This window comes from Mesorhizobium sp. M0571 (assembly GCF_040320985.1).
Classification (GTDB): Bacteria; Pseudomonadota; Alphaproteobacteria; order Rhizobiales; family Rhizobiaceae; genus Mesorhizobium.
The window spans coordinates 1-52,180 of sequence record NZ_JAMYQT010000036.1 but is presented as its reverse complement, the minus strand read 5'-3'; the positions used below and the strand labels follow the sequence as shown (position 1 = coordinate 52,180).

At 58.3% G+C, this 52,180-nt stretch carries 51 protein-coding genes and 1 tRNA gene; 12 read left to right on the top strand and 40 right to left on the bottom strand.

What is annotated here, in order from left to right; all coding sequences use genetic code 11:
• Window positions 1-298: 298 nt before the first annotated feature.
• Genes tnpA through tnpC form a run of 3 tightly spaced genes read left to right on the top strand, consistent with a single transcriptional unit; the run spans window position 299 to window position 2,733 of the window.
• Window positions 299-691: an IS66-like element accessory protein TnpA gene (gene tnpA / locus NKI85_RS28635; protein ID WP_352779473.1), complete on the top strand. Its 393-nt coding sequence runs from the start codon at window positions 299-301 to the stop codon at window positions 689-691.
• Window positions 688-1,035, top strand: a complete 348-nt coding sequence (gene tnpB, locus NKI85_RS28630; RefSeq protein WP_352779471.1) for an IS66 family insertion sequence element accessory protein TnpB — start codon at window positions 688-690, stop codon at window positions 1,033-1,035. Before tnpA ends, tnpB begins: the two co-directional genes overlap by 4 nt.
• Window positions 1,036-1,080: 45 nt before the next feature.
• Entirely contained in the window at window positions 1,081-2,733 is a 1,653-nt protein-coding gene (gene tnpC, locus NKI85_RS28625) for an IS66 family transposase (protein WP_352779468.1), read from the top strand.
• 51 nt (window positions 2,734-2,784) lie between these two features.
• On the opposite strand, the gene NKI85_RS28620 is transcribed toward tnpC, so the two are convergent.
• The 28 genes from NKI85_RS28620 to NKI85_RS28485 form a co-directional block, all read right to left on the bottom strand.
• Complete coding sequence (locus tag NKI85_RS28620) at window positions 2,785-3,129, bottom strand: type II toxin-antitoxin system VapC family toxin (RefSeq protein WP_352779466.1); 345 nt, start codon at window positions 3,127-3,129, stop codon at window positions 2,785-2,787.
• Window positions 3,129-3,374 (bottom strand): type II toxin-antitoxin system VapB family antitoxin, encoded by a 246-nt coding sequence (locus NKI85_RS28615; protein ID WP_352779464.1) that lies wholly within the window; start codon window positions 3,372-3,374, stop codon window positions 3,129-3,131. Before NKI85_RS28615 ends, NKI85_RS28620 begins: the two co-directional genes overlap by 1 nt.
• 332 nt (window positions 3,375-3,706) lie before the next feature.
• A complete protein-coding gene (gene cysQ, locus NKI85_RS28610; RefSeq protein WP_352779480.1) occupies window positions 3,707-4,495 on the bottom strand; it encodes a 3'(2'),5'-bisphosphate nucleotidase CysQ in 789 nt (262 codons plus the stop codon).
• Between the two features lie 10 nt (window positions 4,496-4,505).
• Window positions 4,506-6,443, bottom strand: a complete 1,938-nt coding sequence (gene cysN, locus NKI85_RS28605) for a sulfate adenylyltransferase subunit CysN (RefSeq protein WP_352779462.1) — start codon at window positions 6,441-6,443, stop codon at window positions 4,506-4,508.
• A gap of 2 nt (window positions 6,444-6,445) precedes the next feature.
• A complete protein-coding gene (gene cysD, locus NKI85_RS28600) occupies window positions 6,446-7,351 on the bottom strand; it encodes a sulfate adenylyltransferase subunit CysD (RefSeq protein ID WP_352779460.1) in 906 nt (301 codons plus the stop codon).
• A gap of 372 nt (window positions 7,352-7,723) precedes the next feature.
• Entirely contained in the window at window positions 7,724-9,040 is a 1,317-nt protein-coding gene (locus NKI85_RS28595) for an O-antigen ligase family protein (protein WP_352779458.1), read from the bottom strand.
• Window positions 9,037-10,224 (bottom strand): tetratricopeptide repeat protein, encoded by a 1,188-nt coding sequence (locus NKI85_RS28590; protein WP_352779455.1) that lies wholly within the window; start codon window positions 10,222-10,224, stop codon window positions 9,037-9,039. The genes NKI85_RS28595 and NKI85_RS28590 overlap by 4 nt, the downstream gene beginning before the upstream one ends.
• On the bottom strand, window positions 10,184-12,568 hold the full coding sequence (locus NKI85_RS28585) for a GumC family protein (RefSeq protein ID WP_352779453.1): 2,385 nt from the start codon (window positions 12,566-12,568) through the stop codon (window positions 10,184-10,186). The genes NKI85_RS28590 and NKI85_RS28585 overlap by 41 nt, the downstream gene beginning before the upstream one ends.
• Before the next feature lie 50 nt (window positions 12,569-12,618).
• A complete protein-coding gene (locus NKI85_RS28580; protein WP_352779450.1) occupies window positions 12,619-13,392 on the bottom strand; it encodes a polysaccharide biosynthesis/export family protein in 774 nt (257 codons plus the stop codon).
• Window positions 13,392-14,201 carry a tyrosine-protein phosphatase gene (locus NKI85_RS28575; RefSeq protein ID WP_352779448.1) on the bottom strand — a complete coding sequence of 270 codons (810 nt, stop codon included), beginning with the start codon at window positions 14,199-14,201 and terminating at the stop codon, window positions 13,392-13,394. The genes NKI85_RS28580 and NKI85_RS28575 overlap by 1 nt, the downstream gene beginning before the upstream one ends.
• Before the next feature lie 513 nt (window positions 14,202-14,714).
• Window positions 14,715-15,197, bottom strand: a complete 483-nt coding sequence (locus tag NKI85_RS28570) for a hypothetical protein (RefSeq protein WP_352779446.1) — start codon at window positions 15,195-15,197, stop codon at window positions 14,715-14,717.
• 532 nt (window positions 15,198-15,729) lie between these two features.
• On the bottom strand, window positions 15,730-16,611 hold the full coding sequence (rfbD, locus tag NKI85_RS28565; protein WP_352779444.1) for a dTDP-4-dehydrorhamnose reductase: 882 nt from the start codon (window positions 16,609-16,611) through the stop codon (window positions 15,730-15,732).
• Entirely contained in the window at window positions 16,608-17,678 is a 1,071-nt protein-coding gene (gene rfbB / locus NKI85_RS28560; RefSeq protein ID WP_352779442.1) for a dTDP-glucose 4,6-dehydratase, read from the bottom strand. Before rfbB ends, rfbD begins: the two co-directional genes overlap by 4 nt.
• A 30-nt stretch (window positions 17,679-17,708) precedes the next feature.
• On the bottom strand, window positions 17,709-18,263 hold the full coding sequence (gene rfbC, locus NKI85_RS28555) for a dTDP-4-dehydrorhamnose 3,5-epimerase (protein ID WP_352779440.1): 555 nt from the start codon (window positions 18,261-18,263) through the stop codon (window positions 17,709-17,711).
• Window positions 18,264-18,265: 2 nt separating this feature from the next.
• On the bottom strand, window positions 18,266-19,147 hold the full coding sequence (gene rfbA / locus NKI85_RS28550) for a glucose-1-phosphate thymidylyltransferase RfbA (RefSeq protein ID WP_352779438.1): 882 nt from the start codon (window positions 19,145-19,147) through the stop codon (window positions 18,266-18,268).
• A gap of 38 nt (window positions 19,148-19,185) precedes the next feature.
• Entirely contained in the window at window positions 19,186-20,301 is a 1,116-nt protein-coding gene (locus NKI85_RS28545) for a glycosyltransferase family 4 protein (protein ID WP_352779436.1), read from the bottom strand.
• A gap of 6 nt (window positions 20,302-20,307) precedes the next feature.
• Entirely contained in the window at window positions 20,308-21,372 is a 1,065-nt protein-coding gene (locus NKI85_RS28540) for an EpsG family protein (protein WP_352779433.1), read from the bottom strand.
• Window positions 21,373-21,459: 87 nt separating this feature from the next.
• Window positions 21,460-22,392: a glycosyltransferase family 2 protein gene (locus NKI85_RS28535; RefSeq protein ID WP_352779431.1), complete on the bottom strand. Its 933-nt coding sequence runs from the start codon at window positions 22,390-22,392 to the stop codon at window positions 21,460-21,462.
• A gap of 14 nt (window positions 22,393-22,406) precedes the next feature.
• Window positions 22,407-23,330: an NAD-dependent epimerase/dehydratase family protein gene (locus NKI85_RS28530; protein WP_352779429.1), complete on the bottom strand. Its 924-nt coding sequence runs from the start codon at window positions 23,328-23,330 to the stop codon at window positions 22,407-22,409.
• A gap of 53 nt (window positions 23,331-23,383) precedes the next feature.
• Window positions 23,384-24,583 carry a glycosyltransferase gene (locus NKI85_RS28525; protein WP_352779427.1) on the bottom strand — a complete coding sequence of 400 codons (1,200 nt, stop codon included), beginning with the start codon at window positions 24,581-24,583 and terminating at the stop codon, window positions 23,384-23,386.
• Window positions 24,580-25,059 (bottom strand): acyltransferase, encoded by a 480-nt coding sequence (locus tag NKI85_RS28520; protein ID WP_352779425.1) that lies wholly within the window; start codon window positions 25,057-25,059, stop codon window positions 24,580-24,582. Before NKI85_RS28520 ends, NKI85_RS28525 begins: the two co-directional genes overlap by 4 nt.
• Window positions 25,060-25,260: 201 nt before the next feature.
• Window positions 25,261-26,289 (bottom strand): glycosyltransferase family 61 protein, encoded by a 1,029-nt coding sequence (locus tag NKI85_RS28515; protein WP_352779423.1) that lies wholly within the window; start codon window positions 26,287-26,289, stop codon window positions 25,261-25,263.
• Window positions 26,290-26,488: 199 nt separating this feature from the next.
• Window positions 26,489-27,343 carry a polysaccharide pyruvyl transferase family protein gene (locus NKI85_RS28510; protein WP_352779421.1) on the bottom strand — a complete coding sequence of 285 codons (855 nt, stop codon included), beginning with the start codon at window positions 27,341-27,343 and terminating at the stop codon, window positions 26,489-26,491.
• Between the two features lie 123 nt (window positions 27,344-27,466).
• A complete protein-coding gene (locus NKI85_RS28505) occupies window positions 27,467-29,149 on the bottom strand; it encodes an ABC transporter ATP-binding protein (protein ID WP_352779418.1) in 1,683 nt (560 codons plus the stop codon).
• Between the two features lie 370 nt (window positions 29,150-29,519).
• Complete coding sequence (locus NKI85_RS28500; protein ID WP_352779416.1) at window positions 29,520-30,797, bottom strand: sugar transferase; 1,278 nt, start codon at window positions 30,795-30,797, stop codon at window positions 29,520-29,522.
• Between the two features lie 43 nt (window positions 30,798-30,840).
• The gene (locus NKI85_RS28495) at window positions 30,841-32,157 is read right to left on the bottom strand and encodes a UDP-glucose dehydrogenase family protein (RefSeq protein ID WP_352779413.1); all 1,317 of its coding nucleotides are present in this window, start codon (window positions 32,155-32,157) and stop codon (window positions 30,841-30,843) included.
• 144 nt (window positions 32,158-32,301) lie between these two features.
• On the bottom strand, window positions 32,302-32,889 hold the full coding sequence (gene nusG, locus NKI85_RS28490; RefSeq protein ID WP_352779410.1) for a transcription termination/antitermination protein NusG: 588 nt from the start codon (window positions 32,887-32,889) through the stop codon (window positions 32,302-32,304).
• A 426-nt stretch (window positions 32,890-33,315) separates the two neighbouring features.
• Window positions 33,316-33,900, bottom strand: a complete 585-nt coding sequence (locus NKI85_RS28485; RefSeq protein WP_352779407.1) for a biotin transporter BioY — start codon at window positions 33,898-33,900, stop codon at window positions 33,316-33,318.
• 114 nt (window positions 33,901-34,014) lie between these two features.
• On the opposite strand from NKI85_RS28485, the gene NKI85_RS28480 reads away from it, so the two are divergent.
• Window positions 34,015-34,923 carry an MBL fold metallo-hydrolase gene (locus NKI85_RS28480; protein ID WP_352779404.1) on the top strand — a complete coding sequence of 303 codons (909 nt, stop codon included), beginning with the start codon at window positions 34,015-34,017 and terminating at the stop codon, window positions 34,921-34,923.
• Between the two features lie 13 nt (window positions 34,924-34,936).
• Here NKI85_RS28480 and NKI85_RS28475 read toward each other — a convergent pair whose 3' ends face one another.
• Window positions 34,937-35,722, bottom strand: a complete 786-nt coding sequence (locus NKI85_RS28475; protein WP_352779401.1) for a DUF1499 domain-containing protein — start codon at window positions 35,720-35,722, stop codon at window positions 34,937-34,939.
• Between the two features lie 83 nt (window positions 35,723-35,805).
• Window positions 35,806-37,434, bottom strand: coding sequence for a fatty-acid--CoA ligase (locus NKI85_RS28470; protein ID WP_352779398.1), 1,629 nt, complete (start codon window positions 37,432-37,434; stop codon window positions 35,806-35,808).
• Window positions 37,435-37,611: 177 nt separating this feature from the next.
• On the opposite strand from NKI85_RS28470, the gene NKI85_RS28465 reads away from it, so the two are divergent.
• The gene (locus NKI85_RS28465) at window positions 37,612-37,998 is read left to right on the top strand and encodes a hypothetical protein (RefSeq protein ID WP_352779395.1); all 387 of its coding nucleotides are present in this window, start codon (window positions 37,612-37,614) and stop codon (window positions 37,996-37,998) included.
• Window positions 37,999-38,122: 124 nt separating this feature from the next.
• The gene (locus NKI85_RS28460; protein WP_352779392.1) at window positions 38,123-38,512 is read left to right on the top strand and encodes a DUF427 domain-containing protein; all 390 of its coding nucleotides are present in this window, start codon (window positions 38,123-38,125) and stop codon (window positions 38,510-38,512) included.
• Here the strand turns inward: NKI85_RS28460 and NKI85_RS28455 are convergent, their stop codons facing one another.
• The 7 genes from NKI85_RS28455 to ppdK form a co-directional block, all read right to left on the bottom strand.
• Window positions 38,513-39,250, bottom strand: coding sequence for a polysaccharide deacetylase family protein (locus NKI85_RS28455; protein ID WP_352779389.1), 738 nt, complete (start codon window positions 39,248-39,250; stop codon window positions 38,513-38,515).
• 140 nt (window positions 39,251-39,390) lie between these two features.
• A complete protein-coding gene (locus NKI85_RS28450) occupies window positions 39,391-40,494 on the bottom strand; it encodes a glycosyltransferase family 9 protein (protein WP_352779386.1) in 1,104 nt (367 codons plus the stop codon).
• 511 nt (window positions 40,495-41,005) lie between these two features.
• Window positions 41,006-41,161 carry a hypothetical protein gene (locus tag NKI85_RS28445; protein ID WP_352779383.1) on the bottom strand — a complete coding sequence of 52 codons (156 nt, stop codon included), beginning with the start codon at window positions 41,159-41,161 and terminating at the stop codon, window positions 41,006-41,008.
• A gap of 159 nt (window positions 41,162-41,320) precedes the next feature.
• Window positions 41,321-41,521 (bottom strand): hypothetical protein, encoded by a 201-nt coding sequence (locus tag NKI85_RS28440; RefSeq protein WP_352779380.1) that lies wholly within the window; start codon window positions 41,519-41,521, stop codon window positions 41,321-41,323.
• A gap of 149 nt (window positions 41,522-41,670) precedes the next feature.
• Window positions 41,671-41,853: a hypothetical protein gene (locus NKI85_RS28435; protein ID WP_352779377.1), complete on the bottom strand. Its 183-nt coding sequence runs from the start codon at window positions 41,851-41,853 to the stop codon at window positions 41,671-41,673.
• 139 nt (window positions 41,854-41,992) lie between these two features.
• The gene (locus NKI85_RS28430; protein WP_352779374.1) at window positions 41,993-42,331 is read right to left on the bottom strand and encodes a hypothetical protein; all 339 of its coding nucleotides are present in this window, start codon (window positions 42,329-42,331) and stop codon (window positions 41,993-41,995) included.
• Between the two features lie 5 nt (window positions 42,332-42,336).
• Window positions 42,337-45,045 carry a pyruvate, phosphate dikinase gene (ppdK, locus tag NKI85_RS28425; RefSeq protein WP_352779371.1) on the bottom strand — a complete coding sequence of 903 codons (2,709 nt, stop codon included), beginning with the start codon at window positions 45,043-45,045 and terminating at the stop codon, window positions 42,337-42,339.
• Window positions 45,046-45,235: 190 nt separating this feature from the next.
• On the opposite strand from ppdK, the gene NKI85_RS28420 reads away from it, so the two are divergent.
• From NKI85_RS28420 to NKI85_RS28405, 4 genes are all read left to right on the top strand, one after another.
• On the top strand, window positions 45,236-45,574 hold the full coding sequence (locus tag NKI85_RS28420; RefSeq protein ID WP_352779478.1) for a VOC family protein: 339 nt from the start codon (window positions 45,236-45,238) through the stop codon (window positions 45,572-45,574).
• A 126-nt stretch (window positions 45,575-45,700) separates the two neighbouring features.
• Window positions 45,701-45,775: transfer RNA gene (locus tag NKI85_RS28415), tRNA-Gln, on the top strand.
• 282 nt (window positions 45,776-46,057) lie between these two features.
• The gene (locus NKI85_RS28410; protein ID WP_352779368.1) at window positions 46,058-46,426 is read left to right on the top strand and encodes a hypothetical protein; all 369 of its coding nucleotides are present in this window, start codon (window positions 46,058-46,060) and stop codon (window positions 46,424-46,426) included.
• A gap of 342 nt (window positions 46,427-46,768) precedes the next feature.
• Window positions 46,769-47,059 (top strand): hypothetical protein, encoded by a 291-nt coding sequence (locus NKI85_RS28405; RefSeq protein WP_352779365.1) that lies wholly within the window; start codon window positions 46,769-46,771, stop codon window positions 47,057-47,059.
• 74 nt (window positions 47,060-47,133) lie between these two features.
• Here the strand turns inward: NKI85_RS28405 and NKI85_RS28400 are convergent, their stop codons facing one another.
• A complete protein-coding gene (locus tag NKI85_RS28400) occupies window positions 47,134-48,111 on the bottom strand; it encodes an NAD-dependent epimerase/dehydratase family protein (RefSeq protein WP_352779362.1) in 978 nt (325 codons plus the stop codon).
• 585 nt (window positions 48,112-48,696) lie between these two features.
• On the opposite strand from NKI85_RS28400, the gene NKI85_RS28395 reads away from it, so the two are divergent.
• Entirely contained in the window at window positions 48,697-49,476 is a 780-nt protein-coding gene (locus NKI85_RS28395; RefSeq protein WP_352779359.1) for an O-methyltransferase, read from the top strand.
• 551 nt (window positions 49,477-50,027) lie between these two features.
• Here NKI85_RS28395 and NKI85_RS28390 read toward each other — a convergent pair.
• The gene (locus tag NKI85_RS28390) at window positions 50,028-50,453 is read right to left on the bottom strand and encodes an SUKH-3 domain-containing protein (protein ID WP_352779475.1); all 426 of its coding nucleotides are present in this window, start codon (window positions 50,451-50,453) and stop codon (window positions 50,028-50,030) included.
• 165 nt (window positions 50,454-50,618) lie between these two features.
• Here NKI85_RS28390 and NKI85_RS28385 point away from each other — a divergent pair.
• Window positions 50,619-51,385 (top strand): IS5 family transposase gene (locus NKI85_RS28385; RefSeq protein WP_352527421.1). Its coding sequence is split into 2 segments (ribosomal slippage): window positions 50,619-50,943 and window positions 50,943-51,385, totalling 768 coding nucleotides; the frame shifts between segments, so codons are not numbered across the junction.
• Between the two features lie 293 nt (window positions 51,386-51,678).
• Here the strand turns inward: NKI85_RS28385 and NKI85_RS28380 are convergent.
• Entirely contained in the window at window positions 51,679-52,002 is a 324-nt protein-coding gene (locus NKI85_RS28380; protein ID WP_502900734.1) for a transposase, read from the bottom strand.
• Window positions 52,003-52,180: the final 178 nt, after the last annotated feature.

Here is a 52,180-nt window from a genome sequence, read left to right as displayed (position 1 = left end):
CTCTTGCACCTCATATCCGCCGTACAAGTGCCTCGACCGCCGATCGGATCGGCGGGCTGCAGCTTATGTCAAAGGCCATTGTCAGCAATCATGAGAGTGGGGAGCGCGAGAAGCCGGCAAGCGACGCTTGCGTCTGCGTCGCGAGACTGTGGCACTCACGCAGCGTCGATGTCGGTCTGCGGAAAGTCGGCGCCTTTGAACATTATTGGCTGGTCAAAATGCCGGGCACAGGCATAGGCGGTACGCGTCCGAGGAGGGCCGCCTTGCGGGCGAACGGAGGGTGTAGCTGACTGTCGGTATGGATATCGCTACTGACTGTCGCCAAGTCACTCGGCTCGAGATTGTTGACACTGGCCGCCGGCGCCGCTGGTCGGAGGAGGAGAAGCTGCGGATCGTCGAGGAGAGCTATTTGGCTCCGCGGCAGGCATCCGCGACAGCGCGGCGTCACGGGATTTCCACCCCACTGCTGTTTGCCTGGCGCAAGGCGCATCGCGAGGGTCGGCTTGGCGAAGGTGGCGTCTGCGGTTTCGTGCCGGCGATGGTCGTACCGGAGCAGCCAGAGAAAGGTCCAGAACCGGCTGGCGGGCGCATGGAAGTGGTGAGCGTGAATGGCCGCAGGGTCATCGTCGAGCCCGACGTGGACGTGGAAGCGCTGCTTCGGGTCATGCGCGGCCTGGAAACGCTGCGATGATCCCAATTCCGACGGGGGTGCGAGTGTGGCTGGCGACGGGACACACCGACATGCGCTGCGGCTTTCCCAGCCTTGCTCTACGCGTGCAGGAGATCTTGAAGAAGGATCCGCTGAGCGGTCACATTTTTTGCTTTCGCGGTAAAAGAGGCGATCTCCTGAAGATCATTTGGCATGATGGACAAGGATCGTGCCTGTTTACGAGACGTCTTGAGCGTGGCCGCTTCATCTGGCCATCTCTGGCAGACGGAAGCGTTACGATATCAACGGCGCAGTTGAGCTATCTCCTGTCCGGGATCGATTGGCGCAACCCTCAGGAAACATGGCGGCCGACGCGGGTCGGATAGCATTTACACTTTGAAATTGCAGGCAAAATCTGATTCACTGGCCTCATGACGTTGACGCCGGATGATCTTCCTTCCGACCTTGCGAGTGCCCTGGCGGCACTGCGGGCTGAACGCGAAGCACGCCGACAAGCCGAGGCGGTGGCTGCCAGCGCGCAGGCGAAACTATCGGACACCGAGGCGCTGATTGCACATCTACAGCTTATGATCGAGAAGCTGAAGCGCGAGAAATACGGCCAGCGTTCCGAACGCACGGCGCGCCTGATCGAGCAGATGGAACTTCAGCTCGAAGACCTCGTGACCGCGGCGAGCGAGGATGAGCTTGCCGCGGCCGCCGCGGCGGCGAAGATCCAGAGCGTGCGCGCCTTCGCGCGCAAGCGACCAGTGCGTAGGCCCTGGCCAGAGACTATCGAACGCGAGCGCGTCGTCGTCGAGCCTCCCACCGCCTGCGCCTGCTGCGGCGGATCCCGGCTGTCCAAGCTGGGCGAGGACGTGACCGAGACGCTGGAGGAGATCCCGCGCCGCTTCAAGCTGATCGAAACGGTGCGCGAAAAGTTTACCTGCCGCGACTGCGAGAAGATCACCCAGCCGCCGGCGCCGTTCCATGTCACGCCGCGCGGCCTCATCGGTCCGCAGCTGCTGGCGACGATCCTGTTCGACAAGTTCGGCATGCATGCTCCACTCAACCGTCAGAGCGCGCGCTTCAAGGCTGAGGGGATCGACCTGCCGCTGTCGACGCTGGCCGATCAGGTCGGCCACGCAACCTTCGCCGTCATGCCGCTCTTCCATGTGATCGAGCGCCATGTGCTCGCGGCCGAGCGCCTTCATGGCGACGACACCACCATTCGCATCCTGGCGAAGGGCAAGTGCGCGACCGGGCGCATATGGACCTATACGCGCGACGACCGTCCCTTCGCCGGGCCTGCGCCGCCGGCGGCGATCTATTACGCCTCGAGCGACCGGCGCGGCGAGCGTCCTCAGAAGCATCTGGCCGGGTTCGCCGGCATCCTTCAGTGCGACTGTTACAGTGGCTTCGAGCCGCTGTTCGACCCGCAGCGGAAGGAGCAGCCGATCACGCCGGCCTTTTGCTACGCCCATGCGCGGCGCGGATTCTTCGAATTGGCCGACATCGCAAAAAAGGCCCGGGATGGCAAGAAGGGCAAACCGATCTCCCCGATCGCGCTGGAGGCGGTCAGGCGCCTCGACGCACTGTTCGAGATCGAGCGCGCCATCAACGGCCGCAGCGCTGCCGAGCGGTATGCCGTGCGGCAGGAGAAGAGCAAACCACTTCTCGACGACATGCACGCCTGGTTGCTCCGCGAGCGCGATACCCTCTCGCGCTCTTCCGAGGTCCTGAAGCCAATCAATTACATGCTCAGGCGCTGGGCCGACTTCGCCCGCTTCATCGACGACGGCAGAATCTGCCTCAGCAACAACGCGGCCGAAAGAGCGCTGCGTGGCATTGCTCTGGGAAGGCGCAACTGGACCTTCGCCGGTTCCCAGCGCGGCGCCGACCGCGCCGCCGTTATGCTTACCCTCATCACCACGGCACGCCTCAACGACGTCGACCCGAAAGCCTGGCTCGCCGATGTCCTGGCCCGCATTGCCGATCTTCCCGCTTCGCGTCTGCACGAACTACTGCCTTGGGACTGGAAGCGCCTGCGCGAAGCCGACAAGGCCGCCGATCAGCAGGCCGCCTGACCTTCACGCATCGCCATCATAGAGCCCGCCGCGCGCACGCGCGTGTCCCAATCATGCGGCCTTCGTCGTATGCGTACCATAGGCGAAGCAGTCACCAAAGTTCAGCCGCGCCGGGTGCCGGCCCTTGCCGAAGCGATCGAAAGCGTCAAGCGCGAGTCGAGCCGTGTTCGGCGGCACCGCGACCATGTCAATCTCCATCAACGAGAGATAGCGTTCCACGGCCTCGGCCGCCTCGCTGATTGCCAAGTCCAAGACTCTCGCGACCGCGATTGCAGCCTCCCATACTGCAAGTGGCGAGGTCAGCCGCTTTCTGGTCTGCTGCCTGCGTGCAAGGAGTTCGCGCGCATCATCCTCGTTGGTCATCAGCGCCGTCAGGGCCGAGGCGTCGACGAACATCAGTCATTCTCGTACAGGCTGTCGCGAAACGCCTTGTCGGCGGGCCTGCCGTGTTCAGGCTTGCCCTGGGCTCGCAGATCACGGCAGAACCTGACGCCGATCTCCACCAGGGACGGTCTAGCCTGTTCGCGCTCAAGCTCATGCTTGAGCGCGGCATGGACGGCCTCTGTCAGACCGGTCCTCTTGAGCGCGGCGACCCGGCGGGCCAGCGCGTCGGTCTCGCGATTCTTGATGTGGAACGCCATCACTCGCTCGTAAGCCGTTCAAGTGTATCGGTATAGAGCAATTTGGATACACCATGTGTGGCCCCGAAAGCATCGACCGCAAGTGTCACCAACGGAATCGGCCACGCCAACCGACCGAGTCGGCTGCTGCGCCTCGCTGGCCGCAGGCTGGATGAGGACCGTAACCGTGTTGTTTACAGACCTCGAGCAGTATCTGAGATCGCGGCCAGCAGTTCCTGTCACACCTGCGCTTTCACACGGGTCTGGAACTGCGCTTACCGGAGGCGATAGGTCGTGCAACCGAAGAACGCCGATCAGGTCTGACGCGGTCCTTTGGTTGCGCAACCATGGGTCTATGGGGATTGAGCAGCCTTGCCGCTGGCGATGAAATGCGGATTGGCGAAATCCTCGTCATCGCTCTGGTTGCGCTTGCCGTAGGCGAGCGGCTCACCATCCAGCGTACGCGTCATGCCGCCGGCCGCGCGTAGCACCGCGTCACCCGCGGCAGTGTCCCATTCCATAGTACGTCCGAAGCGTGGGTACACGTCTGCCTCGGCGCCGGCAACGAGACAGAATTTCAGCGATGAGCCGACCGAAACGATCTCGGCAGCGCCTAGCGCGCGGATATAGGCGTCGGTCTCAGGCGTGTTGTGCGACCGGCTGGCAACGACGGTCAGCGGCACCATACCGGCCCTCGCCGAAATCGGCTGGCGATCGACAATCTCATAGTCGTCATTGATCTCGATCGCTTCCGCTTTGCCCGGCCGGCCGGAGAAGAAGCGGCCGGTGCAAGGTGCGAAAACGACGCCGATCTCCGGCACACCGTGGCGAACCAGCGCGATGTTGACGGTGAAATCGGTCCTGCGGTTGACGAATTCCTTGGTACCGTCGAGCGGATCGATCAGGAAGAAGGCGTCGCCGAGATCCGGCGCCATGATGCCGGCCGAGGCTTCCTCCTCGGCCACGCAAGGAATCTCGGGAAATGCGGCGCGCAGCCCGGCAAGAATGATCTTCTCGCTCTCGCGATCTGCCTCCGTCACCGGCGAACTGTCCGACTTGCTGTCGACCGCACAGCCGGCGCGATAAACGCGCATCACCTCGCGCCCCGCCGCCAAGGCAAGGCGCTCGAAGACGCCGAGCATCGCTTCGTCGTCAGATACCGCCGCCGCTATCATATTGGTCTTCGGCAATGTCACGCTCGATCAGCCAGTGTTCCAGGGCCTCTACCATCTCCTCGGCCGATTTGCCGAGTGTCTTGAGATGGATTTCGGGTTTTTCCGGCACCTCATAGGGTGAATCGACGCCGGTGAAGTTCTTGATTTCGCCATTCAACGCCCGCGCATAAAGGCCCTTCGGATCGCGCCTGGCGCATTCCTCGAAGGGTGTGTCGACAAACACCTCGACGAATTCGCCGTCGGCCATCAGTTCGCGCGCCATGCGCCGCTCGGCGCTGAACGGCGAAATGAACGAGACGATGACGATCAGCCCGGCGTCGGCCATCAGGCGCGCCACTTCGGCGACGCGGCGAATGTTCTCGACACGATCGGCGTCGGTGAAGCCGAGATCGCGGTTGAGGCCGTGACGGACGTTGTCGCCATCCAGAATGTAGGTATGACGGCCGGTGGCAAACAGCTTCTTTTCGAACAGATTGGCGATGGTCGACTTGCCCGACCCCGAAAGCCCGGTGAACCAGAACACGGCCGGCCGCTGGTTCTTCATATCGGCGCGGGCGCGCTTGCCGACATCGAGCGACTGCCAGTGGATGTTTTCGGCGCGGCGCAGCGAATGCAGGATCATGCCGGCGCCGACCGTCGCATTGGTGATGCGGTCGATCAGGATGAAGGCGCCGGTGGTGCGGTTCTCGGCAAACGGATCGAAGGCGATCGGCGACCGCGTCGAGATGTTGCAGATGCCGACTTCATTCATTTCAAGCGACTTGGCCGCCTCATGGGCAAAGTCGTTGACGTTGACCCGGTATTTCAGGTCGGTGACGGTGGCGCTGGTCTGGTCGGTCTCGGTGCGCAGGATGTAGGAGCGGCCGGGCAGCAGCGCATGTTCGTCGAACCAGACGACGTTGGCGGCGAACTGGTCGGCAACCTGCGGCCGGGCTGCCGGCGATACCAGCATATTGCCGCGCGAGACCTCGACCTCGTCGTCGAGGACAAGGGTGATGGCCTGGCCGGCGACAGCCTGCTGAAGGTCGCCGCCATGCGAGACGATGCGCCTGACATGGGACGACTTGCCGGATTTGGCAACGACCACCTCGTCGCCCGGCGTGACCGAGCCGGAGGCGATGGTGCCGGCGAAACCGCGAAAATCGAGATTGGGACGGTTCACATATTGGACGGGAAACCGGAACGGCAATTCGACCGCGGCCTCGTCAACCGAAACGGTTTCGAGATGTTCGATCAGCGTTGGGCCGGAATACCAGTCTGTCCTATCGGAACGGCCAGTAACGTTGTCGCCGTAGCGGGCCGACATCGGAATGGGCACGATCGTCTGGAAGCCGAGCTCGCGTGAGAACTGCCCGTAATCCGCGACGATCCGTTTAAAAACCGCCTCGTCGAAACCGACAAGATCGAACTTGTTGACGGCGAGCACGATTTGGCGAATGCCCAGAAGCGAGGCAATGATCGAATGCCGCCTAGTCTGGCGCAGTACGCCCTGGCGGGCATCGATCAGCACGATGGCGAGATCGGCGGTCGATGCACCCGTCGCCATGTTGCGGGTGTATTGTTCGTGGCCGGGCGTGTCGGCGACGATGAACTTGCGCTTTGGCGTGGCGAAGAAGCGATAGGCGACGTCGATAGTAATGCCTTGCTCGCGCTCGGCCTCGAGGCCGTCGACCAACAGCGCGAAGTCGACGTCGTCACCGGTGGTGCCGTGCTTGCGCGAATCGCGCTCGAGCGCCGCCAGCTGGTCCTCGAAAATCTGCTTGGTATCGGAAAGCAGGCGCCCGATCAGCGTCGACTTGCCGTCGTCAACCGAGCCGCAGGTCAGGAAGCGCAACAGCGACTTTCGTTCCTGCGCCGCCAGATAGTCGCGGACGCCGTCGGTCGGGGCGAGACTCTTGGCCATGATGTGGCGCATGCTCAGAAATACCCCTCGCGCTTCTTCTTTTCCATCGAGCCGGCTTCGTCGCGGTCGATCAGGCGACCTTGCCGCTCGGAGGTGCGCGCCGTAAGCATTTCGCTGACTACCGCCTCCAGAGTATCGGCTTCCGAGTCGATCGCGCCGGTCAGCGGATAGCACCCGAGCGTGCGGAACCGCACCATCCGGTTCTCGACCGTCTCGCCGGGCCGCAGCTGCATGCGCCCGTCATCCTTCAGGATGAGCATGCCGTCGCGCTCGACGACCGGCCGCTCCTTGGCCAAATACAGCGGCACGATCGGGATGTCTTCCTGGAGAATGTATTGCCAGATGTCGAGCTCGGTCCAATTCGACAGCGGAAACACCCGGATCGATTCGCCGGCAGCGATGCGGGTGTTGAAAATCTTCCACATCTCCGGCCGCTGGTTTTTCGGATCCCAGACGTGCTGGGCGTTGCGGAACGAGAAGATGCGTTCCTTGGCCCGCGACTTCTCTTCGTCGCGTCGTGCACCGCCGAAGGCTGCGTCAAAACTGTATTTGTCGAGCGCCTGCCGCAGGGCAACCGTCTTCATCACATGCGTGTGAGTGTTGGAGCCGTGGTCGAAAGGGTTGATGTTGTCGCGCACACCGTCTTCATTGACATGGACCAGGAGATCGAAGCCGAGCTTTTGCTGCATCTGGTCGCGAAAGGCGATCATTTCGCGGAATTTCCAGGTCGTGTCGACATGGAGAAAGGGAAAGGGCGGCTTGGCCGGATAAAACGCCTTCATTGCCAGGTGCATGAGCACGGACGAATCCTTGCCGACCGAATAGAGCATCACCGGCTTGGCGAAAGCCGCGGCGACCTCGCGAAAGATATGGATGGATTCGGCCTCAAGCCGCTGAAGGTGCGTAAGCGCGATGTTCATGGACTGTGAGCGTTCTTTCGTGCGATCCACAGAAGGGCCTGTATCACCAGCGGGCGCGATCTTCAGCCGCCCGGTTCAAGCTGCACTTCTGGACAATCTATTTCTCGTGCGGGCGTTCTAGCAGATCGCTCCTGTCCAGAACAATGCAAGACAAGCCTGCGGTCGAATGGTTCGGGAATGAATTTTCCATACAGCCGGCAAAATCGGGAAATTCCTCCCCAGCGTGGCGATTGGGAGGGGAGGGAAAATATTGCCTGGGCTTGGGAGAGCCAGAGCTGGCGGCTTTACGGCGTTCGCCGCGGAACCTGCGAGCCGGCAAGCGATAACTGGTCCCACCTCATTCAGGCGATGCCAGTCGTGGCGACGAGGTCGCTAGGACGAAGTTCCGATGGGAACAAGTAACTTGTCACCGTTATGGTCGATCTCGATCATCTCACTCTTGCGGCTCAAGCGTTCCGCAAATCCTTTGTGGAAGATGATGGCGTTCATATAGGCAAAGGTCATCGCCAGCGCCTCGGTTCGCAGCGGATAGTCGACCAGTGAATGAATGAGAAGGAACGATGCAGAGAGAAATGCAGCCTTCTGAAATGGGTCGCGGCGAACTCTAGCCAATGCAGTCAAAATCAATACCAAATAACCTATCATCAGAAGGATAGCAGGAATTCCGCCCTCGAAGGCAATCTCAAGATATTCATTATGGGCATGGTTCACATATTGTTTGAAAATCATGCCCTCCCTTTCGTATATCTGATAGGCTTTCTGGAAATTTCCGAATCCAACACCCGTCGCCCAATTCTCTTTGATGCCCTCGATTGTGGTTCTCGCAAACTCTACTCGTCCAAAAGCCGGATCGAGCTCCTGTGCATCTATCTTGGTCCAGGCGCTTATGGTGTAAATCGACAGCCCGATAAAAACGAGGAGAACGCCGAACCCACTCGCCCTCGAACGGGCAGAAAGAAAGATGACAGACAACACGGTGATCGCCAATCCAATCAAAACGCCGGCGCGGGAGCCGGCGGCCAAAAGAAGCAGCAAAAGCGCGATCAAGCCGAAGGATGCGGACAAAAGGTGTCCGCGGAACAAACCATAATAGACGACGAAAGGAATGGAGACAAAAAGCAAAGCCGAAAAATGATTCGGATTGGCAAAAAGCCCGGCATTGATCGTAAACGGCAACAGCCCGACAATAGCGGCGTGGTCGGAGAGCGAATATTGAATGGCTCCCGCCAAACCGTTGCAAATAACACCCATGAAAAAAAACGGCAGGAGCGCACTGACCTGCTCGGCACGCAAACGCAATACAGCCAAAAAAAACGCCGCCGCAGCCAAGAGATAGAGCAGACTTTCGATCGTGCGGCCAACCCCAACGCTGATGAAGCGAAATCGACTTTCTCCAGCCCAGGGATCTCCGAGCAGCAGCTCCGGCCTCAACCCGTCGAATATGGCCGCCGGCAGTGGGACGATTTGCAAAAAGTTCAGCGCCACGGCGAAGATCAGCAGCCATAGAACAGAATGCGGGCTTCTCTCGCCAGAGCTTTGGGTGAAGACAGCGGCCGCCGAAACAATGGCCGCGACCTCGATCACAGTGTCCGTATAGAGCCCGCTCGCTGTACCCCCGCCGATCAGCAGGGATACAAACAGGACCGAGCCGAGGAGATATTTATCCCATTCCGACGGCCGGTCCTTCAAGATGCAAGTCTCTCGATGCTCAATTTGTGCATTACCAAGGTGCCGACATATCGAAATCGCCAGCTCTCGGCAATGGCGGCGGTCTGCAGAGTCAATAGTTGCATGGGGCAGCCAGCTGGTCCAACTGAGAAATCCTGGCTCAGATTTTGACGGTTGAATGTGCCCTCTGGAATATTGAAACGTGCAATTTCGCCGGCCGGCCCGAGGCATCTGATCGACCAGAACAATTCCTTTGGAAGTTTCAGGTTTCGCGCAGAGGCTACGAGGGAAATCTTATACGAGCCTGGGGGCAGCGCAACATATTGCTGAAGAGCTGTATTCTTGACCGGCGTGTTCAAGAACCGGACCGTCGCCCCGCCCTCTCCTTCTACGGCATTGTGGGATGGTGCGAATGCAATTTCCAGGCCCGATTGATCACGGACCTGCCAATCGAAAGGCTTGCCGCCCGACCCGGGTTCGAAGGTGCTGTTGAAAATATATCCGCCCAACTTCCGTTCTTGGTCAGTTAGAGTGAAAAGAAACAGGCGGTATGCCGGCTCATATTCTCCTTGTACGATATAGCCGGCGATCACGGTCGTCAGTTCGCTCGACGTTGGCGGTGCTCTTGATCCGGTTAAATCGAGCAACAGCTGATTTGCGATGTCGAGCCCCTCGGGGGTTTTGTTAAGAGCGCGGAACAGACCGCCTCGCCAGGGCGCTTCCGACCTGATGGCCGTCAGCACCGCCTGGAACCCCTCAGGATCTGAGAGAATTTTTGGCATACCATCGGCGATCGCCGAAAATTGGTCCGGCCATCGCCGTAGCAATATGTCGATCTCGCCAATGGCCTTTGACAAATCACCCGATTCTATCGCGCGGCTGATTGATCTCTGCAGCGCATGAATTTCTGTTTTGGACAATTTTCGGGCTTGATCGAAGAGCTGGTAGGCCTCGTCTTTTTCGCCCTGCCGGTATTTGATCTCGCCTATTAGACTGTACAGCCGCGCGTCCCCCAGATCGAAGGCGAGCGCACCTCTAGCCTTGGCAAGCAATGCATCAAAATCAGGAGCATTGCTCGTGTCGTTCAGGTCACCGGTGATTTCAGCTATCAATGCGTCGACGTTGAACGGATCCAGCGCAAGGGAAACGGCCGGTGTTTCTGTTTCAAGAAATCGACTTAGCCCGATCGAGGAAGCCGCCAACACTAGAACGGACGCGACGAACCAAACGACTGAATGTCGGAGACTTTGCATAAGCGGGTTGGCTAGCTCCACCATCGACTTTGCCCTCAATCTTCGGAGCACCCGTATCCGTGCCGTAGTTGTAGTACTGATAGTTCATGTATTTATAGGCGTAGTTGTAATCGAACTTGTTCACCGCAAACTTTGACATCGCGGCTCCGACTACGTTCGCGCCAGCGGCACGCAGGCGCTTCAACGCCGTCTTGGCCGACTTGCGCGTCACCTGACTGGTAGAGATGACCATCAATGTACCTTCAGCAAGCCTGCTGAGGATCGGAGCATCCGAGAGGCCGACGACCGGCGGCGCGTCGATGATGACGAGGTCGAAGCGCTTGCCGAGGCTGGTGAGGATCAGAGCCATTTTCGGTGACGAGAGGAGATCCGCAGGGTTTGGGGGGATCGTTCCAGAGGTGAGAACGGTCACGTTCGGAAATTTCGTCCCCCTGAAGATGCTCGCCAGATCCTCTCTACGGACGGTATTTGTCAAGAGATTGCTTAGTCCGATCGTGTTGTCGAGGCCAAACAGGCGATGAAGATTCGGCTTTCGAAGATCGCCGTCCACGATGAGAACTCTTGCACCGAGCGCACCAAAATCCTGGCCGAGCTTGAACGACGTCGTTGATTTGCCTTCGGAAGGTTCAGAACTCGTAACAAGCAACGACCGTGGCGCGCCTTCCGCACCGGAGAATTGCAACGATGTGCGAAGCGATCGATAAGCCTCCGACAATCCGGATTTCTGATCGGCGATGCTCGCTGTCAATTCCCGGTCATCAACCAGCGGCAAGATACCGAGCATCGGCAACCCCAGTTCCTTTTCAATCTGCTCGGGATTAGCAAAAGTATTATTCAAAAGCTCAATAGCGTAGATAATCGCAGCACTCAAGGCCATAAACACAGCCATTGCAATCGCAAGATTGATGCTCAGGCGTGGCGAATAGGGAGAATTCGGCTGCGCAGCAAAATCAACGATTGCAGCGCTCTGTGTCTTAAGTTCAGAGCTGACACCGACCTCATTTAGCTTAGCAATAAGACTGTCATATTGCGACCGGTTCGAATCCACTTCGCGCTTCAGGATCGTATACTTGATGTTCTTGTCGTTGAACACAACCTGCTGCTTTTCCATTTCGGCAAGTTTGGTCTTAAGATCGGCCTCCTTATTCTGTGCCTCCTGATATTTCAACCGCAGCGAATCCGTTATGGCTAGGACGCCGTTATTATACAGCCGCTGCAACTCCTTGATCTGCGACTGGAGCTGCTGCATTTCCGGAAAACCAGGCTTCAAAACCCCTAATTTCTGCTGGTATTGGCTGGTCAAATCCGCCAGCTTCTCGCTGAGGGCTTGCAGCCCTTTACTTTCCAAGACTGGGCTGAGGCTTGATCCGCGGCCCTTGTCGATTTGGTCGACCATCCGTCCAGCATCGAGACGTTCTTGAATAGCCGTCGCGAGCGCTGTGTTTAGGGCCTCGATATTTGACCCTATCAGCGATTTGTCGTCGCCGGTTATCGTGATGCCAGCATCCTTGGCATATGCGACCAATTCCTCTTCCGATTTCTGGAGCTTTTGCTTTACCTGCAAAACCTGCTCCTGGATGAATTGCCGTGCCAGGTCCGAGGTCTCACTGGTTTGATCGAGGCGTTGGTCAATAAAGCTTTGCGCAATCTGATTGGCTATATCGCTCGCATATTTTGGATTTTGATCGACAAAGGTGATAGACAGCAGGCTTGTGTTGGGGACTAGATTGACCGTGAGGTCGTTTATAACTCGTCGGATCGCAATGTCTTCGCGTTGCTCCGGGGTTCTGTCTTGAATAGAAGGCGATTTCGAAATCCTGAACGCACGATAGAAGATGTTGCTCAGAGAGAAGTCAGCGGTCGGAAACAGGAAGTTGGGCTTTTCGCTCAGCCCCAATTGGAATACTACGCGCTGCGCCAATGCACGGCTCTTGAGCTTTTCACGGGCTGTCAGAAAAGCACGGACGTCAGCGTTTTCAGAAACGACCTCAATGTCCTGAAAGACCTTAGCAGAAGGAACCAGCACTTCCAATTGCGTTGTTGCCTGGTACTTCGGCGTCAGCATCATGGTAATGATGACACCGGCGACTAGCCCAGCAGCTGCCATCATGACGATTAGCCACCGGTACTGGACAACGTAAAACAACAGTCTTAGCGGATTAAAGCCCTCCTCCTGCTCAGAGTAATCGCGACCGTAGGGGCCATAGTTTTGGGGACCGTCATAATACTGATCTGCAGACAGGGCTTGGCCATGTCGGGGAGCCGCAATTTGATGCTGCCTGTTGCGATCGAGCATAGTGCGAAATGATCCTACGTTTGCCTATGATTTGAATGAGCGGAAAGCATCTATGGAATCACACTAAGTCGAGCTGCACTTGAAGCAATGCCGAGAGCGTCCTTAAGATTGTTCATCGCGATTTTCGATTTCGAGGCGAAGACGACGACTTTGTCACCGCCGTAGACGCGCGGATTGCGGGCCTTGCCGGCACGAATGGCCTCCACGTTGTAATTTGCGACCAGCGTATTTGGGCCAATGTTGCGGTAGACGAAGACTTTGCTCGCATCTCCTATGGGACTGAAATTCGCCGCCAAAGCAATGGCGTCCAGAAGAGTGGAATTGCTCGACACGGGATATATACCAGCCCTATTGACCTCTCCGTCGACGGTAATGCGCTGTCCGATCGATTCTTTGACGAAAATCGTCACATCAGGTGACTGCAGGTATTTGGCGCCATAGGCAGTTTCGACTTCCTGTTCCAATTGACGGACGGTTTTTCCTGCGGCGGCGATGGTTCCGATAAGCGGAAGCGAAATCTGCCCGCCAGCATCGACTTGAACCGTTCTGTTCAAATTGTCGACCTGGAACACGTTCACCTCTAGCACATCGTTCGGAGATAGCGGCTGCTCGCTGCCATTCTGGGTGTTATGCGGCGCAGGCAAATCCTTTACCATCTGCAGTGCGCCGCCGCCCGATAGTGGCGTGGATGATGATGTCAATTGCAGCGCATCAACGGACGAGGATGGTGTCGTCGACGAAGTGCTCGTGCATGCCGACATCGCGAGTGAAGCGAGCAAGACCAAAACCGTGCCCTTATGGTTTGCGAAACGGAAAATGCCCATCACGCAGTCCCGCCCTTGAACAAGCGGCCCAATCCTCCAAAGCGGCTGGCGTTACCGGCGTTTGGCTTTGGCGGACGTGCCTTTCCAATCGGCTCGAGCGGCCGGTTCGCCAATATTTCACCTGGCCGTTTCAACACCATGTTGCGGGCCTCGTCTTCCCCACATCGCTTGGCGGCAGCAGCAACCGCTTGCGAAAGCCCAGGGCGCCGGCGCGTAGCGCTATGCGTGTCCGATGCGATAATGTCCACCCTGCCCTCGTCAATCAGCTTTTCCGAATAGTAAAGCGCCGTGCGCCCAAAAGCACCAACAATCGAGTCTGCGGTAAGCTGGATAAGACAGCCCACTGCATTCAGCCTCTCGATAACGTCGTAATTCGTTTTGATCCAGGTCAAACGCTCAGGGTGCGTAAGAATCGGAATGAAACCGGCGTTTATGAGGCGTAGAGCAAGATCTTCCATCCGTGGGGGTAAAACATGATGCGGCGGTTCGAACAGAAAATAGCGGGACCTGTTTAAAGTCGGCACACTGCCGGCCGCCAATTGGTCCGGAAGATCCGGCGCTATGTGAACATCGGCGCCAACGTAAAGAGCAAGTGGTATGGCGGCGCGGCGCAGCGCTTGGTGCAACTCCTGAACCGCTCGGACAATATTCGATGTTCCGTTTTCGTATACGCCGGGCGTCACGTGCGGCGTGCAAGCCATGTGGGTCGTTCCGTCGGCCACCGCCAGCCGAGCCATTTCCAGCGATTCGGCAAGACTAGGTGAGCCGTCGTCGAGGCCTGGCAAGATATGGGAATGTAGATCGATCATGGGCGTTTGTGGCTGCAACGAAGCAAGATGGCGACGTCAGCGCAAAAAACCACAAATGCGCTACCCGCAGTGCAGCGAGTTACGCGTCTGTCAAACTCATGCAATAGGATGAATGCCGGGTCCCAGCTACTGGCTGACAGAGTCGTCATCATGCAGGCCGATGATCAGCGCCGCACCGCCGCTTAAAGCGCCAGATACCCGCACGAAAGGGCCGGAACTCAAACAGGTGACGCCTGCAATCGCCGATACACAAAAGAAAATGGGACCAAGCGAATGGCACACCTTCATTTTGGTTCCTCTAGAAACGTGCGGCCTGACCGACCAACGCAATCCGCCCAAGACGATTCATTTTGGCGCCAGATCAAAGCAACAGGCCGATGCAGCTAACAAATTCGCGAAGCCAGATCCGTCCGAACGGAAGCATGTCCACCAACACCAACGGCCTTGCGCATCAGCAAGAACGACACAGCAGAGGCGCCCGCCTCTGCTGCTGCGGGCTGTCGGGCCACCCGCTTATTGGCTGACGCCGTGGTGTTTATCCGCCGTTGCGGCCAGAATACCGGCCCCAAGAGCCATGCCGCCAAAGATGAAGAGCGGCGTTTTGTCGTTGTTGTTGTCGTTGGCATTGCCCGTCTGGGCGGTCTTCTCAGAACCCAGGACGTTGAGGCAAATCTTGTTCTCGACGCGCGAGATATCGAGCGTCGAATTCGCGGGGACGCTCAGATTACAGCCACCGATCCGAACCGAAGCCGAGCCCTTGCCGCCAACCACGACACGGCTGCCGAAATCCAGCGCGCCGCCCGCTTGTGCAGGGCCGTAGCCAGCCACCTGCGAGACCATCACGTCGCCATTGACGTTGCCGATCGATCCAATCGGATTTGCACCCTGATAGGCAGTTGCACAGGTGCACGATGCATCCTGCGCGAAAGACGACACCGGGGCGAAGCCGGCCAACACAACGAGTCCGGCCAACGCGCCTCTCAACATTTGGTTCATCCGCATCTATCCTTCTGTCCTACGTTACCTGAGGCCCACCCAACCACCAAGCTACTGTTTCAGCGCGTAACAGCTTTTTGAGCCAATTCCAACTCATATCGCAAATGCGAGATACTTTTTGGTTTCGGTGTGGTTGATTGAACACACTCTTAGAATATCGCAATTTATCATCTTACAGCCGGCCGCGATTGCGGGTTGCAGGGAGCCAATCTGGCTTTCCTTGTGGCCGCGCCGTCATCGCTCGCCGACTCATCAGCGGCGTTTCGCACTACTCGAAGGCAAAACGGTTGGTTTTGAAATCTCTTACGCTCGCGGTCTGGAAACCTGCAGACGCCGAAAGGGGGCGGTGAGACCACGTTCCGTCTGTTCAGCCATCGAATCTGGCATATCACGCGGGATCCCGCGTCCTCTTCCATTACGAATGGCACCATGCTTCCGCTCGATCGGGCAAGATCGATCACTGCCCGTCTTGGAGAGAGGATCCGATGCTTCGGAGGCTCCCGTGGCCTGCTGCCGACGGTCTGGTAGCCCTCTAGCTGACAAGTCTCCTGACGACAGTCCTGCACGATTCCTGCCAGTCCGGCGCGCGCCAACCATAGGTGCCCCGCAGCTTTTGGCAGTTGAGCAGCGAGTTGGCTGGGCGTTTCGCCTTAGTAGGGTATTCGTCCGCGAATATGTCCTCGACATTCGCCCATGGACCGCCAACCCGTCGACTTTCGACGAATATCTCGCGAGCAAGACCACTCCAGTTCGTACCACCGGTGCCGGCAAGATGAAATATGCCGAACTGGGCGGAATTTTCTCTCCGCTCCATGGTTTTCGCGATGTGCAGAATGCCGTCTGCGATGTCGAGAGCAGAGGTTGGGTTGCCGAACTGGTCGGAGACGACACGGATCATATCACGATCTTTTGCCAGTCTGAGCATGGTCTTCACGAAATTACGGCCGAACGGGCTGTGTACCCAGGCAGTGCGCAAGATGACATGACGGCGATTGGCGGTGGCGACCGCTGCCTCGCCATCGAGCTTGGTGCGGCCATAGACCCCAATTGGGCCAGTGGTATCGGTTTCAATGTAGGCGCCAGGTTTCTCCCCACCAAACACATAGTCGGTCGAGAGATGAATAACGGGAGCGCCCGTTTCGGCTGCCGCAGCAGAGACGGCGCCGGCCCCCAACACATTGATTGCCTGCGCCGTGTCGGGTTCGTCCTCGGCTTGGTCAACGGATGTATAAGCTGCAGCGGAGACAACGATATCAGGCTTTCTGGCAAGGATCGCCGACCGGACTGATTTGGAATCGAGAAGATCAAAGTCAGGCCGACCCGTCACGATCAACTCGATGCCTGGAAGGGTCGAGGCGCGTTCAGCTAGGCTGCACGCAACCTGCCCTTCGCGGCCCGTGACAAGAATTCTCACGACAGTGCCTTTTCCGCTGCGCCTAGCCTTTGGCCGGCATAGCGGCTGCTGCGGATCGGCTCCCACCACCGAGGATTGTCGAGATACCATCGGACGGTCTTGGCAAGGCCGGTCTCGAAAGTCTCGGCTGGCGTCCAGCCCAGATCGCGCTCGATCTTGGATGCGTCGATCGCATAGCGCCGATCATGGCCAGGGCGGTCAGCCACGAACGCGATCAGGTCGCGATAGCGTGCTCCGCCGCGCCGCGGCCAAAGGCTGTCGAGCATCCGGCAGATCGTCTCCACAACGCTGAGATTGCTGCGCTCACAACGCCCGCCCACATTATAGCTTTCGCCCGGCCTTCCTTTCGTCGCGACCAGTTCCAGCGCCCGCGCGTGATCGTCCACGAACAGCCAGTCTCGCACATTTGCGCCAGTGCCATAGACGGGAAGCGGCTTCTCCTCGAGCGCATTGAGGATGATTAACGGAATCAGCTTTTCAGGGAAATGAAACGGGCCATAATTGTTCGAGCAGTTGGAAACGACCACAGGAAGCCCGTATGTCTCGTGCCAGGCACGAACGAGATGATCCGAAGCGGCCTTGGACGCAGAATAGGGGGATGACGGTGCATAAGCGGTGTCTTCGGTGAAGAGGCTGCCGTCGAAGGGCAAATCCCCAAACACCTCATCTGTCGAGACATGATGGAAACGGAAGTTTTCTTGGCGCTCGGCCGACAGGTTCTGCCAGTGCGCCAAGGCAGCCGAGAGCAGCTTGAACGTACCGACGATATTCGTCTCGACGAACGCCGCCGGCCCATCTATCGAGCGATCCACATGGCTCTCGGCGGCAAGATGCATGACGACATCGATGTCATGTTCGCCTAGGATCCGCGAGATTGCATGTTCGTCGCAAATGTCGGCCCGCACGAAGCAGTAGTTGGGATGGTTCTCGATCTGGCGTAATGAACCGAGATTGCCGGCATAAGTCAGCTTGTCGACGTTGACAACGCGATGCTCAGTGTTCCCGCACAGATGCCGGCAAACCGCCGATCCGATGAAGCCCGCCCCGCCCGTTACCAATATGTTCAATCCAAAGGCCCTCCGCTTAGCATGAACGATCTAGTCGAAAATCTCGGCTTCGGCGAGAAGCGGAGCATTGCGGTCCTTATCCGATAGCACGACGCCATTCGGAAAGGTCGGCCACTCGATGCCAATCGCCGGGTCATCGAAGCGGATGCCACGATCTTGCGCCGGTGAATATGGGCTCGTCACCTTGTAGATCACCTCCGTATTCTCCGCGAGGGTGACGAAACCATGTGCGAAGCCGGTCGGAACCAGAATCTGGTTCCACCTCTCAGCGGACACCTCTAGGGATACCCATTTGCCGAAGGTCGGTGAGCTCTTTCTGATGTCCACCGCGAGATCGAGAATCGCGCCACGCACGACGCGCACGAGTTTGGCTTGGGCAAAAGGGGGCAATTGGTAGTGAAGCCCCCTGAGAACGCCCGCCGCACTGGAGAGGCTGTGATTGTCCTGTACAAAGACGAGATCGATTCCAGCTTCGGCAAGGCCTGCTGCGTTGTAAGTCTCGGAGAAGAAGCCGCGCGCATCGGCAAAGCGCTTTGGCGTGATTTCCAGCACGCCGTCAAGGCTGAGGTTGCGAACGTTCGCCACGATCAGCCTCGCGCCAGTTCGATCACCCGGCGGCGCAAATAGCCGGCATACTCGTTCCTGCCGAGCTTTTCCGCACGCGCCAGAACCGCGTCGGCCGAGATCCAGCCCATTTCCAGGCCGATTTCTTCCGGACAGGCGATCTTGATCCCTTGCCGATGTTCAATGGTGCGAACAAAGGAGGACGCGTCATGCAGGCTGTCAACCGTACCGGTATCGAGCCAAGCGAAGCCGCGGCCCAGCCGATGGACATGAAGCGCGCCACGCTCCATATAAATGTTATTGACTGAGGTGATTTCGAGCTCACCGCGCCTCGACGGCTTGATTGAGGCAGCAATGTCGACCACATCATTGTCGTAAAAATAAAGGCCGGTGACCGCCCAGTTCGACTTCGGCTCCTTCGGTTTCTCCTCGATCGTCAGCGCCTTGCCGGTTGCCGCTTCGAAGCTGACCACGCCATACCGTTCCGGATCCTCGACATGATAGGCGAAGACTGAAGCGCCTTGTGTCTGCTTCGCGGCAGTCTGGCAGATGGCTGTCAATCCGGCGCCGAAGAAGATATTGTCGCCGAGCACCATGGCTACATTGTCCGAGCCAATGAAATCGCGGCCGATGATGAAGGCTTCGGCCAGCCCATTTGGCTGCGCCTGTTCGGCATAGGACAGGTTCAGGCCAAAGACGCCACCATCGCCCAGCAGCGCCTGAAAGCCAGGGAGGTCACGCGGCGTCGAAATGACAAGAATATCGCGAATGCCCGCCTGCATCAGCACGCTCAGCGGGTAAAACACCATCGGCTTGTCGTAGACCGGCAGCAATTGCTTCGACACAGACAGCGTCAGCGGATAAAGCCGGGTTCCGCTCCCGCCCGCAAGGATGATGCCCTTCATGCTCGACCTTGCTGCCTGCAACGTGTAGGAATGCCCATTTATACCTCTCCTATCGCATTTAGGTATTTTTTTATTACGTACTTTTCGTCGAACTCATGTTCGGCTTTGGCGCGGCTAGCATCGCCCATAGCGACTCGCTCGTGCAGGGAAAGCGACATGAATCTCGACATTCGATTGGCAAGGTCCCCGGCGTCCCGTGGCTGGCAGAGATAGCCGTTGACATCATGGTCGACCACATTTCGGCACCCGGTCCAATCCGTCGTGATGATTGGCCGGCCCATAGCTGCCGCCTCGAGCAGGCTGCGCGGGGTTCCTTCACGATAGTAAGACGGCAAGACGACGCAATCGGCAGCCGCGAGATATCTGCGTACGTCGTCCGTCACACCAAGGTACTCGACAACCCCCTCGTTCACCCACTGCTCGATCACCGCTTTCGAGACTGCCGAGGGATTCTGGACGTCGAGAAAGCCAAGCAACTGGAACCGGGCCTGCGGCTTCGTCGAGCGAACGATTCGCGCAGCTTCGGCAAACTCGCCGACGCCTTTTTCCCAGAGGAGTCGGGCAACCAGTAAGAAAACGCTGTCGGCCCCATTCTCGCTCGGGACAGCCCGTGCGGGCATAAAATGCTGCAGGTCCACACCCGAGCCCGGCAGCAGTTCGGTCAATTCCGGCATTACGATAGATTTGCGAACAAAATCATCGCGGTCTTCTCGGTTCTGAAAGAATACGCGCCGCGATCCGCGCAAAGCGTAGCGATAAAGGACTTCCACAAGGCCTTGTATCTTCGATCCCCTTGAAAATGCGACTCCAAGGCCGGCGATATTGTTGATGACGCTGACACCAAGCATCTTGGCGGCGATGGATCCGTAGATGTTAGGTTTGATCGTGTAGCCGAGATAGACATCCGGTCGGGTTCGCCTGAATAGGGTTCTAAACCGCATCAGAAGGGCAAGGTCACCAAACGGCGACGTGCCCATATTGTCCATAGGCATTTCTTCGAAACGACAGCCCATCCTCATCAACTGCGCTGCATGCTGCTGATGCGGTGGGGCGACTGCAATAACCTCCATGCCGCGCGCGTGAAAGCTCTGAATGAGCCCAGCGCGGAAGTTGACGAGGTTCCACGCAGTATTGGCACAGATGATGATGCGCAATTTTTGTCAACCTTGAACGAGATAGTTTTGATAAGGAAGCCAATAGATGGCGTGAGATCCGAAATTGAACCAGACATACTGTACAAACGCGGAATATAAAACCACTAGGAAACCCAGGAACCGATAAGATCGGCCGGACCTCCCGAAAGATTCCGGAATCTGCGACAGGACCATGATCTGGATCGGAATGAGGTAGAGCCCTACGCGATCAACGGCTGTCGATGACGGCGAAATGACAAGGGCTGGCACCAGCGCTATCGCGATCAGCGCCAAGATAAGCCAAAGCTGCTTCTCACGCGGACTAAGCAGAAACCGTTTCCTAAAAAAGATAAATAGTGCCGCCGGGATCGCGTTCATGATGACCCGGACTGCGGCACCACCGGAATCGTACTCACGAGCAACGTATGTGTACATCAGCTTGTCAACGCTATCCTGAAGCAAGGCGAAATAGGCCAGTATTGCAGCGCAACCTACCCACAATATGGTCCAAACGCGGCCATGACTCTCGGCCAGAGCCGAGATCGGTATCAGCAGGACGGCCGATTTATGGAAGGTCGCCGCGATGAGCACCCACACGACAAACTTGAGGTTGGAACGCTCACGACCAAGGGCGACGAGTCCACGCATCGCCAACCCGATCGCCACGCCCTGCCTCGTATACCCCATCGCAACGACGATAACCAGGTAAGGTATTGCGACGGCCAGAGCGAGCCAGGGACGCGGCTGGGCCAGTGCGAACGAAAAAAGCCCCCAGCTGAACAAACCGGCACATACAAGGTTGACCAGCCAAACCGCTGGATCCACGCGGGCGCTGATCCAGTTCAGCAGCGCATAGCCCGGATCTCCCAGTTTTGGGATATCTATGAATACCGTTAAGCTTGCTCGAACGAGGTGACCCAAATAGGCGGGCCAATCGGCTCCCACATCGTTACGAAGGCCGACCAGCAGGCATACGGCAAGCCCAGCAATGAAGAACAGCCATCGTTCGCCGGGGTGGTCAAGTGCCTTCCCGCGTCGCTCGAAAAGCGCAGCGAAGGCAGGGACGCCAAACATGAGCCAGTAAGGAAGCAACGTAGAGGGCCTGTGTCTTTGAGTCGATGGCTCTGACGAGCCGGTTATCCCCGTCTTACCATCGACGGCTGACGTTCAAATTGCCAATCATGGGAAAGGTCCCTTGCCCGAGATGTTTCGAATCCCGTCAAGAGCACCACGGAACAGCAATCGAAGTCGCGTCAGCGGGTCCGATTTGTACAACACAATAGCAACGAGATCCTTTAGCAGCATTGGAAATAGACTTAGATAAAGGTTGAATCCACCATCTATCCTTCTGGCTATTAGAATCAAATTTCTAAAATGATAGTACTGATACCAAGTGGGCTTATCCGCAACATAAATCGTTTTGCCCAAGAAACTCGCCTTTCTATATTCGTACGTGTCGACGAATGTTGCATCGGCACATACAATCTGCCGCCACTTTCCTTTTTTCAGGCAAAGACCGTAGCCCAAGTCCTCCCAACTCATCCAGAGATCGCTCCAGACTTCGATGCCCTCGCGCTGGGGCTGCAAGCTATAAAGTGCGCCATTCGAGCTGCTCCAAACAACTTCCTCGCCCACAGCAAGTTGGGAAGAAAGCCTTTGTGAAAATAGCTGCGGCACCGCGCTCCGACGCGGCTTCTCCCAGCTCCCTCCACGGTTTGGCCGAAATCGATTTGGATAAACCGCACCGATCCGTTCGCCCGCGTTGCCGGCTCGCACCATGGCCTGCACGGCACGGAGGTCGACCTCGCCGTCGTGGTTGATCGCATAGCACCACCGTCCGCCGAGGTCCGCCGCTATCTGGAGCCTCTTCTGCAAATTGCCGGCGGAACCGAGATTCCGGTCAGCATTGTGATACTCGACGGCCCACCCATTCTCCCCAATGGCGGTAGCCAACCGACCGTCGCCGAGCGAATCGACGACGACCACCGCCAAGAATGGCGTTTTGCCGTTGGCAAACACCGATCGAAGGAGCGTGAGCACGTGTTCAGCGGTTCGAAAGGTGGAAATTGCGAGGACGACACTTTCCAATGCCTCCGCTTCAGATCTTTCCAAGGGTGCGTGTTCCATCATGCGCGAAAGAAATCGACCGTTCGTTCCAAACCTTCGCGAAGGCTTACCTTCGGGCGCCTGCCGAACGTCGTGACATATTTTGCAGTGTCGGCCTGTATTCGACGTACATCGTTCGGCCAAGGATCGAGCAACTCGACGCCGAGAGTGCTATTCGTGATCTTCTCCAGCTCCGAGATCAGCGCATTGATGCTGTTAGATGTTCCGGTTCCGATGTTATAGAGCCCGTTACCCGTTTCATCCAGTACGGAAACGAAAGCATCTACCACATCCGCTATATAGACGAAATCGCGGCTTTGCCCACCGTCACCGAATTTCTTGATGGGAAGCGCATGGGCGGCGGCGTAAGAGAACTTGCACGTGACATTAGCGTAAGGATGATCGACCGCCTGACGTGGACCATAAACATTGAACAGGCGCAGGGAACAATAAGAATACCCGTGCAATTTGGCGTACATGGCCAGGAGGTGCTCGCCGAACAATTTCGAGGCGGCGTAGACAGTGACCGGCGCCGGCGTGATACTTTCGTCGATCGACGACAGATCAGTATTCCCGTAAACCGTCGAACTGGACGCGAAGACGATTCTCCTGATGCGTTGAGTGGCCGCGAAATCGATCACCCGCTGCAGGCCGGTCACATTGACGTCTACATACTCGTCAGGCGTTCGTAGACTGTCATAGCCGCTGATTAGCGCCGCGAGATGGACAATTGCGTCGACATCGCCGATCTCGCTGCGGAATTTGGCGATGTCCCGAATGTCGCCATTTAGAACGCTGATATTAGGATGGGCAGCTGGAAGGTTCTGCCGTTTGCCGGACAGAAAGTTATCGACGACGACCACCCTGTCACCTCGAGCCAGGAGGATATCGCACAAATGAGAGCCGATGAAGCCGGCTCCTCCAGTGATCAAATAGGAACTCATTTCGGTCGCTTGGTCCTTCTGTCGTCGTCAGCAGAGTTCGTTTTGCAACCGATCTAAGGTTGCAGTCCCTGGAGCGAAGCGTAAATTAGCCGGTAAGCTTCGACACCCTTGTCGAGGGAAAAGATCGTTTCGGCCGTTTGCCGGCAGCGCGCACTCAACTCCGGTTCTTCCAGAAGCGCGAGCAGCGTGTCGGCTGCCGCGGCATGGTCTTCCTTTGAATAGCTTGTCATTGCGACGCCGACTCGGCGTCCCTCCAATATCTCCGCTACATCTCCGACGCTGCGGTTTCCCAAGCAGGGAATGCCGCAGCCGAGGTATTCGGCAATTTTGGTCGGCGCTGAACCGACATTCGAATAGGCCGGTTTCCTCATTGCTATGCCGGCTGTCATCTGCCGGATAAGGCCTGGAACCTGGAAATGATCGGCCGCTGTGATCTCGACGGTGTTGTCGTCGAGCGAGGTATCCGCGACCGCCTTGCGAATGAGATCGTGCTCACCGCGGTTTACGACAAGCAGCCTGGCATCAGGCCGAAGTGCACGGACGGCTTCGAAGAAGGACAGGACTTCGCCAAATTGGTTCCATGTCCCGGCCGACCCCACAAAACCCAGCGTGAACCGTTCCGGTGCAGCACCGATACGAGGCGTGAAGCGCCCAAGATCGGCGCAGGTCGGAATGACGGTGATGGGCGGGATTCGTCCGGCAAGATATGGAAAGCCGCTGATTTCACGTGCGGCAGCGTGCGTCAATGATACGACAGCGTCGGCCGCCTGCAGAAAGCGCTGCTGAAAGCCCTTGGCAACACGATAGAGCCGTCCGTCCGGCGACCACATGCCGGCGTCGACACGTTCGTCCGCCCAAAAGCCACGCATATCGAAAAGGTAACGAGCACCAGTTAACCGCTTGATCGCGAGTGCCATGACCGAAGGAACATAAGACCGCGCGTGCACAATCGACAGGCGATGGCGTATGACAAGCCAGGTGCCAAGCTGGATTCCCTGAGCTATATCGTAGGCGGTAGAAGGCGCCGTCGGGCGTCGGTGATAGCTCAACGGGTGCCAGTGGATCCCGGATTGGGAGATGCGGCTCGCGACGCGCTCGCGCTCCGCGACCTGCTTCCAATCTTCCGGCTTCTCGAAACTGATCAGGTGTACCGGCAAATCCGCTGCCAGACGCTCGATATACCCAAGCACCTGCGATTGCCCGAGCGGCTCAAGCATGCCGTCATACGATATGTAGAGGACGCCGCCGCTCATTGGGAACGATTCCTTGATATGTCTGCCATCCCTGTAGATGCGCCACGTTGCCCAATTTTTCGGGCTGGAACACCAGCGACAACGGCAAATGCCGGAACCTCACGTGTCACCACGGCACCAGCTGCGATTACAGCACCTCGATTGATTGTTACGCCATCGAGGATGACGGAGTGAGAGCCGATCCAGACGTCATCGGCTATGCGGACACCCTTCCCACGCTCGCCTTGGGAACGAATGGTTCTAGATGCATCCTCGAACACATGATTTGCAGAGAAAATCGATACGTGGCTTGCGATGAGAACGTCATCGCCAATCTCGACACCGCAATTTCCTTGGATACAGCAGAATGGATTAACTGTTACACGACTGCCGAGTTCTATATTGCCACCGTACGTGATCAAGAAGGAATTCTCTCTGATAATACTTCCATCACCGATGCTGATTGTCCCTTTGCGCTTAAAAAGATAGGGTGGCATGCCCGAACATATTAGGGAAGCGCCCGGCATTACACGAACGCCCGCCCCGATTGACACACGCCGACGACCTATGATTTCGGCTCTGCGCGCGACAACCGATCCAGCTCCGAATCTCCGGTAGAAAAAGCGCGAGACCGGATTCGTCAGCCATGAATGCACGAATTTTGCTGCAGACTTCATCATCTCATACGAGCTTTTTGCTCATCGAATGATCTCGCCCAGCGTCGCCAACAACTTATCCACGTCCACGATGAGGTCATAATCGTTTGCGGTTATCTTCTTGGTTCTGCTTTTTGGAACATTCGACATATCCAGTTCACAAAACACGAAATGATGATTTACCCTAAACAGTCGCGCCAGTCTGACATAAGATGGATTTGCTAGGTGCGTCTTTCGAAAACGGTTGTAGGTAAGCGGAAAGGCAGGGCGCATTGCACATTCGACCACGTGCGACCCTGGCCTCATGAACATCAAGTTGGTCAGGCCCGCTCCATGCAAAGAGACAAGAACACCTGCCTCGCTCATGGTGCGTACCTGCCCTTCGTAGTCCAGTTTGTCGAAATCGAAGATCTCGAATCCTAGTGGTTCGAGTCGCGCGACTACCTCAGCCTCATTGGGGATTTTGCGCCATCTGGCGTTTCGTCGCGTGATGAAAATCCGGCGATCGGCCCTGGACCGTTGGTCAACGCCAATCGAAGCAAAGAGTTCACTCTTAACCCTTTGAAGGTTTAGCACGTCAAACTCATCCTGCCTTGTTGGGCAATGCGGGATTAACACGCGCGGCAACCACAAATTTCGCCCGCCCTCAAACCGGACGACTTCTTCAAACTGGCCTACATTCTCGATCCACCTGAGAAGCCACGGATTCGGAGCGTGGTGCGGCATAACTAACGCAGACGTGCTCCACCGGTCACGGACAGCGAATAGCCGCGGCAAGGCTTCTGTCATCCAGTGATAGTATCCCCCAGTCCACAGGTTATGGAATACAATCGCTTCGCGCGTGGTGCGATGATAGCGCACACCGCGTGTTAACAGGCTGCCGATTCCGGTTGCGTAGGTTGCAAGGCTCTTGCGGAAGCCGTAACCGACATGGACAGACTCTGACAGCATGAACGGTCCTTGGAAGCACATTCCTGAGCGGGTCACGATTACATTGCGGGCCTGAGTTGTTCCAGGCCGAAAGACCGGCGCGGGGACCGATTCGACAAGGTGCGTCTCCTCCTCAACCAAGACGGTTCTCCTCACCAGCAAAACAATCCAATCGAACTTCCCCTGAAGCGCCTTTGCACCGCCACGTAGTGGCCACCCCTTGCGAGGTTATCGTGAGACGCAGAATCGGTAATCGCACTCGACCAAATGACCATTCGCCCGATCCGCTCCTTTTCGCCGTTCTACGGCCGGCGGCGCTCGGCAGTTGCCCCTTGACGGCCTAAACAGACTTCATCTCTCTTGGAAATGCATCAAGCAAATCATCAGCATTGAATTTAAACAATTTTCTAGACGCAATCGATGAGATGCTCTTCAACAGCTCGGTAAAGTCACTTTGCGTTGCAACATGGTACACCACCTGCTTCGGAGAGTCCGTTGTTGTATAGTAATCCATGAACTTGAACTCACCTCCCAGGAGTCTATCTGAGAAACTTGTCCAAACATTTGGAACTCCATAGGCGTCAGCGAGGATCAACCCATGAAGAGACGAGCTTACGATAAAGTCACATTTCAGAAGCGCATCGATAAACGTCTCTGGATCTTGAGCAACGTCTATAATAAGGCAGTCCTTTGGGACAACTATATTCCTGTTAAGTAGTATATCCATGTCAGAAAAATGAGGTACGACACCGACCCGAAAGGTAGTCGCAAGACGTTCCTTTGAATAGTATCTTGGAAGCAGCACGGCTGGATCACCGAGCGGCACTGACTCGATCGGGTAACCACAACCATGCAACATTTCGCGCGTAAGAACCCCTCTCACTGCGCGAATTTTTTGCGGATCCAATCTGGACCTGGGAGGGTTGCCATCGATTGAGCCGGATCCCCAAATGTAACTCTGCCGGTTGGCCGAGCCCAACACACTTCCGATCGCCCTCAAATGCGCGAAAACATTTGATTTCGACCGCCGCGTCTCTTGCCCCGTTATTTTTGGAACAATGTACGGGTTAAGCAGATCGCCAACATTGCGGACTTTGTCAAAGTAAACAACGGGCGTCCTTCTATCTCCACCGATATATGGTATGAGATCAGATGTCAATCTAGCCATAAAGTTTAGTGAACGCATGGCACTCATCCAGAACTTTCCTCGCCTCAGCAGGCCTTTGCCCGGTTAACCATTCAGTACTGCCCGTCAAGCCCGCAATCTCATTGAGCGTAGCGAAGCGGAAAGATCGTGCATTCCTTCTGCGGGATTTTATTAATCAATTTCTTCAAGTCGGCGATCTATGCCATGCAAAACACGGCCATCTTTCAATTCAAAGATAAAGTCGCATTTTGCCAATGTAGATACCCGATGCGCTATCATTATAACTGTCAACGACCGGCTCAACCCGTCTATCGCCTGCATAACCGCGCTCTCCGTCTCGTTGTCCAGCGCGCTGGTTGCCTCGTCGAACACGAGCACGTCGGCCTGCTTGTAGAGTGCGCGGGCGATACCAATGCGCTGGCGCTGCCCACCCGACAGGCGAACCCCGCGCTCGCCGACGATGCTGTCATACCCGTCGGGCAGCGCAGTGATGACGTCCAGGAGTTCAGCCTGTTCGGCAGCGTGTCTAACCCGTTCGTGATCAATCATTTCTGCAGAGACCCCAAAGGCGATGTTCTCGGCAACGCTGCCGTCGGACAGGTATATCGCCTGCGGCACATGTGCGATGCGCTCCTGCCAGGCCGAGCGATTGGCATCACTCAGTTCGACGCCGTCGATGATGATGCGGCCGCTGGTGGGCGTCAAAAGTCCGAGGATGATATCCATTAACGTCGACTTGCCGCTGCCGGTCTTGCCGACAAAGCCGACGCGCGTTCCCTTGGAGATGACGAGGCTGACGTCTTCGATTGCCGGCCGACTGCCCACAGGATAGGAAAAGCGGATATTTTCTAGCGTAATCGCTCTGTTGAAAGGCAAAGGGTCCAGGTTCTGCGAGGCGGCAAAGTGCGGCGCGTCTGGCAGTTGCAAAATGTCAAGGACGTCACGCAGCGACTGACCGTTGGCCATGTAGGACGTCCAGCCGTAGTAGACTTGTTGCAGCAACGGAAGCAATCTCTGGGCGCCGAGCGCTAAGGCGCCGAGCACCGGGATTGCCGCAACCAGCCCTCCATCCCGGAAGCTGAGCATTAGCGCTAGCCCAGCGATCAACACTAGCCCAAGTCCTTCGACAACAAAGCGCGGCGCGGCGGCAACGAAATTGTTGGTCCCCTGTGTCCGGCGTAGATCGCTCTCGACGGCTGAAAAGCGCTTGATGAAGACCATTTGGGATCGATCAAGCAACACGTCGCGTATGCCGCCCAAGCCTTCGCTCGCCGCCTGCACGCGCTCTTTCTGTGCCCGGGCGATGACCCCGCCATTGCGCCGCATTATCCGCTTTGTGAAATGCATAACCAGCAGGTAAATCAGGCCGAAACCGAGGCCCGAGGTCAGTGCAACCACTGGGTCAACAAAGAGTAGGCCAAGCAGGATAAACAGCGCAATGACAGCAGAACTGGCCGCTTGCATCAGCGGCACCAGCAGGCCATTTGTGACAAGTTGTGCCTTGTTAATGGCGGCCAGAGTCTCACTTGAGTTGTGAGCTGTATGGTAGGCATAAGGCTGGTGCAGAGTACGGCGGTAGACTGCCACGCTAAGCTCCTGAGCGATGGCGAAGACGAATTTCTGGCTGCCCCAGACGAGCAACAACCGCACCGCTGCGGCGACGACCGCCGATAGCGCGAAGCCGGCGGCGGCCGCGATCACTAGCTCCATGGGCGTGTTGAGTCCGAGCGCATTGAGCAGCGGCCGCAGCCTTTCGCTAGCAAGAGCCTGCTGTGGCTTGGAGACGACAGCGAGAAATGGCAGAATCGCTCCCAGTGAGACCACCTCGGCCACTGCGCCGGCAAGCATCAGCATCAGGACGGGGCCAAGTTGGCGACGGCGGCGGCGGGACACATGGGCGAAAAGCTCGCGTAGTGATGCGATCATAGAATGCTGGGTCAAACGATAACGCCCTTGGTTCGGTGAGACTTGCAAAAGCCCAGGAATTTTCTTACGCTCTCGCGCACACTTTTGCTGCTGCGATGTCTGTCCGCCTCCACCAGGCACTTCTCAGCAAATGTATCGGTCACTTCATTTGGCTGAAGGAAAATAAGCCTCCCCGCGGGTCCGGCGATTGCCTCCTCCAGAACCTCAACATATCTGGCCGCAACACGGCAGACGAAGAAACAGGCCGAGACGGATATAAGAAGCTTCATATCAGAGATATTTTGTAGAAAAATACTCTTCAACGCGCGCCAAATCCAGTGAGCATGGTTCGGATGGTGCGAAATACAATCAGCACGTCGAGCCAAGGCGAGAAGTTCTTGATATAGTAGAAATCGTAGTGAAGTTTTTCCAGAACATCGTCCACGGCCGCAACGTGGCCTTGGTTGACTTGTGCCCATCCGGTGATGCCAGGCCGAACGATGTGCCGGTACCGATAGAATGGCAGTTCCGCCTCGTACCACATCGAGAGTACGAGAGCTTCCGGCCGCGGACCGATCCAGCTCATCTCGCCACGCAGGATGTTGAAGGCCTGCGGCAACTCGTCGATCCTGGATTTTCTCAAAAACTGTCCCAAATGCGTGATGCGTGCGTCACCGGCCTTCGTGATGGCCGCTTCCTTCTCGTCGACAACGGTGTCATTGAGCTTCATCGTTCGAAATTTGTAGACCTCGTAAGGGTGGCCTCTATAGCCCATCCTTTTTTGTCTAAATAACGCCGGTCCAGGTGAGTCGATCTTCACTGCAATCGCCACAAACAACAGCAATGGAGAGAAAACAACAAGGACAAACAACGCGGAAGCCCAGTCTATCGCCTGCTTTATTTTCAGATAGGCCTGGTTTGGGTTCAGGGAACCTAGTGTATTTTCAGAAAGATGCTCGATCTCTACCCTACCGGTGAGCGACTCGCTAATTTGCTTGACGTGGTAGACCGGTGTTCCCGAGAGCGCTCGGTCGGCGATATAACGCTCCCACTCACCCGAAAGGTCGGCTCGAAGATCGGCCACCACGCCGCTCGCATATTCGACAATCATGTCAGGCGAATGGATCCTGTGCCAATTGACACCCGGTATGCTCTCTAGCCGGTCAACGTCTCCGCCAGGAATGATCGCCAGCCGGTGTGCATCGAGCCGCCGCGTGGCCAGGCTCAGGCCAAAATACCACAACGTCGATTGGATGAAGCTCGCTGCGGCTTGGAACCGGCTGTATTCGAACCTGAAGAAGAAGATAGTCACGAACACGAGACCGTAAGTCAGTGCAAACGTTGGCAAAATGTAGCCGGCCGCCGCAACGCCCGGGAAATTGCCGATGCGCTTATAAAACAGATAGCCTGTCGTGTGGGCGATGAATGCCGCGAAGATCGTAACCTGCATGTTCGATTGCCAGATCACTTGTTGATCAACCGACAGGCGTAACAACGCCGGCAGCAGGATGGCGAATGTCAATCCGCCAAGCAGCTGAAAGCGCATCCGGAGCAGGAGATGCCGTTTGTTGGGTAAATGGATGGTGGTGGCAATCAATTTGAATCCCGCGAATCGGGCCCCACGAAAACCTGAATGTTCACTAGACAGGATGCCGCTCTCGGCCAACGCTCGAATAGGCTATACCTTCCTTCACGACGTCCTCGCCGCGGTAGACGTTTCGCAGGTCAACCATCACCGGCGTTGCCATGAGTGCGCGGAGCCGCTTCAGATCCAATGACCGAAACGCATTCCATTCGGTGACGATGACGATTGCGTGCGATCCATCGGCTACCGCGTAAGCGCTTTCCCCGAATTCAATGCCCTCGATTATCTTGCGCGCCTGCTCCATGCCGACTGGATCATAGGCCTTGATCGAAGCGCCCGCATCCTTGAGCGCCTGAATGATCGCCAATGAGGGGGCATCGCGCATGTCGTCGGTGTTCGGCTTGAACGTAAGGCCCAGGATGCCGATGGTCTTGCCGCGAACCGAGCCGCCGCAGGCCTCGACCACCTTGCGCGCCATCGCCCGTTTGCGCTGGTCGTTTATCGAGACCGTCGTTTCAATAAGCCGCACGGGGCTTGCCGCGTCCTGCGCGGTCTTGACCAGCGCCAGCGTATCTTTCGGGAAACAGGAGCCGCCATAGCCCGGCCCGGCGTGAAGAAACTTTGCGCCGATGCGATTATCCATGCCGATGCCACGCGCGACGTCCTGCACATCGGCCCCCAGCCGCTCGCAGAGATCGGCTATTTCGTTGATGAAGGTGATCTTCATGGCCAGAAACGCGTTGCCGGCATATTTGGTAAGCTCAGCCGTACGCCGGCTCGTGTAGAATATCGGCGCGACATTCAGCGAGAGCGGGCGGTAGATCTCGCCCATGACGGCTTTGGCCCGTTCGGCATCGGTCCCAACAATGATGCGGTCGGGCCGCTTAAAATCCTCGATCGCCGAACCTTCGCGAAGAAATTCCGGATTAGAGACCACCGCAAAATCAGCGGTGGGATTTTGCTCGCGGATGATTCGTTCCACCTCATCGCCGGTACCGACGGGGACGGTCGATTTCGTCACCACGACCGTAAACCCCCTGAGTGCGCGACCAACTTCGGCGGCCGCGTCGTAGACGAAGGACAGATCGGCATGGCCGTCGCCTCGCCGTGACGGCGTCCCCACGGCGATGAAGACGACATCCGATTGAGAAACCGCATCCGCCAGATTGTCGTCGAAACGCAAGCGGCCCTGCGCGGTGTTGGTCGTGACGAGGTCGTCGAGCCCTGGTTCGTAGATCGGTATCTTGCCGAGTTTGAGCATGGCAAGCTTTTCCGCATCACGATCGACGCAGCAGACCTGATGGCCAAAGTCGGCGAAACAGGCGCCCGAGACGAGCCCTACATAGCCGGCACCAATCATTGTTATTCGCATACCGCGCACTCCCAATCAGCGCCGATGAGATGATCTCGCCACACAGCGCCTATTCCCCACCGAACGACGGCTACCGCACTCCCGGGTGAAACCCGAGAGCGCATCGTACAACAATTTACATCACGAGGCCGCCTTGATGTGCGGCTACGCGATTGCTACGAGATCCCTGGCATCCAAGTCGACAGGGATTTCGCCATTCATGATGGCCACCAGAACCCGGGCTCTTCCGGCTGGATCGAGCCGGTCAAGGCGACCGATCGTTTCCGCGAGAGGGCCCGAAAGGATTCGGACCGAGGCGCCCGCTGCGAGGCCTCCACTGAAATCAAGCAGCCCGTCCTTACCGGTCAATGCAATGAAACGCTCTACCAGACCCGAGGGCACCGGCAAAGGCCGGTCGCCTTGCGTGACGAGGGAACGCACACCGAATGTCCCATTGACCGAGCGCCAACGTTGCAGCGCAACGTCAAGGGCGATGAACATATAACCCGGGAAATACGCCGCAGACCGGGTTTCGAGCCGCCGGGCATGACGCACGGTTTTCTCGCAGCGAGGCACAAACGGCTGAAATCCCTGGATCCGGAGATGCCGTTCGGCGACATGCTCCTTTCCGGGAAAGACGCTGGCCGCGTACCAGCGGGTTGCCGGCGCGGCTGTCGGCTCCGGCGACAGGATGGTCGCCTTACTCGTTGTTTTTTCCGCGCTAATCACGTGTCTCCCTCTCAGGGCGGGCATATCGGCGCCAACGGTTACGACAGTGTGTCGATGCCAGCAAGCACCCATACGCCGAGAATCAGGGTGGTTCATAGAAAAATTACCCGCAAATTGTCCATGAAATTAGCTATGCCTAAATAATCATCGGGCCGCTTTCTTTTTCAGCTGCCCGACATGCGTATCGGGCAATTCGCTGTGATGCGTAGCTCTTTGGTTATATTGGCGCGGCGATCCCCGGATGTTCTGGTGCTTAGTCCACCGACTTGAAGCTAATGTGACGGGTCGCCGGTATGTCGTTGCGCAACAGATGCCCGCCGGCGGGGGATACCTGCAGAGCCATTCCAGTTTGCGATAAAAAGGTGTTTCGATAGGCCGTCACTGAGACAAAATTGCCAGCAAGCCACGAAATCCCGATCATGGCACAGCGATGCCGGTTCTTGACCGGATTCACTTCAGCAGCGACCAGGCTGCCGGCACCAGGCTCGCGGCCAGCGCAACCTTGATCAGATCGCCAACGATAAAGGGCACCACCCCGAACTGCCACGACTTTTCCGGGCCGATCAACAGCGCCAGCCAGGCAAAGCCCATCGCCATCATGACGATCTCGGCCACCAGCATCGCATTGAAGAGCTTGATAGGATGGCGATCCCAGCCACGGTCGGCAGCCCAGCCGACGATCGCCGCCATGACGACGAAGCCGGCTAGATAACCGCCGGTCGAACCGAGCATGTAAGCAATGCCGATGCCCTTTTCCGGCGTGCTCTGGAAGACTGGAACGCCCAATGCGCCCTCGGCCATGTAGAGGAGCAGCGTGGCGACGCCGAGGCGCATGCCGAAGGCGGCGGCGATCAGGAAGACAGCGAGCGTCTGCATCGAGATATCGACCGGTCCGAGCATAACCTTCGTCCTCGCCGACAAGATCAGCATTAGCGTTCCGGCGATCGCCAGCAAAATCTGTCCCGCCAGCCGGGCCGCGCCCTTTTCAGGCAGAGCGAGAGAAATAAGCGGACGCATCGTCGTTGAAATAGCCATGGTCTTCCCCGTTCCGGATTGCCGCCGAACGCGGCCTTGCGTTTCCGTATATTGGCTTCCGTGCTATGCGGCAATCGGTTTTGCCCTCCCCCCAAAAAAGGTCGCGACGTTCGCATGGCGCTGAAGTTCGATACACGCTTCGATCCGTCCTACGGCCAGGGCGTGACCGTTGCGCCTGGTATTCAACGCGTCACCGCCCCGAACCCAAGCCCGTTCACCTTTCACGGAACCAACAGTTATATCGTCGGGCGCGAGACGCTGGCGGTGATCGATCCGGGTCCGGAGGACGAGGCACATCTTCGAACGCTGCTCGATGCGATCGGGACCAGGCCGGTCAGCCACATCTTCGTCAGCCACACGCATCGCGACCATTCGCCACTGGCGGCGCGGCTGAAGCAGCACACCGGTGCGGCGGTTCTGGCGGAAGGCCGGCATCGCCCGGCGCGGCCGTTGCGCACCGGCGAGGTCAATCCCCTCGATGCCAGCGCCGACATCGAGTTCGTTCCAGACGTCGCGCTGCCGGACGATATGGTGACCGACGGTGACGGCTGGGCGATCCGGACGGTGCTGACGCCCGGCCATACCGCCAATCACGCGGCCTTCGCGCTGGAAGGAACCGGCATCCTTTTCTCGGCCGATCACGTCATGGCGTGGTCGACTTCCATCGTCGCGCCGCCGGACGGCGCCATGGCCGACTACATGACATCGCTCGATCGGCTCATCGAACGCGACGACCGGCTGCTGTTGCCCGGTCACGGCGGGCCCGTGACTGAGCCGCGCAACTTCATGCGCGGATTAAAAACGCATCGCAAAATGCGCGAACGAGCGATTCTGGAGTGGGTCAACAGCGGCGGCCGGACGATCAAGGACATGGTGGAGGCGATCTATCGCGACACCGATCCGCGCCTGCATGGCGCGGCCGGCCTGTCGGTGCTTGCCCATCTGGAAGATCTGGTGGCGCGTGGCTTGGTCCACACCGAGGGCGCGCCGGCCATAGACGGTATTTTTACGCCGGCAAAGTAGTACCCCTCGGATATCACTCGGCAGGCGCCACGCCCACCTGGCCCGCGACTTCCTGGTCGAGCTCGGCAAGGAAATCCACGATGCGCGCTGCATTGTCGCCAAGGTCGTAGCGGCCGTAACGCGCGGCCGAGCGCATATCGACGATGATTGCATCACCATCATCGGTCACACGGATGGCGACATCGGCGGGAAGGTCAAGCAGGAGGCTCTTGGCGACCGCATCGATCGTCACGTCGCTTTGCCGTGCGGCGTCGGGATATGGCGCCGCGAGCTGCCAGCCCCGCCGATCAAGCACGGTTTTGACCGCCTCCAGAACGCGATCGAAAGGCAAGGTGTAGCTGCGTCCGGTGACAAGCGGATACGCTTCGGTTTGCAGGCGCTGCTCGCCGGGCGTCGGCGGCAAAAGCTCGTTCATACCCTTTGTCCGGGTAGAAATATCGAGCGCCGGCGGGTCGTCCAAATCCGTGGAAATGTCGCGCAGCGGCGGATAGGTCGCCGCCCAATAGGCCGCGACAGCGTAAGGGATGAGCACCAGAAGCGCCAACAAGGCGCCGGCGGTCAGGTCGTGACCGCCGCGATCACCGAAATTCCACAATCGCGCAAAGGCAAACCCGGCGAACAAAAGCGCAAAGGCGGCCAGCAAGGCGACAATGCCGAGCACCCACAGGAAAGCCGGCGTCTCGACGAGATCATATCGGTGGCCGATGAGAACCGTCAGCAGCAGGACCGCGGAAAAAGCGCCGGTGCGCCGCGACCAACCGGCGGCCCTCGACGTTTGTCGCTCGGGAATTACCATCATTGTTTTCTGCGCTGCCCCAACCCGAACAAAGGCATAGTGCCTTTCAGCGGCGGCTTGAAGGCGAAAAGACCCCGCATCTCCGGTCAATCTGTCGGCAGGTGATAATCCCGGAACTGCTCGCGCAAGGTAATCTTCTGAATCTTGCCGGCAGCGGTGTGTGGGATTTCGCCGACAAAGGCGACGTCGTCCGGCATCCACCACTTCGCCACCTTGCCATCCATGAAAGCCAGGATGTCCGTCTTGGTCGGCTCTCTGCCCGGCTTGCGGACGATCACGAGTAAAGGCCGCTCGCCCCATTTGGAATGCGGAATGCCGATTGCGGCGGCCTCCGCCACGTCCGGATGGCCGACCGCGAGGTTCTCGAGTTCGATGGTCGAGATCCACTCACCACCCGACTTGATCACGTCCTTGGCGCGATCGGTGATCTGCATGTAGCCGCCGGGGTCGATGTGCGCGACGTCACCGGTATCGAACCAGCCTTGTTCATCGAACTGTTCGGATCCGACACCGTCATAATAGGCGCGTGCGACGGCCGGCCCGCGGACCTTGAGCCGGCCGAAGGTCTTGCCATCCCATGGCAGTTCGTTGTCGCTGTCGTCCGTCACCTTCATTTCGATGCCGAACGGCGTAAAGCCCTGCTTCTGCTGGACGTCGAGGCGGGCGTCGCCCTTCAGCCCGGCATAGTCCGGCTTCAGGGTGCACAGCGTGCCGAGCGGCGACATCTCGGTCATGCCCCAGGCGTGGACGACCTGGACATAGTAATCGTCCTGGAACTTCGTCGTGAGCGCGCGTGGACAGGACGAGCCGCCGATGACGACTTTCTGCAGATAAGGTAGCTTCTTGCCGGTCTCCTCCAGATGCTGGAGGAGCATCATCCACACCGTCGGCACGGCGGCGCTGAAGGTCACCTTCTCGGTGTCGAGCAGCTCGTAGAGCGAAGCGCCATCCATCTTGCAGCCGGGCATGACCAGCTTGGCGCCGATCATCGGCGCGCTCTGGGCAAGGCCCCAGGCGTTGGCGTGAAACATCGGCACGACCGGCAATATGGTATCGCGTGACGACAGACCCATGGCGTCGGGCATTGCGGCGATCATGGCGTGCAGCACGTTCGAACGATGGCTGTAGAGGACGCCCTTCGGGTCGCCCGTCGTGCCCGAGGTGTAGCACATGCCGGCGGCGGTGTTTTCATCGAATGTCTTCCAGGCGAAGTTGCCGTGGGCTTCAGCAAGCCATTCTTCATAGGCGACGACCTTGGGTAGCGCAGTCTCCGGCAAATGCGCCTTGTCAGTCAGCACGATAACCTGCTTCAGCGATTTGACCGCGCCGGCGATCTTTTCGAGCAGCGGCAGGAAGGTCAGGTCGACGAAGATCGCCTTATCCTCGGCATTGTTCATGATCCAGGTGATCTGCTCGGGAAAGAGCCGCGGGTTGAGCGTGTGATAGATCGCGCCGACACCCATGATGCCATACCAGGCCTCGATGTGGCGCGCGGTGTTCCAGGCCAGTGTTGCGATGCGGTCGCCAAGCCCGAAGCCGTCTCGCTCGAGCCTCTCGGCGACCTTCAGGGCACGATGATGGATTTGGGCATATGTGCTGCGCACGATCGGCCCCTCGATCGTGCGCGACACGATCTCGCGTCTGCCGTGCTGCCTCTCGGCGTTGTCGATCAGCTTGTGGCAAAGCAGCGGCCATTCCTGCATCAGCCCGAGCATCTTGTTCCTCCCGTGATTTTTTGCGCCATTGTGGGACGAACCGGCGGATTGTCCAGCCATGACCGGGCTGGAGCGGTGCATAGACCGAAATAAGGCCGAATTCGCCACAATCCGGCCATGCTCGGCGTTAACGTTGATTAATGGGTGGGGCGCGATTGGCGAATGAAAGAGGTTCGCATGGACGCGCAGCTCGACGACAAAGCCCTCGAAGATACGCTTGCCGAAAGCCTGGCTGATCTGGTGGCGACCGATGTGGCGCCGGCCGATCTGGTTCCCGACGGCAAAACCGTTTCCGAAGATGAATTCGTCAAGGTCGTCGGCGGCGCCCTCGAAGCGGTCGGCGGCACGCTCTTGTTCAAGATGTGCGTCGAGAACGAGGGCGAAGCCCAGCACGTCGCCGCCGCCTGCGTCGGCGATAGTGGCAATCGCCAGTTCCTGCTGCTCACCTTGCCGACCAGCGGCGGCGCGCTGAAGGTCGAGACCACCTCGAAAAGCACCAATCCGGTGGCCGGCATTGCCGCCGCCTATGCCGGGCTGATGGAAGCATTCCAGGCCGCCGCCTGAGTTTTCGGCGAAGCGGAAGAAAGAGGCGAGACGTTCGCCGCGGGCGACGCTTTGGCGTCGTGGCTGCAGATCTTGCGTGACGCGCCTGCCAGACACACTTTAGGTCGAGGCAAGGAGATCCGACATGGACCAGATCGCAAACCCGTCATCCGGCTTTCAGCACAATCCGGGCAAGATCATCACCGTCGAGCCTTATAAAGGCACGGTGACGGTGCGCGCCGGCGATGTCATGATCGCCTCGTCCACCAAGGTCAAGGTGCTGACCGAACCTCCATACCTCCCTGTTTTCTACATTCCGTTCGACGATATCGACTTCAAGCAGCTTGGCAAGACCGAGCTCTCGACTCATTGCCCCTACAAGGGCGATGCCAGCTATTGGAGCGTGCTGCCCGCCGGCGATGCAGGCAAGGATGCGATGTGGGCCTATGAGCAGCCCTTCGACGAGATGGCGGACATCCGCGATCACGGCGCGTTCTATCCAAACAAGGTGATCATTGAGGCCACGCCCGACTGATCAGTCGGTGGTGCCTTCATCGCCAACACCGTCGGCATCGTCGAGCCGCACGAAGGTAAGGCCTTTCTCCTTCAGCGCCAGAAGCCCCTGCACCACGCCTTCGCCGGCCGCATGGGTCGGCTGGTTGATGTGAGCGATGATGACGTCGCCGTCCTTTGCCGCGGCAATGCGCCGGGCGGTCTCTTTTGCACCGAGCAACGAGCCGTCGTCGCCGTTGATCGAGAATCCGGCGACCTTGAAGCGAAGCTTGCGTATCATTGCGATTGCCGACGGGCTGTATTCGGCGGTTGCGCCGCGAAACCATTTCGGCGCCGGTTCGCCGGTCACGGCAAGAGCGGCGGCGCCGGATTCGACTTCGGCCAGCACGGCCTCCGGGCTGCCGGCACTGCGAATGCCGTAGATCTTTTGCGGCGTGTCGACGGCCGGGACGTGACGGCCGCCATGATTTTCCAATTCGAACAGTTCGGGATGCGCCCGCATGATCTCGACGGCGGCGGCGTTGTGCTTCAGCCAGATGCCAGTAACGAAAATGGTGGCGGGAATCTTGTTTTCCACCAGTGCTGAGAGAATCCGCGTGTCGGTCTTCCCGCCGCAGGCATCGAACGTTAGCGCGACGCGGCCGCTGCCGGCTTGGGGCTTGATGTACAGCGTCGGTTCGACGAGCAACTGGGCGTTGCCGGGCGAGACAGCCCACAGCGATATCGCAACTGCGCAAAAATGCTTTCGGAACAGGCGCATTGATTGTTTCCAGGTCGGCCAGATCAAAGTTGAAGCGGCGACCCCAAGACCGGCATCAAGGCGGAAATCGGGACGATGCCCCTGCAAAAACGTCGGCAGCGGCAATTTGACCGCGGGCCTGACCTTTGGCAAGCGCGAGGTCACAATGCGTGCTCCACGTCCTTAACCGTACGTGAAAGGATCGCGCGCACCGCATCGACAACCGCTTTGACCTCTAGCCGCCAGACGCAGCAAGCCTTGCTCGGATCGGGCCGGCGGCACAGGTCCCTGGCTATGCACTCGCAAGGCATGGAGGGCCGCAGCGTAACATTGGCCACACCGACAGGACCCCACACGGCCGGCTCGGTCAGGCCGAAGAGGCCGACAACCGGCGTTCCCGCGGCGGCGGCCATGTGCATCGGGCCACTCTCGTTCCCCAAAAACAGGCGTGCCTGTCCGAGGACCGCCAGCAGCGTTGCAAGCGACAGCGCCCCGACGACGTTGACGACCGGCGAAGCGGCCTTGGCGATGATGCGCTCGGCAGATGCTCGTTCATCGGGGCCACCGACAAGCAGGAAGTCCAAACCGGTCTGCCGCGAAATCTCGTCGATCGCCAGCGCAAAACGTTCCGGCTGCCATTGCCGCCCCCGGAAGCTCGCTCCCGCATGAACGGCTATGAAGGCGTTACGCCGAAGGTGATGCCGGTCGAGGAGCGCCAACGCCCTGGCGGTCTCCAACGCCAGCGGCTGAATCGTTGGGACCTGCGCACGCAACTCCACGCCAAGCGCCTCAAGCGGCGAAAGATAGCGGTAGAGATAATGCTGACCACCAAAGCCAAACGGCTTGGCTGCGACGTTGGCGGGCTGGCGTTCCAGCCAGCGCAACGGTTTTTCGGGAGGATCGTATCCGACGCGGGTCTTGGCATTGACGAGCCTCACAATGATGCGTGAGGTTTTGGAATCAGCCAGGTCGATAGTCAGGTCAAATCGGAACCGGCGCAGAGCGCGCACCATCGCATAAAGCTCGCTGCCACGTTCCAGAGGGGTGCCACGCATCCGTACGCGCCGGAACGCCACCACGTCCGAGGCGATGCCATGAGCCATCAGGAAACTGGCAAAGCTCGCCTCGCAAAGGAATACGATCCTGGCCCTTGGATATTGGAGGCGCAGGTTACTGGCGAGCGCGGCGGCGAGGACAAGATCGCCGATGAATTTCGTCTGGAGGATCAGAATCGAGCGGACGTTTGAGGGCGGGTTCTGCAACATCTGTTTTCTGGCACCGGAGCGGGTTCGGGAGCCGGAAACTGGGCAGAAACGATGTCGGGATTTGGAGCCGTCACGCGCACGTTCGCGTGAATTTGGTTACAAATCGGTAAGGTCAGATGCTGGTGGACCTTATTCGCGACCAGTCTTTGCAGCCTGCACCGCCGCCTGCGCGGCGCGTCTATCGGTTCCAGATTGACCAGACCAAAGTCGAAGCGGCGATCCCAAAACCGGCGTCAAGGCGCCAGGTCAGTGTGTGCTGCACGGTCTTAGCCGTGCATGAAAGGGCTCGCGCAGGTGCGCCAACAACCGGTTGACCTCAGCCGTCAGACGCAAGCTTTGTTCGCACCGGCCAGCGGCACGCTCCCCTTGGCACACATACTGTAAGACAGGTCAAACGCGGTCCTCACGACAGACTACTCCCACCCGAAGCTGCGGCTCATTCTATCGTCGTATGCGCCCCGCACTGAGCACTGATCATGCTGCATGACTTATTAGTTTACCGAGGGTTGTCCTATGGCTTTTCCTGCCCTTGAGACTTCGAGCACCAGACAAAATACAGCGAGCCCATCTTCATCACAGGCACACGCCGGTCGCGTTCGCGGGTTCGCAATTCGCAATAGGTCTTCAATTTCAAGGTGCCGCCCGGCAACCTGATACGCACTGCCATCGGTCCAACTCCCGTTGTGCAACGCAGCAATTGTGTGCAATGCGGTAACTAGAGACCTTCCGTTACGGAAGAGTCAACAGCGGCTTCATCAACTTTTCTTGGGCCGGAAGGCAGAGCCCGGTGAGGAGGCGCCTCGCCAAGCCGCGAGCGTCAGGTGGGTCAGCCCAGCGGCTGATCATTGACGGCGCTTTGCCGGTTCGACCACCAGGTGAAATAGATCCGGCCGATCTTGACGACGGGTATGCGGCGGGCGCGCTCGCGGTCGCGCAATTCGCGGTACACCTTCACCTTCAGCGTGCCGCCAGGCATCCTGATACGCACCGCCATCGATTCCGCCGCCCCTATTGTGCAATGCAGCATCAGAGACCTTCCGTAGCGCAAGAGTCAACGCTTGCCCGCTGACATTTTCTGGGACTAGTTGAGAGGTCTTCGGAGGTTTAGGCACGCACGGCGGTTCCTGATCCCGCACGGAGGCGTCAGTGCCCAGTCGGGATCGTCGGGTGCGCGGGCTATTTCCTGGGCGAGGACTTGTTGGGCGAGGATGGGCGATCGGACATGCCGCTCGGCCACCAGATGACGAAGTAACTGCCGACCTGCCAAACCGGCACCTCGCGCTTCTGCTCGCGCCGCCGCAGCTCGTCCCTTTTCTTGATCTTCAAGGTCCCGCCCGGAAGCCTGATTCTTATCGTCACGTTTCCTCCCGTACCCCCCAAGGTACGAACGATAGACGGGAACAGTTTCATCCCGGCTAAGCAATTTCGTCGAGGTCAAGCAATTTCGGGGCCGATAGACGCGGCGCGGCGGAACGGAGCGAGATCGCCGGAACCGGCTTCATTTGAAGAAATCTGCAATGCCGTTGATGGCCAGCACCGCATAGACGATCGGTCCGGCGATAAACGCACAATAGAGGCAGAGGATCGCCGCCAGAACCAGCAGCAGCGGCTTGTCGCGGCCGACCGCGCGGAGTTCGGACATCACCATCCAGCGCGCCGCAGCCGTTTGTTCATCATCAGACATGTGCAACCATCCCGTGCTCTTTTCACATGGCCGGTTGAAAACATCAACATAGCCTTGCTGCGCGGAGGGATCCACCAGACAGTGCAATATTCTTGCTGTGCATCCAAAGGGGCGCGATGCCCCAAGCTCGGCGTCAGGCAGTTCCGTGGTCACCGTGCTTATCTGTCCGAATCCCTTCGATCAGATTTATTAAGGTCCCCGGCTTTCGCAGCCAGTACCGCCGCCTGCGCGGCAGCCAGCCTGGCAATTGGCACCCGGTAGGGTGAGCACGAGACGTAGTCGAGCCCGACCTTTTCACAGAAATGGATCGAGGCCGGGTCGCCGCCATGCTCGCCGCAAATACCGAGCTTGATGTCCGGCCGCGTCGCCCTGCCCTTCTCTGCCGCCATCCGCACCAGCTCGCCGACGCCGTCTATGTCAAGCGACACGAACGGATCCTGCTCGATGATGCCTTTTTTCCGGTAAGTCTCGAGAAACGAAGCCGCATCGTCGCGCGAGATGCCAAACGTGGTCTGGGTCAGATCGTTGGTGCCGAAGGAGAAGAATTCGGCCGCCTCGGCGATGACGTGGGCGCGGATCGCGGCACGCGGCAGTTCGATCATCGTGCCTGTCAGATAATCGATCCTGACGCCGGTCTCCTGCATCACGCTTTTGGCGACGGCGTCGATGCGAGCCTTGACGAAGTCGAGTTCCTTCACCAGCCCCACCAGCGGCACCATGATCTCCGGGACCACCAGCGCACCGGCCTTCCTGCCGGCCTCGATGGCCGCCTCGAAAATGGCGCGCGCCTGCATCTCGGCGATCTCGGGATAGGAGACGGCAAGCCGGCAACCGCGATGGCCGAGCATCGGATTGAACTCGTGCAGCGCCTCGGTGCGGCGCCGGAGCTTGTCCGGGGACACGTTCATGGCAGCGGCCACCTCGGCCACCTCCTCTTCGGATTTTGGCAGGAATTCGTGCAGCGGCGGATCGAGCAGGCGGATCGTCACCGGCAGCCCGGCCATGATCTCGAACAGTTCGAGGAAATCCGAGCGCTGCATCGGCAACAGCTTGGCCAGCGCCGTTCGCCGGTCCTTTTCCGTATCGGCCAGGATCATCTCGCGCATGGCAATGATGCGATCGCCGTCGAAGAACATGTGCTCGGTGCGGCAAAGCCCGATGCCTTCGGCGCCGAAGGAGCGCGCCATGCGCGCATCGAGCGGGGTCTCGGCATTGGTGCGTACCTTCATGCGGCGCGCGCCGTCGGCCCATTCCATGATGGCGGCGAAATCGCCCGAGAGTTCGGGCTGCAGCATCGGCACGGCGCCCTTCAGCACCTGGCCGTTGGAGCCGTCGATGGTGATGATGTCGCCCTTGCGGAAGGTCGCTCCCATCGCCATCAGCGTGCCGGCTTTGTAGTCGACGCGCAGCGAGCCGGCTCCTGAGACGCAAGGCTTGCCCATGCCGCGCGCCACCACGGCGGCGTGGCTGGTCATGCCGCCGCGCGTTGTCAGGATGCCTTCGGCCGCATGCATGCCGTGAATGTCCTCGGGGCTGGTCTCGATGCGCACCAGGATCGCCTTGCGGCCTTGCGCCTTGGCCTCCTCGGCGTCATTGGAGGAAAAGACGACCTCGCCGGTGGCAGCACCCGGCGAAGCCGGCAGGCCGACGCCGATGATGTCGCGCGCCGCCTTCGGATCAATCGTCGGATGCAGCAACTGATCGAGCGAGGCCGGATCAATGCGGGCGACGGCCTCCTCCTTCGAAATCAGTCCATCCCTGGCCATGTCGACGGCAATCTTCAGCGCCGCTTTGGCGGTGCGCTTGCCGGACCTGGTCTGCAGCATCCATAATTTGCCGCGTTCGATGGTGAATTCGAGATCCTGCATGTCGCGGTAGTGCTTTTCCAGGCGGTCGGAGATGCTGACGAAAGCCTGGAAGGCGTCCGGCATCAGCTTCTGCAGCGACGGCTTGTCGGAGCCGGCGGCAATGCGCGCCGCCTCGGTGATGTTCTGCGGCGTGCGGATGCCGGCAACGACGTCCTCGCCCTGGGCGTTGACCAGGAACTCGCCATAAAGCTGCTTTTCGCCGGTCGACGGATTGCGGGTGAAGGCGACGCCGGTGGCCGAGGTGTCGCCCATATTGCCGAAGACCATGGCCTGGACGTTGACCGCCGTGCCCCAGCTTTCGGGAATGTCGTGCAGGCGCCGGTAGGTGATGGCGCGGTTGTTCATCCAACTGGAAAACACCGCGCCGATGGCGCCCCAGAGCTGTTCGTGCGGATCCTGTGGAAAGGGCTTGCCGAGCTCCTCCTCGACCTTGGCCTTGTAGAGCGCGATCACGCCTTGCCATTCGATGGCGGTCAGCTCGGTGTCGAGCTCATGGCCGAGGCCGCCCTTCTGGTCTTCGAGGATTTCCTCGAACACCTCATGGTCGAGGCCCATGACGACATCGGAATACATCTGGATGAAACGGCGGTAGCTGTCATAGGCAAAGCGCGGATCGCCTGAATCGGCGGCCAAGGCTTCGACCGTTTCGTCGTTCAGGCCGAGATTGAGCACGGTGTCCATCATGCCTGGCATCGAGGCGCGCGCACCTGAGCGAACCGACACCAAAAGCAGTTTCGAGGGATCGCCGAAACGGCGCCCGGTCAGCCGACCGATATGGTCGAGCGCGACCGCAACGTCCGCTTCCAGCGAAGCCGGGTACGTGTGGCCGTTGGCGTAATAGGCGTTGCAGACCTCGGTGGTGATGGTGAAGCCCGGCGGCACCGGCAGGCCCAGGCTGCACATTTCGGCCAGGTTGGCGCCCTTGCCGCCGAGCAGATTGCGGTCGCCGGCACGGCCTTCCGCGGCGCCGTCGCCAAAGGTGTAGACCCACTTGGTCATGCTTGCTCCCCGGTTGCAGGAGATTGGAAATACTGACAAATCGAGCGATATGATGCTGCAGTGCGAAAGGCAAGACATCGACCAAGCCGGCCGGCCACTACAATCGATTAATGAAAAGCGGCGCCCAAAAGACTTGCTTTTAGAAAGCTTATTATCGAACATAAAGAGAACAAAAAGGCAGAACGATGAGATGACCGGAAAGCTCGACTATCTGGAAATTCCGGCGACGGGCGGAACGCTGGACAGGGTGAAGGCTTTCTACAGTGCGGCCTTCTCCTGGTCGTTCGCCGATTACGGGCCGACCTATTCAGCCTTTGCCGAAGGGCTGGACGACGGTTTTCAGCCGGATGCCGAAGATGCGCCGTCCAAGCCGTTGCCCGTGGTCTATTCCGAAAAGCTGGAGGAAATATTGAGCGCCTTCGAGAATAGGGGCGGCACCATCATCAAGCCGATCTTTTCATTTCCGGGCGGCAGGCGGTTCCAATTCAAAGATCCTGCCGGTAATGAGATGGCGGTCTGGAGCCAATAGCCGCGCATCCAAAGCGACGATTGCAAACGAGACCGGCAGACCAAAAACAAGCGTTTGGTATCTTCGCCGTTGAGGTTTCCCACGGCTCGTCTTATAAGGCCGCGCAGCGGGCATGTTCTCGGCTGGTGGGGCGTCGCCAAGTGGTAAGGCATCGGTTTTTGGTACCGACATTCCCAGGTTCGAATCCTGGCGCCCCAGCCACGCTCAACGGGTCCGTTCCGGACACCATCTATCCGGAATGAACTGTCACCCATCTCTGGGGAAGGGCACGGTCCACTCTGGACGGGAAATCTGTGCCCCATCGAGGATCGCGAGTTCATTGTGGCAGCGCACAATTAGTTTAGTTGATTTTCGAAGCTTCGAATGCGATCTTGGAGAAAGATAGAGCCTCGTCCCCGACCTCATACTGGACTCGGCGCGACATTTCCGAGTCGAGGTTTGCCCACCACAGTTCAACCGCAACAGTTCATTTGTTGGAACAGAATGAGATTGCAGTCGACCTCCGAAAGAATAGCCTTTTTTGTCATGCTGCTTGCCGCACTTGCGATTGCGCTTCTACCGGTGCAGCGTCTTGAAGAATTCGGACTCGATGTCGGTTTTCACTATGATAAGCTGAATCACGCCACTGCTTTCGTCGTGCTGACATTTGTTGGCGGCCTCGGATGGCCGGAACGCAAAGCGAACTTGATTCTCTTCCTCGTCTTGGTTGACGCTGCGATAGAGGTCCTTCAAGGTACGGCCTTGATAAGGCGGGATTTTGATGGGCTTGACTTTGCTGCCGATTGCATTGGCATTGCATGCGGTCTGGCGGCGGTCAGCTGTGCCAGCTCGCTTGTTGGTCGGGCCACTTGAGGGCTGATTATAGACCAGTTCCCTTTCGAGAGCATGCAAGCCGAGGTCGTGCCCGCCGACAGCCAAAGACCGGCGCAATTCGCGGCCGCTAGGAAAGCCCGGCTGAGTATCTATGCTTAATTGCTTTCCGTGACGGCAAATACAGCCGCTTATGTATGAACCATGGGGCAATCAGGTATGTCTTGGCGGTTGTATGCCGTTCTAGCTATGTTTTTCGCGCTGTTTACATGGGGCATCCTTACCCTCCTGCAGGCAAATGACCACAAACGATCCTCGCCGGTCAGAGTCGATGGCCCTGTAGCTTTTAGTGGCACGCTCCTCATAAAGGATATTAGAGACATCATGGTCGGTTCCAAGCACGTGATCTTGTGCGGCGCAACTTTCACGAAACCGGCTGGGATGAGCAGCCTTGTGTCCGAAGCGGCAAGGGAGCGGTTCCCGCCGCAGATGGTCACCTGCAAGCCAGTGGGACTCGGCACGCCGTGTGACGGCCTTGTCGCCCCAAGCCTCAACAAATTTGTCGTCGCTCAATGTTTTACTGAGAAAGGGGCCGATCTCGCGGAACAACTAATAAGCCAAGGCTTTTTGTGCGGCCAGCCAGAGAATTCCAACGGACATTACAAGCGTTGCTAGTGGGCTTGGGATTGTATGGAGCAGTAGTTCTTATCTTTGGCGTGTCGATTTGCTCGATGGCCTTGGCTTCATTGTCACAGTCCTCCTGTCCATTCTGATTGATACCAGTTTACGAACTTGCCCAGGCCGATCTCCAGTGAAGTTCGCGGTTTGAATCCAAAGTCTTGCTCCAACAATGTCATGTCGGCAAAGGTCCGCGCCACATCGCCGGGCTGCATGGTCTCGGATTGGCGGTTTGCCTTTACACCCAACAGTCTTTCCAGGATATCAATGAAGTCGCCGAGCCGAGCTGGCTGGTTGTTCCCAACATTGTAGATTCTGCCGGGCGGAGCGTCTGTCAAAGGCGGCTTGTCAACCACGGCAATAACCGCCTCCACGACGTCGTCTATGTAGGTGAAATCGCGCCGCATCTCGCCGTTGTTGAACACGCGGATCGGCTTGCCTTCAAGTATGGCCTTGGTGAATATCCAATAGGCCATGTCAGGCCGGCCCCAGGGACCATAGACCGTAAAAAATCTCAGACCGGTCTGCCGCAGACCAAATAGATGAGCGTAGGTGTGGCTCATCAATTCATCCGACCTTTTGGTGGCCGCGTAAAGCGAGACCGGATTATCGACCCGATCGCTCTCGCTGAACGGCACTTTCTGGTTGCCCCCGTAAACCGAGCTCGATGACGCATAGACCAAGTGCTCAAAGCCGGGGCAGCCACGACAAAATTCTAGAACCTCAAGGTGACCGCTGATGTTGGACCGGATATAGGCTCGGGGATTTTCTAGCGAATAGCGCACCCCAGCTTGTGCCGCGAGATGAACGACCTTGGTTATGTTCTGCCCGCTTAGAGCTCGCGCAAGAGCCATGGGCTCCGCGATATCAATTTCAAGAAAGGAAAACCTCGAGGCTGCGGCCAAGCGCGCCAGCCGTGCTCTCTTCAGTCTCGGCTCATAATAGTCGTTCACATTGTCCACCCCCAGAACGTCGTCGCCACGTTCCAGAAGCTTAAGACAAACGTGGCTTCCAATAAAGCCAGCTGCACCTGTGACTAAGATCGGCAAGTGAAACCCTCTCGACGACACAATTGACGCACCTAGAACAGGTGGGCCTTGCGGAGCGCGCTAGGTACCATCGCTCGTTCAGCGATTCAATCGGTGCGGCCTCAATTAGGCTGTTCGCAATTTTCGACTTTGCGGTACTGATCAATCAACCAGTTTTGCCGTGCGCCGAATCGGAAGTGCCGCCCGAGGGGGATTTGATCACCGCAGATCCACGATCCACGCCCCCACACAACCTTGGCCATATTGCCAAACCACCTGCTCGAACTTCAGATTTGTGTCGCGACCCTGCACTGCGTCAGTACCTTCAATGCATCCATGGCACTGGCTGAGTGACGCGACGCGCAATTTGGCTACCGCGGAGCTACACTTTCCAGGAAAGATCATATTTTAGCCAACGGCGGTGTCGATGGGGCGGGGTTCGGACACGGTTCGTCAGGATTTGCGTTTTATGGCGTCTATGTTGATGGCGCGCTTGCCAATGTGGCAAACTGTCTGGGGCTGCGCTACATGGTCACCTTCTTGCCGGGGTTGCCAATCGACGCCGCTCATGGAAAGGAGGGCTGACTTCGTCAGAGGGGCGGCGCTATGCTTAAACTTGCCGACAAAATCATCAGGCGCCTCGTGCAGGCGCCGCTGAAGCAGATTCTCAAGACGCCGCAGAAAGTGGTCGTCAGACGAGCTATGCCTGGATCATGGTGGGCCTCGAGACTCCCGTCTCTTGACCGACAAATTATTTCGACTTTCAACGAAATCGAAGCAATTGCGACCGAGACCCAAAGCTTGGGTGAAAAGCCGCTGTGGGAAGGCTTCTCACAAGTCAAAAACTATCCTACAAACACAACGACTGGCCGCACGTCCAACCAAGTCCGCACAAGCTCTGACGTCGGCAACTTTTATGCCTGGGCCGCAATAGACAAAAAGCCAAATCTGATAGTTGAATTCGGAACTGCTTTCGGCGTTTCTGGCATGTACTGGCTGGCCGGTATCGAGGCAAATGGCAGTGGCCACCTGCTCACATTCGAGCCGAATCATGCATGGGCTGACATTGCCAAATCGAACCTATCCCGGATCAGCGACAAGTTCACTCTCACGATCGGGACGTTTGAAGACAATCTTGCCGTCGTGGATCAATTTCCCGCGAAGATAGACATGGCATTTATAGACGCCATTCACACCAGTGAGTTCGTGTTCGCGCAACTCGATCTGGTCGAGCGGCGCTGCGCGCCAGGCGCCATTATTATCCTAGACGACATCACTTTTTCGGACGACATGCGCGCCTGTTGGAAGGCGGTCTCCCAGCGCACCCGTTATGCTGCTGTTGCGGAAATCGGCGGCCGATCCGGGTTGATTGAGCTGGCGCAATAAAGCCGGTCTTCGAGCGGTGGAAGATGACGCCGGAACACATATGGCTGATTCTCAGTACTTCGCGTTAGGTGGTCCCGGCGTAGTATGATGTCCATACTCAGCTTGGTTGACATGGAACGAGAAGCAGGTTCGAGCCGATCCGGTTGGGTGCCACGCTGACCGTCTATGGGCCGATTTGTACCGCCGCCCCCGCAGGGTAATGGATTGACAGCGCTCACCGTCTAAGCCGAAGCTACTCCAGCACATTCGCCGTCGCGATCCTTCGCGTCGGGAAGTGGCTGGGTTGCGCAGCCGGGGCAGCGTCGACCGACTTTGACGCAGCCTCAGTAGTGGGTGCTTTCGCACAGTATCGAAGCTGCCCAAGCACATGGCGTCCGTTCCGTCGTCGACCTTCAGACCTCGATCAAACCTTTCTCGAAGAAGTACAAGCAGTCGAGGCTCTGCACCTCGACCGCCAACCCCGAAAAACATTTGCAGACGTTGACGCAATACTAGGCCGTGAACTCATAAATGCGGAATGACCGAGATGGGGTGGAAAGCAGTCGGCCGCCCTATCCCGTCTTCAGTTCCCCAATGCTCATGATTTGAGGGCTTCCACGCAGAAGCACCTCTCCATCATGTGATGGCAGAAGCAGGGGTGATGCCTTTCGGCCTAGCAGGGCGCGCTCCATGGCGTCACCAAAAGTGCGCCTCATTAAGCCGATGCCGCTCATCATCGGGGACACCACAAATACCCGGCCCCCACTATCGATATACAGGCTTTGGTGATGGTTATGAGCTGTGGCAAAGCAAGCCAACTCCGTCTGAAGCAAGTCTCCAATCTCGGCAATCTCTCGGTAGCCTTCATGTGGGGACCAACAGAAGACGACATCGCTCCGGGCGCATTCCATGCCACGGCCGAGCTCGCCGACATTGAGGCCGCCGAACTCGCTGAGAATGGCAGCCACGGGATGACTAGCCGGGACCTCTGGAGACATGGGCACTTTGCGCCCAGGAAACCATCCGGCTGCGGCAAAGATCGGCAAAACAGCGGTCGGCAGAGTTGTCATTCTGAATTTATCGTCGGTAGTTTCAAGGTCCGCAATGGGTTGTTTTCCGACTGGCGGCTTTCATATTGCGGCGCAATCTGATTCAGGCTCCGCATGAGCCGATATGACCTGACCGACTTCGAGTGGCGCGTGATCGAGCCGCTGTTGCCCAACAAGCCGCGAGGAGTGCCGCGCGTCGATGACCGGCGGGTGCTCAACGGCATCTTCTGGGTGCTGCGATCCGGTGCGCCATGGCGCGATCTGCCAGAGCGATACGGCCCACGCACCACCTGCTACAACCGCTTTGTCCGATGGCGGAAAGCAGGTGTTTGGGACCGCCTCATGGCCGACATTACCAAAACCCATGACGGCGAGGTGCAGATGATTGACACCTCCATTGTTCGCGTCCATCAGCAGGGCGCGACGGCAAAAAGGGGGGTCGAGATTATTGTCTCGGTCGTTCTCGAGGCGGGCTGACAACCAAAATCCATGCTCTTGTCGACGCCCAAGGGAGGCCGATCAAACTAACGCTGACGGCAGGCCAGAAGAGCGACATCGCCTCCGCAGTCGACTTGATCAGGGATTTGCCCGAGGGTGCCATGCTGCTCGCCGACAAGGGCTACGATGCGAACGCCCTGCGCACGGCCATCACCGAGCGAAAGGCTTGGGCCAACATCCCGCCCAAGGCCAACCGCAAGGACCCGATCTGCTTCAGTCCCTTCCTCTATAAGGCGCGCAACCTGGTAGAGCGCTTCTTCAATAAAGCCAAGCAGTTCCGGCGGATCGCGACACGCTACGACAAGCTGGCAGAAAACTATCTTGCTGCCCTCAAACTCGTGTCAATTCGCATCTGGCTACGCAGTAATGAGTCTACGCCCTAGTCTTCCACGAGCTAGCTGTTGAGGTTTTCATGGGCTTGGGTTAGTCAGGTCAAAGGGCGCGGCCTTAGCCGGTTCGAGTGGGTCCGTCACAGACCGCTTGTTCGCTCGTCGGATTTGTAACCCCGAGCCGCCTGCCCCCCCTTTTTCACGACCGGTTCGGATGAATGATGTCCATGTCTGGTGAGAACGAACCTCTCGACGGAGACGAAGGCCCATCATTGTGGCTTCTGGTCATCATCGTCGTGATATTTGGTCCGATCGTCTGGTGGCTGATCAGCTAGAGCGTCGGACGTTCATGTGAGTCCATATCCTGCGGCGGAGAAGTAGTTTCTGCATTCTGTTGGGGGGAAGAGATTGCAGATGTCGCCGATGGCCTGCCACAGGGCGTCGATGGTTCTGACGGCCTTTGCGCGCAGATGCGCCTTGACCTTGGCGAAGGCCATTTCGATCGGCAGAAAGAGAAGCCATGCGCCCTTGGCCCGGATCGCTGCCTCGGCGGCCGGGCTCTTGTGGGCAGCGAGATTGTCGAGAATGACGACATCGCTCTTTGCCAACGTCGAAGCGAGCTGCGTTTCGACATGAGTCTCGAAGATGCGCCGGTTCATCGTAAGCGCCACGCCGCTCCCCTCGTGCGGGGCATGAGGTGAATGTGCGAAGAATCCTCCCGATCGCGAGAGACGGAGGGCCTACGAGGGAGCAGACGGCAAAATGGACGTCGATTTGGACGTCCCAACAGCTGGCTACGCAGGCCGGCTCGAGGTTCTGGAAGGTCCAACGGGACGGCGGGTTCGCTCG

Excerpts from the sequence above, each read along its gene's own strand:
- NKI85_RS28510 (WP_352779421.1), bottom strand. The coding sequence starts at position 27,343 with ATGAGTGCCATGCGTTCACTAAACTTTATGGCTAGATTGACATCTGAT.
- NKI85_RS28470 (WP_352779398.1), bottom strand. The coding sequence starts at position 37,434 with ATGCTCGGGCTGATGCAGGAATGGCCGCTGCTTTGCCACAAGCTGATC.
- NKI85_RS28570 (WP_352779446.1), bottom strand. The coding sequence starts at position 15,197 with ATGAACCAAATGTTGAGAGGCGCGTTGGCCGGACTCGTTGTGTTGGCC.
- NKI85_RS28505 (WP_352779418.1), bottom strand. The coding sequence starts at position 29,149 with ATGCTGATGCTTGCCGGCGCAGTGGCCGAGGTGGTCTCACTGGGAGCG.
- tnpC (WP_352779468.1), top strand. The coding sequence starts at position 1,081 with ATGACGTTGACGCCGGATGATCTTCCTTCCGACCTTGCGAGTGCCCTG.
- NKI85_RS28460 (WP_352779392.1), top strand. The coding sequence starts at position 38,123 with ATGGACCAGATCGCAAACCCGTCATCCGGCTTTCAGCACAATCCGGGC.
- NKI85_RS28615 (WP_352779464.1), bottom strand. The coding sequence starts at position 3,374 with ATGGCGTTCCACATCAAGAATCGCGAGACCGACGCGCTGGCCCGCCGG.
- ppdK (WP_352779371.1), bottom strand. The coding sequence starts at position 45,045 with ATGACCAAGTGGGTCTACACCTTTGGCGACGGCGCCGCGGAAGGCCGT.
- NKI85_RS28475 (WP_352779401.1), bottom strand. The coding sequence starts at position 35,722 with ATGATGGTAATTCCCGAGCGACAAACGTCGAGGGCCGCCGGTTGGTCG.
- NKI85_RS28480 (WP_352779404.1), top strand. The coding sequence starts at position 34,015 with ATGGCGCTGAAGTTCGATACACGCTTCGATCCGTCCTACGGCCAGGGC.
- nusG (WP_352779410.1), bottom strand. The coding sequence starts at position 32,889 with ATGCCCGCCCTGAGAGGGAGACACGTGATTAGCGCGGAAAAAACAACG.
- NKI85_RS28585 (WP_352779453.1), bottom strand. The coding sequence starts at position 12,568 with ATGCTCGATCGCAACAGGCAGCATCAAATTGCGGCTCCCCGACATGGC.
- cysD (WP_352779460.1), bottom strand. The coding sequence starts at position 7,351 with ATGAACATCGCGCTTACGCACCTTCAGCGGCTTGAGGCCGAATCCATC.
- NKI85_RS28575 (WP_352779448.1), bottom strand. The coding sequence starts at position 14,201 with ATGATCGATCTACATTCCCATATCTTGCCAGGCCTCGACGACGGCTCA.
- NKI85_RS28410 (WP_352779368.1), top strand. The coding sequence starts at position 46,058 with ATGAGATTGCAGTCGACCTCCGAAAGAATAGCCTTTTTTGTCATGCTG.
- NKI85_RS28455 (WP_352779389.1), bottom strand. The coding sequence starts at position 39,250 with ATGCGCCTGTTCCGAAAGCATTTTTGCGCAGTTGCGATATCGCTGTGG.
- NKI85_RS28520 (WP_352779425.1), bottom strand. The coding sequence starts at position 25,059 with ATGCCACCCTATCTTTTTAAGCGCAAAGGGACAATCAGCATCGGTGAT.
- rfbA (WP_352779438.1), bottom strand. The coding sequence starts at position 19,147 with ATGAAGGGCATCATCCTTGCGGGCGGGAGCGGAACCCGGCTTTATCCG.
- NKI85_RS28485 (WP_352779407.1), bottom strand. The coding sequence starts at position 33,900 with ATGGCTATTTCAACGACGATGCGTCCGCTTATTTCTCTCGCTCTGCCT.
- tnpA (WP_352779473.1), top strand. The coding sequence starts at position 299 with ATGGATATCGCTACTGACTGTCGCCAAGTCACTCGGCTCGAGATTGTT.
- NKI85_RS28395 (WP_352779359.1), top strand. The coding sequence starts at position 48,697 with ATGCTTAAACTTGCCGACAAAATCATCAGGCGCCTCGTGCAGGCGCCG.
- tnpB (WP_352779471.1), top strand. The coding sequence starts at position 688 with ATGATCCCAATTCCGACGGGGGTGCGAGTGTGGCTGGCGACGGGACAC.
- NKI85_RS28420 (WP_352779478.1), top strand. The coding sequence starts at position 45,236 with ATGACCGGAAAGCTCGACTATCTGGAAATTCCGGCGACGGGCGGAACG.
- NKI85_RS28405 (WP_352779365.1), top strand. The coding sequence starts at position 46,769 with ATGGTCGGTTCCAAGCACGTGATCTTGTGCGGCGCAACTTTCACGAAA.
- NKI85_RS28530 (WP_352779429.1), bottom strand. The coding sequence starts at position 23,330 with ATGAGTTCCTATTTGATCACTGGAGGAGCCGGCTTCATCGGCTCTCAT.
- NKI85_RS28390 (WP_352779475.1), bottom strand. The coding sequence starts at position 50,453 with ATGTCTCCAGAGGTCCCGGCTAGTCATCCCGTGGCTGCCATTCTCAGC.
- cysN (WP_352779462.1), bottom strand. The coding sequence starts at position 6,443 with ATGCGCCACATCATGGCCAAGAGTCTCGCCCCGACCGACGGCGTCCGC.
- NKI85_RS28440 (WP_352779380.1), bottom strand. The coding sequence starts at position 41,521 with ATGCTGCATTGCACAATAGGGGCGGCGGAATCGATGGCGGTGCGTATC.
- NKI85_RS28465 (WP_352779395.1), top strand. The coding sequence starts at position 37,612 with ATGGACGCGCAGCTCGACGACAAAGCCCTCGAAGATACGCTTGCCGAA.
- NKI85_RS28495 (WP_352779413.1), bottom strand. The coding sequence starts at position 32,157 with ATGCGAATAACAATGATTGGTGCCGGCTATGTAGGGCTCGTCTCGGGC.
- NKI85_RS28620 (WP_352779466.1), bottom strand. The coding sequence starts at position 3,129 with ATGTTCGTCGACGCCTCGGCCCTGACGGCGCTGATGACCAACGAGGAT.
- NKI85_RS28525 (WP_352779427.1), bottom strand. The coding sequence starts at position 24,583 with ATGAGCGGCGGCGTCCTCTACATATCGTATGACGGCATGCTTGAGCCG.
- NKI85_RS28450 (WP_352779386.1), bottom strand. The coding sequence starts at position 40,494 with ATGTTGCAGAACCCGCCCTCAAACGTCCGCTCGATTCTGATCCTCCAG.
- NKI85_RS28580 (WP_352779450.1), bottom strand. The coding sequence starts at position 13,392 with ATGGGCATTTTCCGTTTCGCAAACCATAAGGGCACGGTTTTGGTCTTG.
- cysQ (WP_352779480.1), bottom strand. The coding sequence starts at position 4,495 with ATGCTCGGCGTCTTCGAGCGCCTTGCCTTGGCGGCGGGGCGCGAGGTG.
- NKI85_RS28445 (WP_352779383.1), bottom strand. The coding sequence starts at position 41,161 with ATGGCAGTGCGTATCAGGTTGCCGGGCGGCACCTTGAAATTGAAGACC.